The sequence below is a fragment of the Bdellovibrio sp. genome, assembly GCF_036384735.1.
Lineage (GTDB): Bacteria > Bdellovibrionota > Bdellovibrionia > Bdellovibrionales > Bdellovibrionaceae > Bdellovibrio.
The window spans coordinates 1-56,905 of the sequence record NZ_DASVLT010000056.1; the positions used below are offsets into that span (position 1 = coordinate 1).

The 56,905-nt window shown below is 43.5% G+C and carries 59 protein-coding genes and 1 rRNA gene; 34 read left to right on the plus strand and 26 right to left on the minus strand.

Going from position 1 to position 56,905, the window contains the following annotated elements; translation table 11 throughout:
* Positions 1-113: ribosomal RNA gene (gene rrf / locus VF412_RS17085) — 5S ribosomal RNA — on the plus strand; the annotation flags it as partial.
* A 143-nt stretch (positions 114-256) separates the two neighbouring features.
* On the opposite strand, the gene VF412_RS17090 is transcribed toward rrf, so the two are convergent.
* Complete coding sequence (locus VF412_RS17090; protein WP_331340479.1) at positions 257-1,072, minus strand: hypothetical protein; 816 nt, start codon at positions 1,070-1,072, stop codon at positions 257-259.
* A gap of 293 nt (positions 1,073-1,365) precedes the next feature.
* Here VF412_RS17090 and VF412_RS17095 point away from each other — a divergent pair, with 293 nt between their 5' ends.
* The 5 genes from VF412_RS17095 (at position 1,366) to VF412_RS17115 (ending at position 6,849) form a co-directional block, all read left to right on the plus strand.
* Entirely contained in the window at positions 1,366-2,505 is a 1,140-nt protein-coding gene (locus tag VF412_RS17095) for a hypothetical protein (RefSeq protein ID WP_331340480.1), read from the plus strand.
* A 368-nt stretch (positions 2,506-2,873) separates the two neighbouring features.
* Positions 2,874-3,557 carry a FliG C-terminal domain-containing protein gene (locus tag VF412_RS17100; protein ID WP_331340481.1) on the plus strand — a complete coding sequence of 228 codons (684 nt, stop codon included), beginning with the start codon at positions 2,874-2,876 and terminating at the stop codon, positions 3,555-3,557.
* A 317-nt stretch (positions 3,558-3,874) separates the two neighbouring features.
* Positions 3,875-5,593 carry a hypothetical protein gene (locus tag VF412_RS17105; protein ID WP_331340482.1) on the plus strand — a complete coding sequence of 573 codons (1,719 nt, stop codon included), beginning with the start codon at positions 3,875-3,877 and terminating at the stop codon, positions 5,591-5,593.
* A 132-nt stretch (positions 5,594-5,725) separates the two neighbouring features.
* The gene (locus VF412_RS17110; RefSeq protein WP_331340483.1) at positions 5,726-6,163 is read left to right on the plus strand and encodes an Rrf2 family transcriptional regulator; all 438 of its coding nucleotides are present in this window, start codon (positions 5,726-5,728) and stop codon (positions 6,161-6,163) included.
* A gap of 59 nt (positions 6,164-6,222) precedes the next feature.
* Entirely contained in the window at positions 6,223-6,849 is a 627-nt protein-coding gene (locus tag VF412_RS17115) for an NAD(P)-dependent oxidoreductase (RefSeq protein WP_331340484.1), read from the plus strand.
* Positions 6,850-6,907: 58 nt separating this feature from the next.
* Here the strand turns inward: VF412_RS17115 and VF412_RS17120 are convergent, their stop codons facing one another.
* From VF412_RS17120 to pal, 4 genes are all read right to left on the minus strand, one after another.
* On the minus strand, positions 6,908-8,008 hold the full coding sequence (locus VF412_RS17120) for an OmpA family protein (RefSeq protein ID WP_331340485.1): 1,101 nt from the start codon (positions 8,006-8,008) through the stop codon (positions 6,908-6,910).
* Between the two features lie 231 nt (positions 8,009-8,239).
* Complete coding sequence (locus VF412_RS17125; RefSeq protein ID WP_331340486.1) at positions 8,240-8,689, minus strand: FixH family protein; 450 nt, start codon at positions 8,687-8,689, stop codon at positions 8,240-8,242.
* A 125-nt stretch (positions 8,690-8,814) separates the two neighbouring features.
* The gene (locus VF412_RS17130; RefSeq protein WP_331340487.1) at positions 8,815-9,630 is read right to left on the minus strand and encodes a DUF3014 domain-containing protein; all 816 of its coding nucleotides are present in this window, start codon (positions 9,628-9,630) and stop codon (positions 8,815-8,817) included.
* Positions 9,631-9,661: 31 nt separating this feature from the next.
* Complete coding sequence (gene pal, locus VF412_RS17135) at positions 9,662-10,066, minus strand: peptidoglycan-associated lipoprotein Pal (RefSeq protein ID WP_331340488.1); 405 nt, start codon at positions 10,064-10,066, stop codon at positions 9,662-9,664.
* Between the two features lie 197 nt (positions 10,067-10,263).
* Here pal and VF412_RS17140 point away from each other — a divergent pair, with 197 nt between their 5' ends.
* Positions 10,264-11,172 (plus strand): LysR family transcriptional regulator, encoded by a 909-nt coding sequence (locus VF412_RS17140; protein WP_331340489.1) that lies wholly within the window; start codon positions 10,264-10,266, stop codon positions 11,170-11,172.
* 3 nt (positions 11,173-11,175) lie between these two features.
* Here VF412_RS17140 and VF412_RS17145 read toward each other — a convergent pair whose 3' ends face one another.
* The 3 genes from VF412_RS17145 to VF412_RS17155 form a co-directional block, all read right to left on the minus strand.
* Positions 11,176-11,517, minus strand: coding sequence for an FKBP-type peptidyl-prolyl cis-trans isomerase (locus VF412_RS17145; RefSeq protein ID WP_331340490.1), 342 nt, complete (start codon positions 11,515-11,517; stop codon positions 11,176-11,178).
* Between the two features lie 116 nt (positions 11,518-11,633).
* Positions 11,634-13,184 (minus strand): DHA2 family efflux MFS transporter permease subunit, encoded by a 1,551-nt coding sequence (locus VF412_RS17150; protein WP_331340491.1) that lies wholly within the window; start codon positions 13,182-13,184, stop codon positions 11,634-11,636.
* A gap of 2 nt (positions 13,185-13,186) precedes the next feature.
* On the minus strand, positions 13,187-14,116 hold the full coding sequence (locus tag VF412_RS17155; RefSeq protein WP_331340492.1) for an HlyD family secretion protein: 930 nt from the start codon (positions 14,114-14,116) through the stop codon (positions 13,187-13,189).
* A gap of 334 nt (positions 14,117-14,450) precedes the next feature.
* Between VF412_RS17155 and VF412_RS17160 the strand changes: the two genes are divergently transcribed.
* The 3 genes from VF412_RS17160 (at position 14,451) to VF412_RS17170 (ending at position 18,913) form a co-directional block, all read left to right on the plus strand.
* Positions 14,451-15,200: a hypothetical protein gene (locus tag VF412_RS17160; protein WP_331340493.1), complete on the plus strand. Its 750-nt coding sequence runs from the start codon at positions 14,451-14,453 to the stop codon at positions 15,198-15,200.
* 164 nt (positions 15,201-15,364) lie between these two features.
* Positions 15,365-16,582, plus strand: coding sequence for an MFS transporter (locus VF412_RS17165; RefSeq protein WP_331340494.1), 1,218 nt, complete (start codon positions 15,365-15,367; stop codon positions 16,580-16,582).
* Positions 16,583-16,585: 3 nt separating this feature from the next.
* Positions 16,586-18,913 carry a plasma-membrane proton-efflux P-type ATPase gene (locus VF412_RS17170; RefSeq protein WP_331340495.1) on the plus strand — a complete coding sequence of 776 codons (2,328 nt, stop codon included), beginning with the start codon at positions 16,586-16,588 and terminating at the stop codon, positions 18,911-18,913.
* Positions 18,914-18,915: 2 nt separating this feature from the next.
* Here VF412_RS17170 and VF412_RS17175 read toward each other — a convergent pair whose 3' ends face one another.
* Genes VF412_RS17175 through VF412_RS17195 form a run of 5 tightly spaced genes read right to left on the minus strand, consistent with a single transcriptional unit; the run spans position 18,916 to position 23,223 of the window.
* The gene (locus VF412_RS17175; RefSeq protein WP_331340496.1) at positions 18,916-19,800 is read right to left on the minus strand and encodes a copper resistance D family protein; all 885 of its coding nucleotides are present in this window, start codon (positions 19,798-19,800) and stop codon (positions 18,916-18,918) included.
* A gap of 2 nt (positions 19,801-19,802) precedes the next feature.
* Positions 19,803-20,171, minus strand: a complete 369-nt coding sequence (copC, locus tag VF412_RS17180; RefSeq protein ID WP_331340497.1) for a copper homeostasis periplasmic binding protein CopC — start codon at positions 20,169-20,171, stop codon at positions 19,803-19,805.
* Positions 20,172-20,182: 11 nt separating this feature from the next.
* Positions 20,183-20,776, minus strand: coding sequence for a FixH family protein (locus VF412_RS17185; protein WP_331340498.1), 594 nt, complete (start codon positions 20,774-20,776; stop codon positions 20,183-20,185).
* A 15-nt stretch (positions 20,777-20,791) separates the two neighbouring features.
* On the minus strand, positions 20,792-21,994 hold the full coding sequence (locus VF412_RS17190; RefSeq protein WP_331340499.1) for a hypothetical protein: 1,203 nt from the start codon (positions 21,992-21,994) through the stop codon (positions 20,792-20,794).
* On the minus strand, positions 21,991-23,223 hold the full coding sequence (locus VF412_RS17195; RefSeq protein ID WP_331340500.1) for a multicopper oxidase family protein: 1,233 nt from the start codon (positions 23,221-23,223) through the stop codon (positions 21,991-21,993). The genes VF412_RS17190 and VF412_RS17195 overlap by 4 nt, the downstream gene beginning before the upstream one ends.
* Positions 23,224-23,408: 185 nt before the next feature.
* On the opposite strand from VF412_RS17195, the gene VF412_RS17200 reads away from it, so the two are divergent.
* Positions 23,409-23,693 (plus strand): metal-sensitive transcriptional regulator, encoded by a 285-nt coding sequence (locus VF412_RS17200; protein WP_331340501.1) that lies wholly within the window; start codon positions 23,409-23,411, stop codon positions 23,691-23,693.
* Positions 23,694-23,702: 9 nt separating this feature from the next.
* Positions 23,703-25,883, plus strand: a complete 2,181-nt coding sequence (locus VF412_RS17205; RefSeq protein ID WP_331340502.1) for a heavy metal translocating P-type ATPase — start codon at positions 23,703-23,705, stop codon at positions 25,881-25,883.
* Between the two features lie 73 nt (positions 25,884-25,956).
* On the opposite strand, the gene VF412_RS17210 is transcribed toward VF412_RS17205, so the two are convergent.
* Positions 25,957-26,709, minus strand: coding sequence for a hypothetical protein (locus VF412_RS17210; protein ID WP_331340503.1), 753 nt, complete (start codon positions 26,707-26,709; stop codon positions 25,957-25,959).
* A gap of 175 nt (positions 26,710-26,884) precedes the next feature.
* A complete protein-coding gene (locus VF412_RS17215; RefSeq protein WP_331340504.1) occupies positions 26,885-28,381 on the minus strand; it encodes a cryptochrome/photolyase family protein in 1,497 nt (498 codons plus the stop codon).
* Positions 28,382-28,527: 146 nt separating this feature from the next.
* Here VF412_RS17215 and VF412_RS17220 point away from each other — a divergent pair, with 146 nt between their 5' ends.
* Together VF412_RS17220 and VF412_RS17225 are read left to right on the plus strand one after the other, a co-directional pair.
* On the plus strand, positions 28,528-29,052 hold the full coding sequence (locus VF412_RS17220; RefSeq protein ID WP_331340505.1) for a lipocalin family protein: 525 nt from the start codon (positions 28,528-28,530) through the stop codon (positions 29,050-29,052).
* Positions 29,053-29,109: 57 nt separating this feature from the next.
* On the plus strand, positions 29,110-29,580 hold the full coding sequence (locus VF412_RS17225) for a lipocalin family protein (RefSeq protein ID WP_331340506.1): 471 nt from the start codon (positions 29,110-29,112) through the stop codon (positions 29,578-29,580).
* Positions 29,581-29,583: 3 nt separating this feature from the next.
* On the opposite strand, the gene VF412_RS17230 is transcribed toward VF412_RS17225, so the two are convergent.
* A complete protein-coding gene (locus VF412_RS17230) occupies positions 29,584-30,504 on the minus strand; it encodes a MerR family transcriptional regulator (RefSeq protein ID WP_331340507.1) in 921 nt (306 codons plus the stop codon).
* 87 nt (positions 30,505-30,591) lie between these two features.
* On the opposite strand from VF412_RS17230, the gene VF412_RS17235 reads away from it, so the two are divergent.
* The 11 genes from VF412_RS17235 (at position 30,592) to VF412_RS17285 (ending at position 38,861) form a co-directional block, all read left to right on the plus strand.
* Positions 30,592-31,848, plus strand: a complete 1,257-nt coding sequence (locus VF412_RS17235; RefSeq protein WP_331340508.1) for an NAD(P)/FAD-dependent oxidoreductase — start codon at positions 30,592-30,594, stop codon at positions 31,846-31,848.
* Positions 31,845-32,591: a DUF1365 domain-containing protein gene (locus tag VF412_RS17240; protein WP_331340509.1), complete on the plus strand. Its 747-nt coding sequence runs from the start codon at positions 31,845-31,847 to the stop codon at positions 32,589-32,591. The genes VF412_RS17235 and VF412_RS17240 overlap by 4 nt, the downstream gene beginning before the upstream one ends.
* Entirely contained in the window at positions 32,588-33,760 is a 1,173-nt protein-coding gene (locus tag VF412_RS17245; protein WP_331340510.1) for a cyclopropane-fatty-acyl-phospholipid synthase family protein, read from the plus strand. Before VF412_RS17240 ends, VF412_RS17245 begins: the two co-directional genes overlap by 4 nt.
* 11 nt (positions 33,761-33,771) lie before the next feature.
* The gene (locus tag VF412_RS17250; RefSeq protein WP_331340511.1) at positions 33,772-34,827 is read left to right on the plus strand and encodes a cyclopropane-fatty-acyl-phospholipid synthase family protein; all 1,056 of its coding nucleotides are present in this window, start codon (positions 33,772-33,774) and stop codon (positions 34,825-34,827) included.
* Between the two features lie 9 nt (positions 34,828-34,836).
* Positions 34,837-35,631: a DUF1295 domain-containing protein gene (locus VF412_RS17255; protein ID WP_331340512.1), complete on the plus strand. Its 795-nt coding sequence runs from the start codon at positions 34,837-34,839 to the stop codon at positions 35,629-35,631.
* Positions 35,631-36,101 carry a DUF2062 domain-containing protein gene (locus tag VF412_RS17260; RefSeq protein ID WP_331340513.1) on the plus strand — a complete coding sequence of 157 codons (471 nt, stop codon included), beginning with the start codon at positions 35,631-35,633 and terminating at the stop codon, positions 36,099-36,101. The genes VF412_RS17255 and VF412_RS17260 overlap by 1 nt, the downstream gene beginning before the upstream one ends.
* 1 nt (position 36,102) lies before the next feature.
* Positions 36,103-36,810: a hypothetical protein gene (locus VF412_RS17265; protein ID WP_331340514.1), complete on the plus strand. Its 708-nt coding sequence runs from the start codon at positions 36,103-36,105 to the stop codon at positions 36,808-36,810.
* 119 nt (positions 36,811-36,929) lie between these two features.
* Positions 36,930-37,334 (plus strand): DUF393 domain-containing protein, encoded by a 405-nt coding sequence (locus VF412_RS17270; protein WP_331340515.1) that lies wholly within the window; start codon positions 36,930-36,932, stop codon positions 37,332-37,334.
* Between the two features lie 5 nt (positions 37,335-37,339).
* Positions 37,340-37,645, plus strand: coding sequence for a TIGR03643 family protein (locus VF412_RS17275; RefSeq protein ID WP_331340516.1), 306 nt, complete (start codon positions 37,340-37,342; stop codon positions 37,643-37,645).
* Positions 37,646-37,659: 14 nt separating this feature from the next.
* Positions 37,660-38,100: a hypothetical protein gene (locus VF412_RS17280; protein WP_331340517.1), complete on the plus strand. Its 441-nt coding sequence runs from the start codon at positions 37,660-37,662 to the stop codon at positions 38,098-38,100.
* A complete protein-coding gene (locus tag VF412_RS17285; protein ID WP_331340518.1) occupies positions 38,097-38,861 on the plus strand; it encodes a 2-oxo acid dehydrogenase subunit E2 in 765 nt (254 codons plus the stop codon). Before VF412_RS17280 ends, VF412_RS17285 begins: the two co-directional genes overlap by 4 nt.
* A gap of 6 nt (positions 38,862-38,867) precedes the next feature.
* Here the strand turns inward: VF412_RS17285 and VF412_RS17290 are convergent, their stop codons facing one another.
* The 3 genes from VF412_RS17290 to VF412_RS17300 all read right to left on the minus strand — a co-directional run bounded on the left by VF412_RS17290 (position 38,868) and on the right by VF412_RS17300 (position 41,708).
* Positions 38,868-39,404 (minus strand): GbsR/MarR family transcriptional regulator, encoded by a 537-nt coding sequence (locus VF412_RS17290; RefSeq protein ID WP_331340519.1) that lies wholly within the window; start codon positions 39,402-39,404, stop codon positions 38,868-38,870.
* 317 nt (positions 39,405-39,721) lie between these two features.
* Positions 39,722-41,044, minus strand: coding sequence for an ATP-binding protein (locus tag VF412_RS17295; protein ID WP_331340520.1), 1,323 nt, complete (start codon positions 41,042-41,044; stop codon positions 39,722-39,724).
* Complete coding sequence (locus VF412_RS17300; protein WP_331340521.1) at positions 41,037-41,708, minus strand: response regulator; 672 nt, start codon at positions 41,706-41,708, stop codon at positions 41,037-41,039. Before VF412_RS17300 ends, VF412_RS17295 begins: the two co-directional genes overlap by 8 nt.
* Before the next feature lie 94 nt (positions 41,709-41,802).
* Here VF412_RS17300 and VF412_RS17305 point away from each other — a divergent pair, with 94 nt between their 5' ends.
* Genes VF412_RS17305 through VF412_RS17330 form a run of 6 tightly spaced genes read left to right on the plus strand, consistent with a single transcriptional unit; the run spans position 41,803 to position 48,940 of the window.
* Positions 41,803-42,780: a MoxR family ATPase gene (locus VF412_RS17305; protein WP_331340522.1), complete on the plus strand. Its 978-nt coding sequence runs from the start codon at positions 41,803-41,805 to the stop codon at positions 42,778-42,780.
* 9 nt (positions 42,781-42,789) lie between these two features.
* Positions 42,790-43,695, plus strand: coding sequence for a DUF58 domain-containing protein (locus VF412_RS17310; protein ID WP_331340523.1), 906 nt, complete (start codon positions 42,790-42,792; stop codon positions 43,693-43,695).
* Positions 43,692-44,174 (plus strand): DUF4381 domain-containing protein, encoded by a 483-nt coding sequence (locus VF412_RS17315; RefSeq protein WP_331340524.1) that lies wholly within the window; start codon positions 43,692-43,694, stop codon positions 44,172-44,174. The genes VF412_RS17310 and VF412_RS17315 overlap by 4 nt, the downstream gene beginning before the upstream one ends.
* A complete protein-coding gene (locus tag VF412_RS17320) occupies positions 44,168-45,187 on the plus strand; it encodes a VWA domain-containing protein (RefSeq protein WP_331340525.1) in 1,020 nt (339 codons plus the stop codon). The genes VF412_RS17315 and VF412_RS17320 overlap by 7 nt, the downstream gene beginning before the upstream one ends.
* Positions 45,168-47,147: a VWA domain-containing protein gene (locus VF412_RS17325; protein ID WP_331340526.1), complete on the plus strand. Its 1,980-nt coding sequence runs from the start codon at positions 45,168-45,170 to the stop codon at positions 47,145-47,147. The genes VF412_RS17320 and VF412_RS17325 overlap by 20 nt, the downstream gene beginning before the upstream one ends.
* The gene (locus VF412_RS17330) at positions 47,141-48,940 is read left to right on the plus strand and encodes a BatD family protein (protein WP_331340527.1); all 1,800 of its coding nucleotides are present in this window, start codon (positions 47,141-47,143) and stop codon (positions 48,938-48,940) included. Before VF412_RS17325 ends, VF412_RS17330 begins: the two co-directional genes overlap by 7 nt.
* Positions 48,941-48,955: 15 nt before the next feature.
* On the opposite strand, the gene VF412_RS17335 is transcribed toward VF412_RS17330, so the two are convergent.
* Positions 48,956-50,089, minus strand: coding sequence for a TRAP transporter substrate-binding protein (locus tag VF412_RS17335; RefSeq protein WP_331340528.1), 1,134 nt, complete (start codon positions 50,087-50,089; stop codon positions 48,956-48,958).
* A 150-nt stretch (positions 50,090-50,239) separates the two neighbouring features.
* Positions 50,240-51,016, minus strand: coding sequence for a TIGR02147 family protein (locus VF412_RS17340; protein ID WP_331340529.1), 777 nt, complete (start codon positions 51,014-51,016; stop codon positions 50,240-50,242).
* A 168-nt stretch (positions 51,017-51,184) separates the two neighbouring features.
* Between VF412_RS17340 and VF412_RS17345 the strand changes: the two genes are divergently transcribed.
* Positions 51,185-52,312, plus strand: a complete 1,128-nt coding sequence (locus VF412_RS17345) for a hypothetical protein (protein ID WP_331340530.1) — start codon at positions 51,185-51,187, stop codon at positions 52,310-52,312.
* Between the two features lie 9 nt (positions 52,313-52,321).
* Here the strand turns inward: VF412_RS17345 and VF412_RS17350 are convergent, their stop codons facing one another.
* Positions 52,322-53,230, minus strand: coding sequence for a hypothetical protein (locus VF412_RS17350; RefSeq protein ID WP_331340531.1), 909 nt, complete (start codon positions 53,228-53,230; stop codon positions 52,322-52,324).
* A gap of 2 nt (positions 53,231-53,232) precedes the next feature.
* Entirely contained in the window at positions 53,233-54,444 is a 1,212-nt protein-coding gene (locus VF412_RS17355; RefSeq protein WP_331340532.1) for a hypothetical protein, read from the minus strand.
* A gap of 161 nt (positions 54,445-54,605) precedes the next feature.
* Here VF412_RS17355 and VF412_RS17360 point away from each other — a divergent pair, with 161 nt between their 5' ends.
* Positions 54,606-54,821, plus strand: coding sequence for a hypothetical protein (locus VF412_RS17360; RefSeq protein WP_331340533.1), 216 nt, complete (start codon positions 54,606-54,608; stop codon positions 54,819-54,821).
* Here the strand turns inward: VF412_RS17360 and VF412_RS17365 are convergent.
* Together VF412_RS17365 and VF412_RS17370 are read right to left on the minus strand one after the other, a co-directional pair.
* Positions 54,818-55,390: a PadR family transcriptional regulator gene (locus VF412_RS17365; RefSeq protein ID WP_331340534.1), complete on the minus strand. Its 573-nt coding sequence runs from the start codon at positions 55,388-55,390 to the stop codon at positions 54,818-54,820. The genes VF412_RS17360 and VF412_RS17365 overlap by 4 nt on opposite strands.
* Positions 55,387-55,704: a helix-hairpin-helix domain-containing protein gene (locus VF412_RS17370; RefSeq protein WP_331340535.1), complete on the minus strand. Its 318-nt coding sequence runs from the start codon at positions 55,702-55,704 to the stop codon at positions 55,387-55,389. Before VF412_RS17370 ends, VF412_RS17365 begins: the two co-directional genes overlap by 4 nt.
* Positions 55,705-55,759: 55 nt before the next feature.
* Between VF412_RS17370 and VF412_RS17375 the strand changes: the two genes are divergently transcribed.
* Positions 55,760-56,146: a VOC family protein gene (locus tag VF412_RS17375; protein WP_331340536.1), complete on the plus strand. Its 387-nt coding sequence runs from the start codon at positions 55,760-55,762 to the stop codon at positions 56,144-56,146.
* Positions 56,147-56,300: 154 nt separating this feature from the next.
* Here the strand turns inward: VF412_RS17375 and VF412_RS17380 are convergent, their stop codons facing one another.
* A complete protein-coding gene (locus VF412_RS17380; RefSeq protein ID WP_331340537.1) occupies positions 56,301-56,630 on the minus strand; it encodes a DHCW motif cupin fold protein in 330 nt (109 codons plus the stop codon).
* Positions 56,631-56,905: the final 275 nt, after the last annotated feature.

Genomic DNA, 56,905 nt, shown 5'->3' on the forward strand with positions numbered 1-56,905 from the left:
GTGTTTATAGCAGAGGGGCCACACCTGATCCCATTCCGAACTCAGAAGTTAAGTCCTCTTGCGGCGATGGTATTGCATGGGCGACCATGTGGGAGAGTAGCACGACGCCAGCTCTTTTTTTACTCGAACCCGATTAGGTAACTCTAATCGGGTTTTTTATTACCTACATGCTAATCTTTAAATTGTTTATATTTTTCGTCATCATGAAAAATAAAATACGAAACGGATGATAATCGCCATACCCTACATGTGGCTTTTAAATTTGTTGGAATCCGGCAGGACTTTGCGGTGCCTGTTGTTGTTTTGGATGTTGGTGGGGGCCTAGGGCCGTTGGTGTATTCCCGATTGGGGCTGTGGATCCGCTTCCATTATTAGATCCGCGATTTGCTGGAGCTCCTTGCGGTGGTCGAGCATTTTGATTTTGTGGAGTTTGGCCATCTGAAGTCGGCGTTTGACCACCGGTGTTTGGATTCGGATTCGGTGATTGTTGTTGCTGAACGGGAGCAGATTGTTGCTGCGGCAATGCTTGTTGTGAACCTTGTTGGGCTGCAGGCTGTCCTTTTTGATTCGTCGAAGGAGTTTTGGACTCCTCTTTTTTCGGTGGCGGCAACTGATGATTTAAATCGTCCATTGTATATGTGCGACCGATTTCGAAGATTTTATTTTTACTTTTAATATCGAAAAGACTCGCTTGAAGAATGATGCCGGGATTTACTTCATCGGGCATGTCCAGAATTTCAACTTCTAAGAACGTTGTGCCGTTTTGAATTCGCTTAATATTAGGTCTTAGTTTACCGAGAATTGCGCGCGCAAGTTCCGAACTATTTCTATATTCCACAGTGGAGATGTTCGCCCATGCTTGTGGAAGTTGTCTTTCACGAACTAGATTTTGAAAGTCGTCATCGATCAGTTTCACAAGTTGTTCAGCAGGAGTCAGTTGCACGCAAGCTTTCTCAATTTGAGATTTTGCCTTTTTCGGTGGAATAACAGACATGCCTTGTTCGTTCAAAGTAATGAAGGCAATAGCAGCGGCTGCAATGATGATTAAAGCTCCAAGAATCTTGTATAGCATGTGATGTAATCCCTCGTTGTTTACTATTATTGGTGGACAAACTGAGGCTTCTCAAAGGCTTTTCTGTCAGAGCCCAAAATCGCTCCTTCAGGCTAGGTTGCTTTAAGATTGTAACGAGCTGAAATCACTTCATAAAAGAAGATATTTAGAGGGGCTTCGTCTAAAGAATCGACAAGTGGGAGGTTCGCCTTGCGAATTTGAAAGATGGAAAAATCCACAGAAAATCAATAATTTAGAATTATCCATAATTTCTGGCACTAACGTTGGAAGTAAAAGGGTGAGAGAGGTGTCTTATGAAAGCGCTCACCAGATTAGCAGCTATGTCCTTTGTTATAGGATTTTACGTGGGATGTTCCCCGGTGAAGTTCTCTTTGGACTCTAGCAAGTGCCAAGACGGTTGTGTGGTTGAAAACGGGAAATATTCCTACAACTACTCTGTAACTGCCGGTGCGGGAAAGGTTGATATCCTGATTGTCGATGACAACTCAGCATCAATGTCTTTCGAACAAAAGCGTTTGGCCCCTCGTTTTGCTAACTTTATTCAAAATTTGGATTCTCGTGGAGTCGACTATCGTATCGCGATCACAACAACTGACGTGAGTGGTGGTCCATTCCCACAAGGTGGACAATTGATTTCGTTCGGTGATGGCAGTGCTTATCTAACTCCGACGAATTCAAATCGTTTGAGTCTATTTAATTCAGCTATTCAAAGACCTGAGACATTATCTTGTGAGAACTTTATCGCGAATTGGTTCAGAAGCCACGACGTGAATTCGCAAAACTCTCCAGACTATGCAAATCAGTATGCGGCGAATTGCCCATCTGGTGACGAGCGTGGAGTTTATTCTGCGAACTTGGTTGTTCAAAACAATCCGTCTAACTTCATTAGAAATGATGCTCACTTGTCCGTGATCTTCTTGTCTGACGAAGATGAGCGCAGCGGACTTTATACTTCGTCTGCGAATTTTGGCTTGGCCTCTTTGGATCAACCTGCGACGTTGCTAAATAACGTAAAAACATTGTTAGGTGATACAAAATATATGTCCTTTAGTGCTCATGCGATTGTGACTAAAGATGCTTCGTGCCTGGCAATTCAGAACAATCAAACTTTGGGTAATCCACCAAATCCAGTGACGACAGGAATGGTGACTGGAAGTATCGGTAACGTGTATCTGACATTCCCGAACTCGTCTTGGGGCGTGGCTGCTGACATCTGTTCTGAAGACTACACAGGTCAACTGGGCAATATCCAAACTCGTATCGAGAATGCAATCAAAGATATTTTGTTGAACTGTGACAACCCAGAAGATCTTGTTGTGACAGTGTCAGGTTCGCAAGTAGGACACTCAATGAACGGCAGGACTTTGCAATTCACTCAGTATTTGGCTCCGGGTACGACTGTGAACCTTTCGTATAAGTGCGAAGCTCAATAAAAGTGGAAATTAAAATTGAAAACACCGAGAGCAAGGCCCACTACCTTGCTCTTTCTTTTTTTGGATAAAAAATTTTTTCTAAAACTTCGAGAGCCAATGCCCCCGATCTTGAAAGAGAGTTCACCGAAAAGTGCCTGTAGATTTCGCCGATAATTTTCAAATGCAACATAATGAATTTGATAGCAAAGAGGACATCGAAATCTTTGCCTTGATTCAATATGAAACATGGTGCTTTAAATGTTTCATAAATTGTGAAACTTCTGATCACTGAAGAATCGAGAAATTTTCATTCCAGTGAATCTTTTTTTATAAGCGTTTTAATCAAGGCTAAACCTTTAGTCCTGGTTCTTAGTGCCGATAAAACCCCCATGGGAATGTTAGACAGATACAAGAAAAAAGGTGGCTTCTATCAACTTCTTCAATTGCTAGAGACATCGCCGTCAGCAAAGAGGGAACAGTTCCTTTCTTTGATCGCAGGTGAAAGTCCGGTATGGGAGGAAGCTCTTCGCAAAAGAATTCTAACGATTGCGCGAGTGTATAGTTGGGATGGACAATATCTTGTGGAGATCTTTTCGCGTGTGCAGCCAATGACGTTGGCTTATGCCCTACATGGAAGTCCTCCTGAGCAGATCGAGCAGCTTTTGAACTGCTTGCCGCCGATCTCAAAAAGAAAGATCACAGATCTGATGGCGGAAACAAATCCCTCCGCTGCCGAGAAGGGAACTTGTGTCTCTAAAATGCTTTCTGAAGTTCGGGGATTTGTTTCTCAAGGTATCATTCGCCTCGAGAAAGTCGATCCTGAATTGCATATTCCAGAGAACATCGAAGAGATTTTGAACTCTTCCGTACATGCAGTGCCAACTTATGAAACAGAAGCTATGAAGAAAGACGGTAAACCGAATATCGTCGGTGAGTCTGTCGAGGGATCTTCTTCTCAAGAAGTTGAGTTCTTGAAGCGCAAGATGAATCAGCTGGCTTCTGAAGTGAATGCTTTGAAGCACGAGAACTCAGTACTTAAAGATAAGCTCTCGCAAATTAAAAAGATCGCTTAGATCTATCTTCAACCTCAGCTTTTCGAGGTTCAAAGATATTAAAGATAAATATAAAGGCTCTTCCAGTTGGAAGAGCCTTTATTTATTTTCGGGCATCGAAATAAAACCGCCGGAATGAATTTAAAGCAGATGATCTGTGAGTGCTTCGTAAGTCGATCATTTTTTGATTCTCTTTGAAACGCTTTATGAAGTCAGCCGAAGAATCGCTTGCAGAGCGGATTTTATCGAATTCTGTCGAGAAATTTGACGAACGCGGATCTGACTAAACTCACGAAAGTCCACACCGATAAGCCCTTCGTAGTGCGTGAGGTAGAACAATGAGAAAGTTAGCTTTCAACTTTGTGTTGGGTGTTTTTTTTGTTTCGACAGTAACTCAAGCTCAGTCCGGTGTGGAAAAAGCTGACGGCGTCGAGGCGCAGTTTCTTTCAGAGGTTGCTACACAATCGGATGACGGTGAAGATATCAAGACGGGCTTTCTAGAGACCATTCCGGATGGTTTGAATTCCAAAGATATCAGCCCTGGCTGTGATCCGAAATTATTTGAAGATAACGTTCTTAGCAAAAAAAGAACAAGTGCGGAATATTTCACTCTGGTGAAAAACTATTTCAAGAATTGCGAATCCGAACTATCTGAAAGCAACCCAAAGGGTGTATTAGCCCTGTTGTCATACGCTAAGTATAAATATCCTTTCTTACAGCATCCACAGGTTAAAGAGTTCACAATTCCCCTCGAAAATGGTGTGCAGGTGCCAGCCATCATGGCATTAAAGCAAGATCCAACTCCACGCCCTTTGGTTGTGGTGAAGTGTGGTACTTTCTGTTCTGCAGAGGAATCTCCGTCGATGAAGGCTTATCTAATGTCTTTGTTTGACCAAGGGCCTTTCAACGTTGTTTTGCTTGCGAGCCAAACGGGGCTTGATTATATGGCTTTGAATCATGTGGTTAATTTGGGTGGCTACTCAGAAGGGTACGAGACTTTATTAGTTGGTCAGTATCTAAGAAATAAATGGGCTTATAGAGATCGCATTTCAAGTTTGCATATGATGGGAATTAGTTTGGGTGGTAATGCCGCTGTATTTGGCGCTGCATACAACGATCAATATCCTATGACGGATGGCAGTAAGACATTCACAACGGTGACTGCGATTTGTCCGGTCTTGAGCTTGAAGCCAACTCTGGAGCACCTTTATGGAAGTACGATTATTGGCCCGATCTTCGCGAAACTGACGAAGGAACAATTCGTAGATGCTCGATTAAGTTTGAACGTGGGGGACTTGCTTGCCGACTCTCAATTGCCCTCTAAAAAGGCCGACATGGTAGACTTCATTGGAAATCTTGCTTCGACCTCATTGCAACGTCGAGGTATCGCAAGCACAACACCTGATTATTTTAAATCTAATAATATTTGGAATTGGCCGGCGAAGATTCAAACGCCAATGCTTGTGTGGGCCGCAAAGAACGACATCATCGTAAATAATAAAATCAATGCTTATGTGATGGAACATGACGATTACTATGAGAAGTCTTCAAATGTGGGTGTTTTAAATATCTCTTATGGAAGTCATTGCGGTTTCCAAGGGGCCTATAGTCCGATTGCCGCCGCCGCTGTGTTGAAGACATGGGTGCTGACTCACAGTCCTGAATTCACGCCTTCTTATAAGCAGACAACTGTGCCATGGACATTCGGTTTTGAAAAAATGTATTCAGTTCAGTCCCATGTGGGACAGAAGTTTGAATTCACTGCAGGTTCTAATGATGTGAAAGTCAGCTTCCGTATTTTTAATTGGTCGGGAGCAAACTGCTATGATGTGGGACCTTATTCTAGTACCGGTCAATGTGTAACGACAAAGACATATACAGTGCCAGTAAGCTCTTTGGCTTTGCTGGGGGCTCGGGTTCCACGAAATGCGGTGGAGGCTCAAGCAATCAGTCGTGAATTCAATACGAAGGTTGAATTTAGAACTAAAGATCAAAAACCTCTAGATGGTTCTAGTGACGGTGATTTTGTGATGACCGTCCGATCTATGTATCAATAGTTTTCCGTAAGACAGTTTGATTGACGGGCTCTCGATCACGAGGGCCTTTTTTGTTTCAAATCGAATGTGATGGGTTTGATATTCGTTGCAGATCTTGACTTTTCTCCATAATGAAACTAAAATTGTTACAGTATGGCAGCTAATAGTAAATTCGCGATGGCGACACATATTATGACCTTGATAGCCCACGCTTCTTCTTCAAAGGAGGTAGAGAAGGATTCTCATGGGTTGGTGCGCAGCGAGCTGATTGCTGGCAGTGTGAATACGAATCCTGTGGTGGTTCGCCGAATTGTCTCTATTCTAGCAAAGGCGGGATTGGTGATTTCTCATCAAGGAAAGGGCGGAGGCTTGGAACTTGCGAAGTCGCCATCACAAATTTCCCTTTTAGATATTTACAATGCATTGGGAGAGGAACCGATATTTGCGGTGAATCCGAATTTGCCAAACCCCGCTTGTGAAGTTAGCGTGCGGATGCCTGAGGTGTTAGATCCTGTTTTTCAGTCAGCGCAGGAAAGTTTGCAAGCGAATTTAAAGAAAACCAAATTGTCGGATCTACTGAAGCAGATTTAATAGATCTGCGTTTTTTTAATTAAAACTGTAACTAATTAAGTTACTAATGAGGAGTGTGTATGAATATAGCATTAATCGGAGCTTCAGGATTTATTGGATCTGAAATTTTAAATGAGCTTCTAAGCAGAGGATATAAAGTTACGGCCATTGTCCGTAATCCTGAAAAGATCAAACCTCGCGAAAACCTTATAATTAAAAAAGGCGATGCTGAAGATACAAAAGCTTTGACGGAGCTTCTTAAGGGACACTCGGCAGTGCTTAGTGCTTATCATACAGGTAGTGATAAAGCAGTCATTGGGGGCAAAAGTATTGTTGAAGCTACACGCAGGGCCGGTATTAAGCGTTTGATTGTGGTTGGGGGAGCGGGAACGCTTGATGTGGCTCCGGGAAAAAACTTGGTGGATTCGCCAGAATTCCCTGCGGCATGGAAAGATATTGCTTTAGCAGCTCGCGAACTATTTTACTTTATGCGCGATAAAGGTAATGACTTGGATTGGGGTTTTATGAGTCCTGCTGCGATGATCGAGCCAGGTCCTCGCACTGGAAAATTTCGTGTGGGCGCCGACAGCGTTATCTTTGATGATAAAGGACAAAGCAAAATCACTGCGGCTGACTATGCTGTAGCGATGGTGAACGAGCTGGAAAAAAATCAATTTATTCAGAAACGTTTTACAGTTGCATACTAAAAAATGAAAAAACGCGGCTTCTCTGTGAAGTCGCGTTTCTTTTAAATTTGCTGGTCAGTTAGTCGATGCTAGCAAGAGCTCTGCGTAGAGCATCTTCATCCTTAACACCTACGAAAACCAACTCGGCACGACGATCGCTGGCGATTGAACCGCCAGTAGCTTCTGAAGAACCTTTACCCACCGCTGTGACAGGCACATCTTTCAAACCATTTTTTTGCAAAATTGATTTTACTTGTTGAGCTCTAGCCAAAGAGATTTTTTGGTTTGCTGTATCGTTGCCTGTTGCGTCTGCATAGCCGACAACTTCAACTCTTTCTAGAAGATCCTTGTTGTCGTTCAATACTTTAGCAACTTTGCCAAGTCTTTGCTGATCTTTTTTATCAACAGTGTATTTGGCAGAAGAGAACTCGATCGCACCAGCAGATGCTAAAGAGCTATAGCTGATGTCACGAAGTACAGGCGCAGTTTCAGCTACATCTGTTGTATCCTCCATGTCCTCATCCATTAGATCTGTTTGCTGTTGAGGCTGTGGTTGCTGAGCTGCCATGGATTTCGCGGAAGTTTTATATGCATGTGGATTCCAACCGATTTGTAAGTCGATTAGATACATATAAGCATCTTGGCCCACGTTATTAGTAAGGGCCATGGCACGAGCACCGACACGAGCAATCCATGCAGGAGCTAAGTTGAACTCTTTCAAGGCTTGAAGCCCTACAAACTGAGCGTCGGCTTGATTGGCACCGTAGTTGATACCTTGATCAAAGAATTGATCGGCAACAACACCGGCTTGCCAACGACTTTGCCATCTATAACGGGCTGCCAACTCAACAGCTGCGTTCGTAGCATTCGAACTATATGCAGATGATTGAGAGAATGATTGGGCGTTGAAGCCGTAGCCGACGTCAGCGACCCAAGGTGATTCGAAATAATAAGAGCCTAATAGTTTAACTGTACTAGGTGTACCCTCTACGGAACCGTTGCCGGAACCATCGTAACCAGTGTAACCACCACCAGCGCCAATAAGTGGAATAATACCGCGTGGCTCTGTCTCAACCGCTTCTTTTGAAAATTGAAGCGTACTCGATGTGGCTGACTGGTCTTGGGCATTTGCTGCCAAGGAACCTGCACAAAGCAATGAAGCTAGAATGAGTTTTTTCATGGGTGTCTCCTTTTCATGACAGCTTCAGTATCTGCCTCCTTTTCGCGACGTCAATTTATAGGCCACTCATAAACTCGTTTGTGTAGTCATACATGGGATGGGCATGCGAAGGGTCAATAGCTCGACCAGACAACATTTCTTAAGCGCAACTTTTTAGACGTGAGTTAGATAGAAAGGTAAAAAAGAGAATGTAAAAAAAGAAGGCTCGATTGTCCGAGCCTTCTTAAGAAACTATTTAAAGTTAAAAGGATAATTTGCAGAGTCACTGATCTTGGCGCCTTTGTTCAATCGAGCGCGAATTTCCCAAGTACCTTCCATCGAAAAAAGAACTTGAGTGATGTGGTACACCCCTGCCTCTTTTTCATCTTTTTTCAAGATCACTGGTTCGGAGCCATGCCCCATCTCTGGCATATATAAAGATACGAAAAGTGTTTTATCCTTTGGAACGTCAGTGAAAGGGCCTTTCGCCGAGGATGTTTTAGCATTCCAAAATTTTAAGTCGAAAGCGGCAGCATCTTTTGCCGTTGGAGCGGCAACGACAACAGGTTTTTTTGTCCAAGTTAAAGTTGCGCAGAGACTTTCTTTTGCAAAAAAGAAATCACAACCTGGAGCTTTTGTTTTTCCAGCAGCAAATGAAATTAGCGATGAGAGAAGCAATGAAGTGAAAACAAAACATTTCATGTAGACCTCGTTAAGTCAGTAGACCTCACAAGAGTTTCACACCGATACAGCAGAGGCAAGCGGATGCCACATGACAGCAAATGATTTTAGCTGAGGGGAATATTATGAAATGAAGGCTCGCATAGCTATTTGATCTCTTGTTTCAAATGAGCCAGTACGCCTCTTAAATTTTTCAGAATCTTTTTACAATTATCTTCATTCTCGGGTCCCATGCGAATCAAGATCTTTTGCCCGATCGACAGTTTCTCTAGATCTGGATCAGTGAACTCGTAAGTCACTACCAGCTTATTCATATGCAGTGGACCTTTTGGTGTTGGAGTTGTCAAAAGAAGGTCAATCGTAGAAATCAGATGGTCGTTAAAATAGCGAGAATTCCCGAGGTCGGCGTAGGCCTTTTGAAACAATGGATAAAAATGGACATACATGTGACGCAGCTTTTTAAGATCAACAGATTCTGCTAGTTCAACATAAGGAGTATACCGGCTGTAGTTCTCTGGGCTCATTGTGCCATCAGTGCTCACTTTAAAGTCACCTTCCGGCTGGTTCAAAGGAGAAGTGATTTTAGAAAGGCGAGATGTTGAAAGGTTATCCACAAAGACAACCATCGAGCGAATCAGATTTTTAAAGATGACAAGATCTTCAAGTTTAGAGGAATCAGCAATTTTCGACAGCTCTTCTTTCAGAGTTTCATCGCTTTCGTCCAAATTAGGAAGTTTTGTGATGGTCTTTGCAGAGGACCGAGCAGATTGTTGCTCGGCTTCCTCGTCGGGAACAGGGAAGTGATCAGGGGGAGTTGCCTCTGGAGTAGGTGAGGCGGTGGCGGTCACAGGTGTCGAGGTCTCTGTGGCTGCTTTGTGTGAGTTTGAAAAATACCAAACGCCACCGCCCAAAAGGACAACAATAATAATACCAATAACTAAGATAGATTTATTTGATTGCATGCGCTCCCCCGGGAACTAAGACCTAAGGATCTTAGTTTTTCATAGGAACGAAATTATCTCTACGATTTTTCGCATAGTCTGCATCAGTATCACCAGTGGAAATAGGTTTTTCTTTTCCATAGCTTATTACAGACAAACGAGATTGATTGATGCCTTGAGACATCATGTAGGATTGTGCCGCTTTAGCCCTGCGTTCACCTAGACCCAAGTTGTATTCGATAGATCCGCGTTGGTCACAGTGGCCTTCGATTTGGATTTTAGTATTTGGATGTTGTGTCATCCATGTCACGTTTTGATCGAGAAGTTTTTTGTCATCTTGATTCAAACCTGATTTGTCGAAAGAAAAGTGAATAGTGTGAAGCCCGTCAATTTTCTGGCTGTCGCTGCCAGCGGGATCAAAAGTTTCTGTGGCTGCGTTGTTTGCAGCTGTTGTCATGGAACTATTGTCCATTTTCTTTTTTGAAGCGCAGCCGGCCGCAAAGCACAAAGTAAGAGCTGAGATTGTAAGTAAAGATATTTTTGAATGTGACATTTTATTTTTTCCTGCATGGGTTGGATTTAACATTTGTAAAATAACAAGATGAGGTTACATTAGTAAAATAGATAATAGTTATGAAATCATAAGGAAATTATATGATTAACTTAAATCATCTTAAGTACTTCTATCTCTGCGCACAAAGTGAAAATCTAACGCAGGCAGCGCAAACCCTGGGGATCACTCAGCCAGCCTTGAGTATGCAAGTGAAGCAGTTTGAAGATTCTCTGGGATTTAAGTTGTTTTCACGTTCCAGCAAGCGCTTTGCACTGACTCCAAAAGGTAAAGAGCTGTATCAATATTCGGCCAGACTTTTTGAGGTTTCAGCTGAAATTGACCTATTTCTTAAAAATATAGAAGCGGCTGAAGAGTTGAATATCAAACTAGGCGTTAGTGAGGAAGTCGAGCGTCCCTTCATCGCAGAAGTCGCGGGGCGATTGACGAAATCTCATCACGGTAAAAAGCTCAGTGTATTGATTTTATCTAAGTCTCACGATGAAATTGCGCGTCTGATGCAAAATGAAAATCTTGATTTCATTATCACGAATAAGGAAATTCGCGGTGGCTTAAAAATGATTCTGAAATTAGATATGCCTGTTCATTTGGCAGTTTCTGGCACTACTACGATAAATGGATTTGCAACAGGATCTCAAAACGCCAATAAAATTTTAAATACCATCGACATGGATATGATCGTGCCAGATGAGGATTTGGTTCTAGGAAAGGAAACTAAAAAGTTTCTAAGGCAGCATCGAATTCAAAAACATGTTTCGATCTCGTCTAATATCGTGTCTTGCCTAGTGCGTTCGGTTCAAGAGGATGCAGGCGTCGCCTTTCTGCCTATTCCCTACATAAGTAAAGAGATTAAGCGTGGAACGATTCGTGTTATGGGACCGCGACAGGGATTTTGGTCTCATAGCCTGTATGTGTATTCTCAGAAGTCGGATCGCAGTAATTTAAGTGAGTCTTTGATTAAGGTTATTCAAGATCTGTCGGTACTAACTTAAATTTTATTCGCGGGGACGGACTTCAAGCATTTCAACATGAAAAATTAAATTTGAATGTGGCTTAATAAATGGACCGACTTGTCTTTCTCCATACGCGAGATGAGACGGCACAAAGATTGTGCGCTTGCCACCTTCGCGCATTCCGAGAAGACCTTGACTCCAACCGACAATGACTTTTTTGGATCCCAGGACAAACTCGAAGGGACGACCATGATCGTAAGAAGAATCGAACTTTGTTCCATCCTCGAGTAAGCCTTCGTAATTTACAAAACAAAGAGCCCCCTTGCTAGCTTCGATGCCAGTGCCAACTAAGGTGTCTGTGATTTTCAATTCAATTGAAGTCATACAGACACTTTAGCGGATTCATATTGGAAATTCAAAGGGACAATTAGGAGGCACCTTAAGCCCTAATATCTAGCGCGCCTTCAGCCTCGTATCTAGCAGCACCTTCGGCGTCATATCTAGTGAGCGCCTTCGGCGTTACCGCCGGTGACTTTATCGCAGAGAAGGATCAAGACTGAGCTTAGGGCCAAAGCGATAAAGACAAATTTAAAACAATCGTTAAAGCTTAAAAGATTTGCTTGTTGACGGACCGTATTGTCTAGAGCAGCTAAAGCTTGTTGCCGAGCTGTCACCTTGTCAGTGCCGCCGCCGATGAAAAGTGTCTCGTAAGCATGAAGACGTTGAAGAGTGTTCGTATGATAAACACTAATGCCTTCAGTCAATCGTGCTGAGTGGAATTTCTCACGTAAGCTCATCATTGTGCCAAGAATAGCAATTCCTACTGAACCACCCAAATTACGAAGCATGTTGAACAACCCCGACGCCGAGCCGACATCGGAAGGGGCGACAAGACCCGTTGTAATAGAGGACAAAGGAATCATCAAAAGTGGTTGTCCCATCGCACGCACGATCTGAGACCACATCAGCTGATCGTATCCTACATCCAAGGTCATCCGACTATTCATAAAGCAACTGATACCAAAGATATTGATACCCACAAAGGCAAGCCAGCGCCCATCAATCTTATTCATGATTTTTGGAACGAAAGGCAAGATGACAAGTTGTGGAAGACCAGCCCACATCATTGTGCGACCAATATCAATAGAGTTGTAGCCTTGAATCGTTGAAAGATATAAAGGCAGCAAATACAATGCTCCATACATGGCTAAACCGACCGTGAAGTTCACGAGGCAGCCAAAGCCAAAGTTCTTCTGCGCCAAAAGACGAAGATTGATAAAAGGAGCTTTCGTTGTAAGTTCGATGATAAGAAATGCAATCAAGAAAACGACAGCAGCTAACGCAAGCCATGTGATCATCGGATCGCCAAACCAATCTTTCCGCTCGCCCTCCTCGAGGAAAATTGTCAGCGAAGAAAGACCGATTGCCATGGTCAAGATACCCCATTTATCCACCTGACCTAATAAATCCAGACGCTTCGGAGATTTGTTAATTCCGAAGTGAATCGCCAACATCAAAAAGATGCCTGGGATTAGATTCATGTAAAATACGATAGACCAATGGAACATTTGAGTTAGATAACCACCAATTGTCGGACCAATCGCAGGAGCAAATGTTGCTGTGATTGCAAACATCGCCATACCAACGTTGCGACGTGAAGGCGGCATTCCTAAGATGACTTGAAAGGCTAGGGGGATCAGAGCTCCGCCAGTGAAGCCTTGCAAAGCACGAAATACGATCATCGATTCCAAATTCCACGCAAGCCCACAACAGACTGAGAAGATCAAAAATAGAATAGACGTCCAAGTCAGGTAAGTGCGAAGAGATAAAACTCGAGTCAGCCAACCGCTGATAGGAATGATGACGATCTCTGCAACAAGATAAGAAGTCGAGACCCAAGACCCCTCTTCAAGTGTGGCACCAAGACCACCGGTGATGTCGCGGATGGAAGCATTGGTGATTTGAATATCAAGGATCGCCATAAAGGCCCCAAGAACAGCACCGAAAACAGCGAGCCATTCTTTAAAGCCCATCTTTTGTTCTGAGGACATAACTAATGAACTTTCACTGACACATCAGTCGACATACCTGAAACAAGTTTGTCTCGAAAATTTTTAATGCTTTCTTCCTCGAAAACAATTTTCACTGGAATACGTTGGACGATCTTCGTGAAGTTCCCAGTAGCGTTATCTGGAGGCAATAAAGAGAACGTCGCTCCAGACCCTGGGGATATACTATCCAAGTGACCTTCGAATTCTACGCCTGGAATACCATCAACTTTGATTTCAACTTTTTGTCCTGCTTTAAAGTGACGAACTTGGCTTTCTTTAAAATTCGCTTCAATCCACGGAGTTTCCTCAACCAGTGCCATCAAAGGTTGACCTGGTTGAATTAAATCACCGGATTCAACATTGCGCTTACCAACAACACCGGCTTCAGGAGCAATGATATCTGTGTATTCAAGTTGCAGCTGTGCTTTTTGTAACTCCGCTTCTGTTACTAGAGCATCAGACTGATATTGATCAAAGACGGGTCGTTCATTGGCATTCAAATTATCAAAGCCGTGGAAGCGGCCTAAGTCCTTGTGTGCTTTGCCGTAACGAGCTTGTGCGGCTTTGACTTGAACCTCGTAATCACGCTTATCGAGACGAACAAGAATATCACCTTTCTTGACGTGTTGATTGTCTTGAACCAGGACTTCTTGAACGGTTCCCATGATGCGGGGGCTGATTTGATGGATATGTGCTTTGATAAAAGCATCATCTGTGCTTTCAAAGAAGATCATTCCGTAAAGAACTTTCGCAAGAAGAAGAGTGAAGACGATGGCACCAATCGTTGCTAACTTTTTTTGTTTCGGAGAAAGATTGATTTTTCCCAAGGGACCCCGCTTCAGTTTTTCTACAAATGAAAGTGAGGACACTTTTCCCATGAGAGAGCGAAAGAAAATACCATTACCTAGAGAGTTTTGAGCAGTTTGCGACATAAGATACCTATCTGATCTGATGTGCGTGGTTTACTGCTAATAGAGAAGTTAGGCAATCTACTTAAATTACGGCCTACTGAAGAGTTCCGAATTATGGAAGGTAGTGAACTGAAAGTCACACTTTCCTATGGTCCCAAAAATTAAAGAGAAATGAAAATCAATCGACTTCTTTCCTTTGTGTGATTGACCTGGTTTTCGGCGCTCAATAAGCTGGAATTCATTTCGAAGCTGATTGGGAAATTTTTGTCTTAGCGAGGAAATAGATTTGAAAAGCAAAGTTTTTAACGTCGAAAATGTTCGAGCCCTAGAGTTTTTATTAAGGATAGGCGTCTTTATGGAGTTTCTGGGACACGGCGCATTTGGTTTGATAACAAAGGCTGCTTGGGTTCCCTATATCACAGTGTTTGGTTTTTCTGAAGCTATTGCTTGGAAACTAATGCCGGTGATTGGTGGTATCGATATTTTTATCCTTGGATTGTCGGCGCTACTTTTGCCTGTTCCGGCGGTGATTTTATATATGAGCTTCTGGGGTTTGTTTACGGCCTTCCTAAGACCTCTAACAGGAGAAGGGATTTGGGAGTTCGTTGAAAGAGCTTACAACTTTGGAGTTCCCTTCGCACTATTCTATCTCTACAGAGGTGCAACAGCGAACTGCAAATTTTTCCGAGTGAATAAACCTGAGGGTTCGTTTTTAACTGCTCGTCACACAAGAGCTTTGATTAATATTTGCAAATTCGTATTAGCTGGAATGTTGATCGGTCACGGTGCAATCGGTGTCTTCTATGAAAAGAAAATTTTCATAACATTGTATAAATCTATTGGTGTTCCCGAAGATACGTTGCAAATATTCAAATTGTACGTGGGTTATTTTGAGATCTTGCTCGGGATCCTATGTCTTTTCGTCGAGAATATTTACTTTGTTCTTTTTATTTTCCTTTGGAAAGTTTTGACCGAAGGAATTTACTTTATTGCTCCGGTTAAAGGCGGTTACTTTGAGTTTATGGAACGTGGCGGCTCTTACACTGCGCCGCTTGCAATGATTTTCTTGCTGCTTTGGCTAAAAAAATCACACCAAAACACATAAAAAGAGAACCGGAAACGGTTCTTTTTTATTTCTGAATGAAACCATCGAGGTGACTGACAATAAGGCCAATCAACAAGTGCTATGTAGGAGAGTTGTTGATATAGTTTCTGATATGTTGCGGAGCTTGATATTTCATATGACAATAACGTCAGTGGAGTTCGTTGATGGAAGAACCAAAGATAGAAACGATAGAAGCGATAGAAGAAGAGACGGCGCTAAGTCCCACGGTCAAGCGACTGGGGCTTGTTTCTTTTCTTGCGGATGTATCGAGTGAAATGCTTTATCCAATTACACCGATTTTTTTAACTTCCGTTCTCGGAGCTTCAGTTTCCTCTGTGGGATTAATAGAGGGTGTGGCCGAAGCAGTTGCAAGTCTTCTGAAAACATATTCTGGTTTTTGGTCAGATCGAACTCAGCATCGAAAACGGTTTATTTGGATCGGTTATTTATTGGCTGCCATTGCCAAGCCTCTTACTGGAGTTTCTCAATCTTGGGCTCATGTCCTTTTCGCCAGATCGTTTGATAGAACAGGAAAAGGGATCAGAACTGCTCCAAGGGATGCATTATTGGCAGAGTCTGTGCCTGTTCACTTGCGAGGCGCCGCATTTGGATGGCATCGATTTATGGATACGCTGGGTGCTACTTTCGGTCCGTTGTTAGCAATTGTTTTTTTAAAATATACGAGCAACATGAGATGGATTTATTTCGTAGCTTTTATTCCTGGAATTTTAGCGGTATTTGTTGCGTTGGGTTTAAAGGAAAAGAAGCATGAACGAGTTTATTCAGCTCATAAATTAGGGTGGGACTCCTTTTTCGCTCTGCCTTCTAATTTTAAGTACTATCTTTTTTCGTGGACTCTCTTTTCACTGGTAAACTCTAGTGACGTTTTCCTGCTGTTGAGAACTCGGCAGGCCGGAAATGCACTGGTTGAAACTATTTTGCTTTATTGTTTCTATAATCTTACGTATGCATTGTTCAGTCCCTATTTGGGTGGTCTTTCAGATAAAATTGGTCGTAAAAAAATTCTTATATTTGGTCTTTTGATTTTTGCGGCTGTCTACTGTGGATTTATCTTTGCTTCCGCTGAAGTTCACTTCTGGGTTTTATTTGGAATCTATGGCCTGTATATGGCAGCTACAGATGGAGTGGGTAAGGCCTTGGCTATTGATCTTCTTGATAAAGATAAAAAAGCAACGGCAGTGGGGTATTTGGGAACGGCAACTGGAATATCGACTTTGATAGCGAGCACCGTTGCGGGCCTTTTGTGGGACCACTATGGATCTTATGCAACGTTTGGTTATGGTTGTATCGGCGCAGGTGCCGCTTGTATTGCTTTACTATTTCTGAATCAAGAGAAGCGTGAGAATATTCCGTCGAGGTAGCAAGTGACAGAAAGCAAGGGTCTGACTTCCGCAGAAGTGGACATGAAACGACATGAGTTTGGCTGGAATGAAGTTGCTGAAAAGAAACCTCAGCGGCTGGTTCTGTTTTTAAAAAAATTTTGGGGTCCTTCGGCGTGGATGATTGAGTTGATCGCCATCGTTTCAATAGCGTTGCATAAATCGAATGATGTTATAATTTCAATTGGGCTATTAGCAGTCAATGCTATCATTTCGTTCTTCGAGGAACAGCATGCTGAAAAAACGGTAAGTCTGCTTAAACAGCGATTGCAGATTGCCGTAACAGTTTTAAGAAATGGCAATTGGGAACAGCATCCTGCCCGAGAGCTTGTGCCTGGAGACATCGTTCGTATCCGCTTGGGTGATATCGCACCCGCAGATTTAAAGGTGCGAGAAGGCGAGCTGTCGGTCGATCAATCCGCATTGACCGGCGAGTCCGGAGATATTTCCAAAACGACGAACGAGATAGTTTATTCTGGTTCCTTGGTAAGACGAGGTGAAATTACTGCAGAGGTGCTATCAACTGGGGCTAAAACTTATTTTGGCCGTAACATAGAGTTGATTCAATCTGCTCGTCCGAAACTTCACATGGAAGAAATTGTTTCACGTTTAGTGCGTACTCTATTTCTTGTCGTCAGTCTATTGGTCTGCATCACCTTCTTTATTTGTATTTTTCGCGGGGAATCTTTAGGCGAGATCCTGCCATTGAGCCTAGTGCTTCTTATGAGCGCGGTTCCCGTGGCTCTTCCTGTGATGTTTACAGTCAGTACCGCTGTCGCGGCTAAGACTCTGGGACGAAAAGGAGTTTTGGTAACTCGTCTTAGTGCTGCCGAGGACGCTGCGACGATGGATACTTTGTTCGTTGATAAAACAGGTACCATTACGCAAAACCGTTTGACGGTGGCCGAGCTGAAACCGGTGATGGCAGGTGGAGAACAAGATCTTCTTAAGTGCGCAGCGCTTGCTTCTGACCACGCAACTTTGGACTCTATAGATAAGGCTATTTTAACTTATTGTGAAGATCGCCATATCGATACTGAAATAGAAAAACGAACTCAATTTATTCCTTTTTCTCCTGAAACTCGGCGTATCGAGGGTGTTTATGGCGAAGCGGGACGGAAGATGATAGCGACCAAAGGAGCTCTTCGAGAAGTGCTCCTTTGGTCTAATGCGAATGCAGAGACAGTGGATAAAATGCAAGCTCTTGCAGAGCAAGGGGCCCAACAGGGGTTTCGTTCAATAGCAGTTGCAAAATCATCAGAGGAAAAAAAACAATTTTTGGGTCTTATTTTTCTTCAAGATCCTCCTCGATCTGACTCGCAAGATCTCATTAAAAAACTTAAAGACCTAGGTATTCAAATCATGATGCTGACAGGGGATACTCAACCGGTAGCACAAGAAATTGCAAAAAGAGTTGGATTGGGCAAGATCCTTGTGTGGCAAGAAGGTATGAAGTTAAATGATATCTCGGGGGGGCTTGCTCAAGTCTTTCCGGAAACAAAATATCGGGCTATTGAAGTTGCACAGCAGGAAAAGCATATTGTTGGAATGACGGGTGACGGAATCAACGATGCACCAGCCTTGAAGAAGGCCGAAGTGGGTATAGCTGTTTATAGCGCTGCTGATGTTGCAAAGTCCGCAGCTAGCGTCGTCTTAACGACCGAAGGGCTATCGGGAATTGTTGATCTGATTGAAAATGGACGAGCCGTCTTTCAGCGAATTCAAACTTGGGTTCTTAATAAGATCAGTCGAACTGTTCTTAAATCTGGATTTGTCATCGGCGCATATCTGATATTTGGAAAGTTTGTCATCTCGGCGTCGGCGATGATTTTAATCGTATTTATGACTGACTTTGCTAAGATTTCACTATCAACGGATAACGTGCGAATTTCCTCAAAACCTGATACTTGGGAACTTCGTCCTTTAGCTATCTTAGGTGCTTTGCTAGGTGTGGCGATGGTCGTTGAATCGCTGGCGATTCTGTGGATAGGAATTCATCTTATAGGTCTTAAAGGCTTCCAGATCCATACGTACAGTTTTCTAGTTCTTCTTTTTATGGCCATATTCTCTGTAACATCAGTTCGCGAAAAAAAATGGTTTTGGTGTTCGAGACCCAGTTCACTTTTAGTCGGCGTCCTTGGGTTGGATATAATTTTGGGCATTGTTATTGGTATTCTGGGGCTGTTTGAGTTGCCAGGAATTGGGGCCTTATCAACTTTTGAAGTGCTGCTTCTTTCTTTTGTTTCTGCTTTGCTAATAAATGACGGCGTAAAAATTCTTTTAAGAAAACTTCTATTTAAACAAGATAAGTAGATTTAGAGCTCTAAAGGCAATGGAGTGAGTGTAAGAAATCCGGCCAGACAGAAAATGACCATAATGATGATAAGTTCAATCCATGATTCTTGATAGATGCCTGAAATAAATTTTTTCTCTTCACTTGGCTTCCATCTTGCCAAGTGGATGAACTGATTTATTGAAGCTACGGATAAGGTTATAGTGAAAAGCAGAATTTTTCCGACGACAATTTTTCCGTATGTAGTCGCGAAAGGTGATAACCAAGAGACTCCCGAAAGGACACTCATTCCGATGCCTGTTATGGCAATGATTGTTGTCGAGAAAATGGCAAAGATGGAAAATCTTTTAACAACACGGTAACTGATCGAATTATCTATTTCTAAAAACATGTTTCTTCGACGAAGCCAATTGATGAGAGTCCAAAGTCCTCCAGTCCACACGCCGACGGCGAGGGAGTGCAAAAGGCCCATGATCATTCTGATTTCTTTGTAATTCGGTTGTGAAGCCGCGTGGCTCGCAAGTACAGAAATAACCGGAAGGATGAGAGCTAGAAATATAAATATGCAAGCAGAGATCTTGTTGTTCTTGGCCTTGCGAGATATTAGCAATGCCAGGAACAGGAGCGCAATTCGCGCACACCACAGATGACCGAGTGTTGTAGTGCTCATAGCTGTCCAAATTTCAGCGAGAGCCCAGGATTCTGTCATATTGTATGCTGATGCAAACATCCAAAGAATGGATGATATCAACGTGGGAAGTAATAACTTTCGATATCGATTGTTATCGATGCTTGCGGCGACAGAACCACCGGCGGGAAGTATAAGAAAGTTAAAAACGATACTACCTACCAATAAGTAGCCAAATAAGTAATCTAAGCCATGAACGACTCCAAGAATCCCGGTCATCGCTATTTTTTCTCTGGGATAACGGAAAAAAGATAGCTACCTTTGACAGGATGACCATCGGTCCCTACGGCTTTCCATTGAACTTCGTAGGTGTCAGCAGTTTCGTTGGATTTAAGAGCAACTTCGATAACATTTTTTTTAGAGTCGGCATAAGCAATCTTACCGGTGCTAAGGACTTCCTGATTACTTTGTCGACGTACTTCTATTTTGCTCATAGTGAGTTCTAAATTTTCTGAGAATGTCAGCATGACTTTGTTTGGAAGCTTTTTAACTTGGGCGCCCTTTGCTGGCTCTGAATTTTGCAGGTGAGCATGTGCAAGAGCCAAAGGAGCGATTAGAAGTGTGAAAATTGAGATGAAGACGGCTTTCATTATCGACCTCTTTATTTTTGAACTTCAAAGTTCAGAATTTTTTCTGCCTTATCCGGAAAGATAAGTTTGATTGCCCAAGGCCCTTTCATGGAAAACGGAGCTTTGATTCTATAGAGTCCTGCGGAGATTTCTTTTACAGCCGGTGTCTCTGTTCCCATATCCATGCTAGTCATGTAAACTTCCGATTTCAACTGCAGACCTTTTGCAATCTTTTTTGATTTCTTCTCGGTGATTAGAATGTCGACCGTATTAGTACCGACTTTTGCCTTCGCGGGCTGCTTAATTTCAAAATCAAAATAGTCGCGATCTTGCGATGCCTGTTGAACTGAAGGGGTGGACGTGGATTGATGACTGTCATTCATTGCCATCTCCATGCCTTCCATTCCCGAGCCCTCGACCATCATAAGATTCATCATACGCACGGCTGGTTCTTGATCTCCGAAGCCGCGTTGAGATTCAAGATCCTGTCCCTCTTGAACGGTGAAAACTTTTTTCGGAGAAAGAATGGGCATCGAGACCATGCCTTCTGTTCCAGCAGTGGAAAGGGAACTTGTCAGAAGAACCAGAGAGGACAAGAGCGCACAGATCATCATTTGTTTTTTCATGTTAAAGATTTCCTCTTAATTTGGAATATATTGGTGTTGCTGGTTAAGGAGGTTGCGACGAGGACTGATATGCTGATTAAAGATCGTATCGAAATTAAATATGAAACCAACGTCGACACTTTGTTCATAGTCGATGCCTCTAGATTGAACAGCCGCTAGTTGAGTGTTTCTCCACTGACCTTGATATTGAACTGCCAAATCAAATCCTTGGCCTAATCGCTTGACGGCTGAAAGAGCTGCTCCCCAAGAGTTAGCTTCAGTCACTTTAAAATAATTTTTATAGGCAGCCGTCAGCGCGATTTGATAGCCACCTTTGCCAAAGGGACTATTGAGATATCGCAATGACAACGCCGTTGAGTTGGAGTCCGCCTGAAATGTATCGGAAATATTTTGGAATGTGGCTAGATTGCTTCCCAGACTCAGAATGTCTAAAAGCCGCAAATCAATCAGATCAGTAACACTTTCATTGAGATTAATGACTCCGCCGGCACCGATCTGACTTATACCAGATGTTCCGTTGGAGTTGATGTTGATGTAGTCATAACTAAGCCCCCACGAGGGAACTCGGTCAAAGACTTCAAGGCCCGGGGGAGCTAAATATTGAAATGTTATACCCGCAGAGTTGATTCCAGTATTAGAGGTTCCATCGACACTGTTGATAAGATGCTGAACATGAATGTTCTCGAAATAGCTTAGGTTTTGATTAAGCGTTGCGGAGACGACATTGGAATAACGATGCTCTTCTGTGTTTTCTCCATTTGAAAGAGGATTTAGGGGATTCAGAAGTGTGATGAGGTCATCACCTCGAATCGTTGGGAAATCCACGAGATGCGCTGACGGATTGTCTGTTCGTCCTGCGAGGAATTCCCAACTGGCGCTTTGATAATCAACGAAAGCCTGGTGAATAAAAAAATTCGTACTAGTGTTATTTGCGGAATTGGCTGCATCCGTGGTGACTCCACCAAAAGTAAAACTTCCAATCGCCTCATCATAAAGTCGTTGTGAGGCTCCCACTAAAAGTGAAGAGTCGCTAAAAGAAATGCTACCCTGTCCATCGCGTTCGGCCGTTCTGCCATAATTGACAGTTCCCACTCCGACAGCTGCCAGTTCAATTTGTGGTGACAGGCTTTGGTCTTCTGGGATTGGAACAGGCTGTGCCATAGTGGCCCAGGACATGAGTGGCTTCAATAGAATCAATAAGCAGAAAAGTTTTTTCATGAGCTCACCTGTACGATCTCTGGAACATTAACGCCGTTTTGTTTTGCATCCTCATACATCAGCATGGTCATCATGCCGCCGGGAAAAGATCCATTGTTGGTTGTTGATAGGTCGCTGTGATCATGAAAGTGCCAGAATCCAGGATTCGTGCCTTGAATAATAATGTCTGAGGTTGTCCCTGGAAACACTGGAATAGTGTTCATGCGCACTGGGTTTGCAAGAGGGGATCCATCTTGAGAGACATGCCAGAAGTCGTGCCCATGAAGGTGCATAAAGTGAGGCATCATCCCTGCACCGACCAAGCGAACGCGAATATTTTCGCCAGATCGAATCATCAGCTCATCGGTCATTGGATAAGATTTTCCGTTGATCATAAAGAAGTTAAAGTTAGGCGGTTTGGTAATTCCAGCTCTTGATGCCGCATAGGGTGGTATATAGCCGTCTTTGACTGCATCAACGAAAGCCTTTTTATTCATGAACCATCCCATCATTCGACCGTTCATTTCTTTCATGAGTTTTGGAGACTCATTCATCTTTTTCATCATGGTCATTTCTTTTAGCATTTTCTCCATTTGTGATTCGACCATGATTGTATCGACTTCGCTGAGGCATAAAGTGTACTCCCTTTGGTAAGGGAATAGCTTTTTGATAGGATCCTCTTTGGGTTCGATGATGAGCGCGCCAAACATTCCGGCCTGAACATGCAAGTTGGTCATATTGTGGCAGTGGTAAAAATGTGTTCCGGCAGGCTGAGCGCGGAAAAGATATTTGAATGTCTGATTGGGGCCAACGCCCCACTGAGTTCCGTTGGGAACGCCATCCATTTCGTTTGGCACCATGATTCCGTGCCAGTGGATCGTATGAAATTCAGCAGTTTTATTTTTGAAATTAACAAGAACCCAGTCATTTTCAGGAACCCGTATTTCTGGTCCTGGATAAGTGCCATTATATGTAAAGGCGTGAATTTTAATCCCAGGGACAATCTCATGAACTGAAATATCGAGTTCAATATCGAACTCGTGAACTTTTTCGCCGGCTTTCGGGGATTGTCGAGGAGGATACGCGGGAACTGTATCTTTGGGATTAAATCCATTCGTTGACTGAGGGGTTTTTGCGGCAGCCTGTGCGGTGGAGCCTTTTAATAGGACTCCCATGCTGGCGGCAAGACCACTGACCCCTGCCGTTGAAAGAAAAGAACGTCTCGAGATTGGATTCGATTTATCTGACATGAAATGACTCCTCGTCAGGAATAGGATGCAGCATCGACTTTTGTGACAAAATATGAATCCTTTTTATCTAAATGGATATACCCCATGTGGGTATATGTCAACAAGGTTCAATTTTAAGAGGTAGCAATTTCTCCTAAATCATGATACCCTAGTGGGGTATACGCAACATCCCCAGTGAGGTTTCGATGAGAAAAAACAAAGCAGAGCTTCATCCAGATCATAGTACTCATAAGAAGCGTTTGAATCGAGTTCGCGGACAAATTGATGGAATCGAAAAGATGATTGATGAGAGACGTTATTGTCCCGACATTCTTATTCAGCTTAGGGCTGCCTCTAAGGCATTAGAATCTATTGAGGCCGAAATTATGCAAACTCACATCCATGGATGTGTAAAGACAGCTATTAAATCTCGGGATGAAAAAGAAGTTATTAAAAAAATTGAAGAAATAATGACTCTTGTAAAGAGGTAGGCTTGTTTTATGACGGTCGAATCTAAAAAAGAAATTGAATTGCAACTTATAGGCATGTCTTGTGTGAACTGTGCCTCGCGGATTGAAAAGACATTGAATGACCTTGAGGGGGTTGAGGCCTCTGTTAATTTTGCGACCTCAAAGGCGCTTGTCAAAGTCGGATCTCCGTTATGGAGTACAGATATTCTCGTAAAAAAGATTCAAGATCTTGGCTATCAAGCCTTCGAGGTGAATGATGACTTTCATGATGCAAGCAAGAATGATTTGGTGGCGAAAGAACGGCTTCATGAGTGGCGCCTTTTTTTAATTTCTTTAATACTGACTATCCCATTCATCGTTGAAATGGTGTTGATGATGATCGCAGGAGATCACCGGGAATTTATGCCGCGGTGGTTGCAGCTTATTTTAGCAACGCCTGTTCAGTTTTGGGTGGGATGGCGATTCTACCGCGGTGCCTTTTACGCCTTAAGAGCTCGAAGTGCCAATATGGATGTTTTGATCGCCCTAGGAACGACCATGGCCTATGTTTTAAGTGCATTGGTCACATTGCTAAACTGGCATCATCAGCATGTGTATTTTGAAGCAAGTACGGCTGTAATCACTCTTATTCTGGCCGGAAAGGTTCTCGAATCTCGCGCAAAAAGTAAAACTTCCCAGGCATTGGAAGGATTGGTGCGTCTTCAGCCAAAGACAGCTCTTGTCGAGAAGAATGGTGTTACCACGGAAATTGAGATTGGTCATGTTACTGTTGATGATATTGTTGTCGTCAAAAATGCGGAAGCCATTCCAGTGGATGGAGTCGTTATTTCCGGATCTTCCACCGTTGACGAGTCTATGTTAACGGGTGAAAGCATTCCAGTTGAAAAAAAATCTGGGGATAGAGTCTTTGCAGCAACTCTGAATCACAACGGTTCACTGCGTGTCAAAGCGACGAGTGTGGGGAGTAGGACTCAGTTGGCGCAGATCATAAAAATAGTATCGATGGCCCAGGGATCTAAAGCGCCTATTCAGAAATTGGCAGATAGAATTTCTGCGATATTTGTTCCGACAGTTGTGGGAATCAGTCTTTTAACTTTTATAGGAACCTGGTTTTTCACTGGAAGTTTATCGGCGGCTTTTGTTGCAGCAGTCTCTGTGCTCGTGATTGCTTGCCCGTGTGCTTTGGGTCTTGCCACACCGACTGCTGTTGTCGTGGGTGTTGGTAAAGCGGCAAGCGCGGGAATTTTATTCAGGGACGCCAAAGCCCTTGAGGTGGCTGAAAAAATTAATGTGCTTGTCTTAGATAAGACGGGGACTATTACTGAAGGAAAACCTGCCGTAAGTGAAATTCGCGTCACCGGAAGTTCTTCGCTATTAGAATCGTTACAAGTAGCGGTTAACCTAGAAAGCGGATCATCGCATCCACTGGCAGAAGCTGTTGTTGATGAGGGTAAGAGAAGGAATATATCTGCGTCTCCAATAGAGGATTTCGTTTCCTTTGTCGGTCAAGGTGTGCAAGGACAAATGAACGGAAAGAAATATCTTTTAGGTCGCCCGACGTGGATTTCAGAACGTCAATTGGTGAATCACGATATAGTGACGGATCTAGAGTCTCGAGGTCAAAGTGTTATAGTTCTGGCAAGCGAGAAGGAAGTCATGGCTTATATAGCTATTGCAGATAAAGTTCGCGAGTCCTCGAAAGAAGCCGTCCGACAAATGATTGCTAAAGGATTGAGTGTTATTATGTTAACGGGAGATAACGAAGGAACTGCGAAAGCCATCGCTGAAGAGGTCGGCATCAAGGAGTATAAGTTCGGAGTTAAGCCCGCAGATAAAGCCAACTTCATTGTTGCTCTTAAAAGGAAAAACTTGACGGTGGCTATGGTGGGCGATGGTATCAACGACGCCCCCGCGTTGGCCATGGCAGATGTTAGCTTTTCTATGTCTTCGGGGACCGATGTGGCGATAGAGACGGCAGATGTGACTCTGATGAAGAATGATTTATTATCTGTTTCAGCCGCGATAACTCTGTCGAGAATGACTCTAAGAAAGATACGCCAGAATCTATTTTTTGCCTTTTTCTATAATATTCTGGGAATTCCTTTGGCTGCATTGGGCATGTTAAATCCCGTTATCGCCGGCGGGGCTATGGCTTTAAGCTCTGTCTCTGTCGTCACCAATTCATTGCTATTGAAGAGAGAGAAAACTTAATAGAGGAACGTCAGGAAAAAATTGGATTATTAGAAAGAAAAAAGGAGGGGATGTCCCTCCTTTTTTTGTTTTCTTATTTTAGAACAGTTACGGAAAGAGGAACGGTCTTCAATTCACCTTTATCGTTGAGTTGAATCCAGATGCGATAATCGCCGGCGGTTGGAAAAGTGGCGTGAAGCATTCCTGTGTTGGGATCGTTGCCTTCCATCGGATGAACATGGGTGAGCTCGCTGCCATCTGGTGACACCGCAATAACATGGGCAAAAGCTCCTAGATAAGGCGTTATTTCCGGCGCGGTTCCGTCCTCTCTGGAAATTGTAAAGTTAATCATCGCCATTTTTCCGGCTCTTAATTTATTCCCTGCAAGCTCAACGATAGTTCCTTGGTCAGAGCCCTTTCTGTGATCGCCAAGAGCAGTAACTGGTATCTCCGGTTGACCACCTTGAATTTGTGCATTCACAAAGGTCGAAAATTCTGGACCATTCAGAGTTTGTCCCTGGGCCCAGAAAAAATATGTCCCATTCACAGGAAGATTCAATTCCACACTCCATTTATTGCCATCAAAGATAGGGTGGACGTGATTAAATTCTTTTAAAGATGCATCGTAGGCGATGAAATGCAATTTTTTAGTGTGATCTTCTGTCAAATCTTGATCTGAAAGCGGTTTTGCATCCTGATCTAAAAGATCAAAGCTGTATTGAATAGTGCCAGCATTTAGGGTTCCTTGAGTTAAGGGTCTAATCTGAATTCCATGGCTGCCTGATCCATCCGCAAATGCATGGAAGGAAGTTAACGTCATCACAAGTCCTAAGATAAGGCTTTTCATAGTTAATTCTCCGATTTGAATAAGATAATTCGCTCAAATTAGAGATACCCATAAGGGGTATCTTTTGCGAGTCAAAAGCAATGCGTTAGCTTGAGAAGTTCATTCCCAAGAGTCAAGTGCGTGAAGAAGTGAAGATTGTCGGTCTTTTGAACAGCTCCAGCATGATTGCCGGCCCTCATTCTTTGATAACTAATCTTTTCTTCAATGCCTCTGCGGCGGCGTTGATGCGTAACCATTTTGCCTCGGAAATATTTCGAGAAGATTTAGCCATCATCGAAAGACGTGGATTTTTTAAGAAGAACTTCTCGTGCTTGCGGACAAAGCCCCAGTAAAGCCCATCGACGCCATCACACCAATCGCCTTGGGGGTATCCACCCATTTTTCTCAGATAATTTGAGCCACAAATATAGGGTTTTGTCGCGAAGATACCGCCATCTGAAAACATTGCCATCCCATAAACATTGGGCCCCATAACCCAGTCGGAAGAATCTACGAACATTTCCATGAACCAACGATAAGCAGCATCGGGATGCACCTCAAGAAGTAGCATCAAGCTTCCTGCGACCATGAGTCTTTCGATGTGATGAGCGTAACCTCTTTTTACAACTCGTCGAATGGTTTCGTCTAAGGGAGGAATCCCCGTACTTCCTTCATACCAAAGTTCACTTAACTTGTTTTGATGGCCCCAAAAGTTTTTCGTCTTTTGCTCAATATCGAAATTTTGATAAATGCCTCTAATGAACTCTCGCCATCCAATGATTTGGCGAACGAATCCCTCTAAGGATGGCAGCGGAATGTCTTGTTGTTGGCTAAAATGAATCGCTTCATCGATAACTTCATTCGGAGTCAGCAAACCACAATTCAAAAAAGGAGTTAAAACAGAATGAAAAACAAATTCAGAATGCATTGGAATGGCATCCTCGAAAGGCCCAAATTGAGCTAGGCGCTCCGTCAGGAAAATATGAAACCAAGACTTTGCACCTTGACGGTCTACTGGAAGCCAAAATTCCTCTGCGTCCCCAGGGTGTTCGGAGAAATTTTCGTTAACGAGGTTGATGACGGTTTGAACTATAGGCGAATTGATGGGGTTGGGAAGGCTCGGAGTTGGTTGATTTTTGGGTAGAGCCAGTCGATTTTCAGTATCGAAGCTCCAGATTCCTCCGGTGGGCGCGCCAGCGTTTACGAGGATCTTTAATCGCTTTCGTTGGTGTTCATAGAATGTCTTCATGAAGGGTCTTTTATGCTGACTTAAATAGGCCTTAAACTCAGGTCGTGACGTGAGAAACATGGGGCTTTCGAAACATCTGAACGGAAGCTTCTTTTTCTTAAAAAAGTTGATAATCCGAGTTTCAAAAAATTTATCTTCGATTTCAAACCCAAAAGCACTTGTAACAGGATTATCTTTCAGCCATCTATCCAACGCATCTTCGTAAGAAATTGAATCGTGTCCTATCTCCTGGTAGTGAACTTTATACCCGGCTTTTATCAATTCATCCCGATAAGTCCTCATAGCGGCAAAGAAAAATATAATTTTGTGCTTGTGAAAGCGATAGTAGGTAGCAAGCTCCCTGTCTTCCCGCATAAAAAATAGAGTGGACCTTTTGTCGATTTTAATTTTGGCTAATTGTGCAGGATCAAATAATTGATTACCTAACACCAAAAATAGGTTCATAAGCTTTTTTCCATTAAATATTTTATGTGCTTATACAATGATAACGTTTTTGGGAGGGAGCTTTGATGATCGTAGTTGCCTTCTTCTATTTTGTATAGTATATTCTATACAAAATAGAAGAAGTTCTTGCGATGAGGAAGAAAGATATGGTTATGAAATTTTTCTTAGGCTTATTTGCGGCGTCGGTTCTTTTGAATTTCAATGCTTCATTTGCGGCGGAACAATCTGACCCTGAGGTCGTTTCGAATGTAAATTTCAACAAATATGAGGGCTTTTGGTATGAAATTGCACACGCCCCGAATTTCTTCCAGCAAGGTTGTTTACGTTCCGCTGCTGAATATTCTATTTTGAATGCAAATTCTGTTTCTGTAAAAAACACTTGTTATAAATCAGACGGGTCAACTAGTGATATTGAAGGCACGGCTACAGTTGCAGATCCTACAATCCCAGCAAAACTCAAGGTGCGCTTCAACATTTTTGTTCGTGGTGACTACTGGATTGTGGATCTTGATCCCAATTATCAGTGGGCTGTTGTGAGTGGGCCAAGGAAGAAGTCATTATTTATTTTGTCTCGTCAGGCGCCAATGGATGCGCAATTACTAAAAGGAATCATTGATAGATTGAAACAACGTGGTTTTGAAACCGACGATCTTATCTATGATCAATATTAATTCATGAGATATATAGGGACTATTATCATTATGTTATCTCTCGGAGGGTGCGGGACAGTGTCGAGCAAGCCACTTTCGACAGTAGCATATGTCGACATCTCGAAGTTTATGGGTGATTGGTATGTGATCGCCAACATTCCGACGTTCGTTGAAAAAGGTGCCAATAATGCGATAGAGTCTTACTCTTGGAATTTAGTGGAAGATCGAATCGATGTCGATTTTCGCTACAATGCGGATTCGCCGAAGGGACCTATTAAAAGATATCCGCAAAAGGCTTGGATTTATGACAAAAAGACCAATGCCGAATGGAGGGTGCAACCTTGGTGGCCTTTTAAGTTTTCATACCTTGTTATTGATTTGGCTCCGGACTATTCATACACGGTTATTGGAGTCCCAAGTCGCAACTATGTTTGGATAATGGCTCGCAAACCGCAAATAGAGCCAGAGATATACAGCCGCATAGTTTCCAAGTTAAAATCATCGGGATATGAGGTTTCCAGAATTCAGAAAGTGCCGCAAATTTGGTGATTTTTACGGAAGATTTTTTAGATAACTTTGAAATTCACCCATCGACGAAAAGATAGTCACATCACGGTCAAGATTTAAATCTAACTGAGCAGCATTTCGTCCGGCCAACAAGAATGCCATTTTCACAGGCAAATTTCTGTCAAGGAAGTTGACGTAACTAAAAAGGCTTTCTTTAGCACCTTCTTTTTGTGAAACTGTGCTTGAAATCAGAAGGTGAGTTGCTTTGTAGCGGAGGCATGTTTCGCTTAAGTCCTTTTTGGGTGTGCTTGGACCAAGGAATAATGTTTGAAGTCCCTTAAGTCTACTGAGGCTTGAAGCAAAGGAAATTCCCATATCATGCAAATCTCCTTCAGGAGTTGTCATGACTAGACGAGATTGTGATTTGGGCCTTTTGATATCACTCTGGACCAGTATCAATTGCTCTTTGATATATGCGGATAGAATGTGCTCTTGCCCGACGGACATTTGTTCGGCTGCGACAAGTTTTCCAATTTGACCAGCAAGTGGGGTCAGAATATCCGAAATATATATTTCGGGTTTCGAGTCGCGACGCTTTTTATGAAGAATATCAGAAATCTCTTCCCATTTGTAAAGGTGGGCAAGATCCATGATCTTATAAATATCTTCCAAATGCTTATTGGGTGGAGTTGTATTAAAGCCTGCGGCCTGCTGCTGAGGAAGAATTTTTTCGAGATCAGATAGGTCAAGCTTGGCGATATTTCCAATCTTGTAACCTTTTTCTACCAAGCTCTGCAGAAGGCGAGCTTTTTGAATGTCATCTTGGGAGTAAATTCTTCGCCCTGTCGGGCTACGCTTGGGTTTGAAGGCTTTATAGCGTGTTTCCCAGCCGCGCAATGTAAATTCGGAAATCCCTGTAAGTTCAATAACCTGTCTTATTGAAAACGACTCGTTTTTAATCATCATTTTTAATTATACAAAACCTCTTTCATTTGTATAGAAAAATCTATACAATGATGACAAGCTGAAGCATATCGGCGAATGAGGTGGCAATTGAAAACAGCGGTCGTTGGCGCCGGCATCAGTGGTTTGGGTGCTGCTTGGATTTTGAGTCAGAAAGACGAGGTTCATCTTTTTGAATCAGAACATCGTCTTGGTGGTCATGCTCATACCGTCCAAGTAAATGATGGTTCGTCTGAGATTCCTGTTGATACTGGATTTCTTGTCTATAATGAATTGACCTATCCCCATTTAAAAAAATTCTTTAAGACACTTGATGTTCAGACCGTCGAGTCTGATATGTCTTTGGCGATCAAGGCGCCCCATAAGAATTTGGAATGGGCGGGTACGAATCTCAGGACCATTTTTGCTCAAAAAACCAATATACTGAGGCCCGCATTTTTAAGAATGCTCTATGATATTACCCGGTTTCATCGTGAAGCTGAAGCTAACAGAGAGCTTGCGGGAAAGTACGGATGGACTCTGGGACAACTTATCCAGTCCCGATCCTACGGCGAAGAGTTCAAGCGAGACTATTTGTTGCCTATCGGCGCCGCTATATGGTCAACACCGGAAAGAGGCATGGAAGCGTTTCCTGCTGAAACTTTTTTAACTTTCTTTATCAATCATCAACTTTTGCAAATAAATGACCGTCCTATTTGGAGAACGGTTGAAGGTGGCTCTGTAGAATACGTCAAAAAGGTTTCAGCTCGTATTCCTTTTATACATTTAAATGCCCCAGTTCAGAATGTAGAGAGACTTGCAGGAAAAGTTTTACTTCGCACAGCTGGAGAATGTCTGGAGTTTGATCGCGTTGTCTTTGCGACTCACGCACCAGTCACCTTAAGAATTCTTGAAAATCCAACGGATCTCGAGCGCCGAGTTTTAAGCTCCATCGGTACTTCCGCTAATAAAACATACCTTCACACGGACTCCTCTTTTATGCCAAGTAGAAGGAAGTGCTGGTCCTCTTGGAACGTAATGAGCTCCCCTGAAAATCAAAATCATGAAAGTGTTTCGCTAACTTATTTTATTAATAAGCTTCAACCTCTTCGCACAGAGAAAGATTATTTTGTGACTCTCAACCCGCGTTCTCCGGTGCAAAGAGTCTTGCGAGAGTTGAGTTATGACCATCCTCAATTTGATCGTGAGGCGATTGAAGCACAAAAGTCTTTGCCGCTGATTCAGGGACGAGGCGGTGTCTATTTCGCTGGGGCATGGACTCGATATGGTTTTCATGAAGATGGCCTTTTGAGTGCAGTCCGAATTGGTGACCTTCTTGGAATCAAGCCCCCGTGGGAGGTCTCATGAGTGCGCTGCGAATTCTAAAAGGACATGTTTACCATAGCAGGAATCACCAAGTTCGACATTCCTTTCGCTATCCAACCTTTGCTTTACTGTTTACTCTTCGCTCAGAAGATGAGTATTTGAGAGTTTTGAAAAGAAAAACCTCTGGCTTGTTATCTTTAAAGTCCACGGACTATCTGCATGGTGTGAAAGGTTCTTTAAAAGAATCTGCCATTCTTTTTTTAAAAGAACAGTGCCAGTACGAAGCAGATCAAATTGTCCTACAAACCTTTCCGCGAATGTTCGGATTTGCCTTCAATCCCGTTAGTTTCTGGTTTTGCTTTCGACAGGGGCATCTCGAGGCAGTGTTGTGTGAGGTGAATAATACCTTTGGCGAACGGCACTTCTATTGGATTTGTCCGCCAGGTGGAATTTTGAGTTCTCAATTTTATCGCTCTGATAAAGTATTTCACGTCAGTCCTTTTTTTCCAGTCGATGGCTTCTATAAATTTCGATTTAAATTTGAAAAGCTACATTCGCGTGTCGATATAAACTACTACGATGCGAACGAGACATTGCGGTTTTCTTCTTGGATCGAAGGTCAAGTTTCAAACTTTGAAAATGAATCTGTATCACGGCTTTTTTGGACCTATGGTTGGATGACCCCACTTGTGGTGATTCGTATTCACTGGCAGGCATTAAGGCTTTGGGTGAAACGAGTGAGTTTTTATAAAAAACCTGCGCCACCTCGTAAGGAGGTCACATGAACAAGATGACACTGAAAACACGTATTCTTATTAAGCTTCTTCAGGCCTCCAAGGGAGCTACACTTCAGATAACATTTCCTGATGGATCTAAAGAGGAATTTGGCTCTGGTGGGCCGGTGATTTCCCTTTGTGTTCTTGATTGGAAAGTTTTTGATGATCTTATCGATAGGGGAGATTTGGGAATGGCCGAGGCCATCATTCGTGGTGATCTGGTTGTTGACGATGTCTCGGCCCTTGTGCGGTGGGCTTGCATTAACGAAGATTCAGTAGCTCGCTTGTTGCATGGAACGTGGTATGGCACATTTTTAGCCCGTCTTCGCCATCTCCTAAATGCGAATACCAAACAGGGGGCTAAGAAGAATATCATGGCCCATTACGATTTAGGCAATGACTTCTATCACCTTTGGTTAGATCCAAGCATGACTTATTCAGCGGGCATTTTTTCTGATCAAAATGATGACCTCCATGAAGCGCAAATGAAGAAGTATGACCGCATTATCGATGCACTCGATATTCGTTCGGGCGATCACATTCTTGAAATTGGCTGTGGCTGGGGAGGCTTTTTTTCGCGAGCGATAGAGCGAACAGGGTGCCGAGTGACTGCTGTTATGAATTCTCCATCACAGGCACAATACAATCGCGAATTGATTGCAAGATCTGGGTTTGCAAATCATGTCGATTTGCGACAGCAGGACTATCGTGAAATAGATGGACGCTTTGACAAAGTAGTTTCCATTGAAATGGTTGAGGCCGTCGGAGAAAAATACTGGTCTGATTTTTTTGGTAAGGTCAGCAGTTCGTTGAAAGACAAAGGAGCGGCCTTAATTCAGTCCATCACAATGCAGGATCAATACTTCGATCAATATCGTAGAAAAACCGATTTTATTCAACGCTATGTTTTCCCTGGGGGAATGCTTTTAGCTCCAAAAGTATTTGCCGACTACGCAAATCGTTTCGAATTAAAAGACGAAAAACCTTTTGAATTCGGCATTTCTTATGCAGAGACACTTTTGAAATGGAAGGAGAACTTTCAAACAGTCGATGGCGATGTCCGGCGTTTGGGTTTTGATGATCGCTTCATGCGTCTCTGGAATTTATATTTAAGCTACTGTGAAGGTGCGTTTCGAGCAGAACGTATTAACGTTGGCCACTACCTGATGCAAAAATAAGGAGAGTAGTCATGGCTCTTGGATTGTTTATTGATTTGATGGAGCGAGGATGGATCCCTGAACATCTTGTTCGGGCGGGCATTCGAAGGCTTTGTCGCGAGCGCCTCAAAAGTCTGGAAATTGCCGATAGAGAATTGGAACAGGAACGAAATTCTGCTTATGTCAGAGAACTAAAAAAATCTGCAGTCGCATTTGCAACTGAAAAAGCTAATCAGCAGCACTATGAATTGCCAGCAAGTTTTTATGAATTGGTTTTGGGAAAACAAAAAAAATACAGTTCGGGTTACTGGCCCTCGGGATGTTCGAATCTAGATCAAGCTGAAGAGTTGGCATTGCAGACGACATTGGCTCGGGCGGAAATTGCTGACGGGATGAGGATCCTCGACATGGGGTGCGGCTGGGGGTCTGTTTCTTTGAAATTGGCAGAACAGTTTCCGAGCTCACAGATTGTAGGTATTTCGAACTCCAAATCTCAGCGGCAATATATCATGAATCAGGCATCAAAGCGTGGACTTCAGAATATATCTATCCTAACAGGAGATATTAGTGCCTTTGATGCTCCTAAAGATTGGTTTAATGGATTTGATCGGGTGATCAGCGTTGAAATGCTCGAGCATATCCGAAATTATGAAAAGTTGTTTGCACAAATTGGGCAATGGCTGAAGCCCGAAGGAAAATTTTTCGTCCATATATTTACTCATAATCGTTATGCCTATCCGTTTGAAACAGAGGGAGATGACAACTGGATGGGGCGCTACTTCTTTACGGGTGGCCAGATGCCAAGTCACCATCTATTGACCTATTTTCAAAAAGATCTTTTTTTAGAGCAGCAATGGAGCTGGTGTGGGACGCACTATCAGAAGACATCTGAGGCGTGGCTGCAAAATATGGATCGAAACCGAGACGTTATTTTGTCGATTTTTCGCGAAGTTTATGGCGTAGCAGAGAGCGAGAGATGGTTTGAGCGCTGGAGAGTTTTCTTTATGTCATGTGCGGAGCTATTTGGATTTGACGAGGGCCGCGAATGGGGAGTCTCGCACTATTTGTTTAAGAATCGACCACGCTAGGAGAAATTTGTGGAAAACTTTTGGATGCAGATTGTTGGTGCGCTCGTACTTATGACTCTGATTATGACGGTCACATGGTTGTTTGCGAGGCAATGGGACAATTACAGCATCGTAGATGTGGTCTGGTCGTTGTCGTTTTCCTTGATGGGGTGTTTTTACTTTTTGACAAGTCAGGGATGGTGGCTTCGAAAAGCTTTAGTTTTGTTGGTGATTCTGCTTTGGAGTCTCCGCCTTTCCTATTTTCTAGCTCGGCGAATTTACTCGCATCATCCAAATGAAGATTCCCGATATAAAACTCTACGCAAAGAATATGGCTCGCAAATAGCCTCGAGGTTTTTTCTTTTCTTTCAGTATCAAGGGGTCAGTGTTGTTCTTTTGAGTCTGGTATTTTTAGAGCCGATTAAAAATGGGAGCGAAGGATTTTCTTGGATCGAATGCATTGGTTTTTCCTTAAGTTTATTTTCTCTTTGCGGGGAGGGAATTGCCGATGCTCAGGCCCAAAAATTCAAGTCTAATCCTGAAAACTCAGGGAAGGTTTGTGATGTCGGGCTGTGGAGATATTCTCGGCATCCCAATTATTTTTTCGAGAGCATGATCTGGTGGGGATTTTATCTCACGGCTGTGGGCACGTCCGGTGCGTTATACACGGTCTATGCGCCGTTGACGATTTTATTTATATTGGTCAAGGTCACAGGAATTCCACCTTCTGAAAGTCAAGCGTTGCAAAAAAGAGGTGAGGCCTATCGGAAGTATCAGGCAAGGACCTCCGCATTTGTTCCTTGGTTTCCCAAAAAGGGGGCTTAATGACCTGGTTCAGAAAGTCTATTGAGCGCGGCAAGTCTTTTATCTTACATCAACTCAAGCAGGGAGCTACTCCTGAAGGGCTGGCTCGCACTTGTGCGGTGGGAGTGGCGTTGGCGCTTTTTCCAGCTCTAGGAACGACCACAGTTCTGTGTTTTTTAGTGGGGACTGTGATGAGGCTTAACCAGCCGACCTTACAGGTCGTCAATTACATGCTGGCACCAGTTCAACTTTTTCTTATTCCAGTATTTCTGAAGTTGGGAGCCTGGATTTTTTCTGTTCCTGCCGTTTCGCTTAATCCCAGGACGGTTGTTAGTGAGTTTTTCAATTCGCCATCTGCATTTTTTGTAAATTTCGGTCTGGCTGGCTTGATGGCTATGGTCGCGTGGTTGGTTGTAATGCCGGTCGCAGCATTTGCGGTTTATTTGATTTTGAAAGGTCTATTTACCGGCATTCAAAAGGTGAGAGAGTGACATGAAAACCCTCATTGTTTTATTTCAGCTCCTACCTCTTCTTGCGTGGGCTGACGTGCAAACCCGAATTTCTAGGATCTATGAAATTGGCAAGTTGCATGATTCACCGTTATTTGTGCAAACGACTGAAATACAAACGACTGGTTTGGGTGATTTTATCTCGAATGCTAAGATCGAGAACTCCTCTGGCAAAGTTGTTATGACCGAGAAGGTGGTGGTTCAAGGCGGTTCGCTCATTTCTCAGTTTGTTGAACAACTTCAATCCATGGAGGCCTGGGAATTGCGAGTTGATGGTAATAAGGCGATCTTTAAGACTTATAAAATTACTGAAAGCGGACGGCGCGATGAGGGTGGGAAGACTGAAATTGTGAAGTCGTTTATTAACGGTCCTCTCATGGAGAATTTCATTACCAAGCACTGGGGTGAATTGATAGCAGGCAAAACCGTTAGCACGGCTTTTAGCGTTTTGGAATTGGAGCGAACCGTCGATTTCAAATTTGAAAAGACCACGGAAGACGAGCGTCTTGGCAAGAGGGTCATGGTTGTTAAAATGAAACCTTCAAATTTTTTTATCTCCATGTTGGTTGATCCAATGTTTCTGGAGTTTGATATTGCGACAAAAAAAATGGTCTATTTTAAAGGTCGTACTCCATTAAAGATTCTAAAGTCCGGTGCTTGGCAGCCGTTAGATGCTGAAATTCTCTATTAACAGCTTTAAAGCGTTTGCCAAATACGGAGCCCATTTTGATTTCCTTTGAATGTCTTGAGTAGATTGAATATTGACTTTCGATTTAGTTCATATTAGTATGAACTAAATCGGAGATTAAGATGCAAGCATCTCAAACGTCTCATTCTGAAATTACCCTATACTACGATGGGCTTTGCCAACTATGTTCCCGTGAGATTGAGCACTACAGAAAAATGAGTGGAGCCGATCATATTATATTTGTTGATATTACTGCAGCGAACTTTGATGCAGTGGCTGAGGGTCTGGATCCTCATAAGATTCATCAGAGTCTTCATGTAAGGGATGCGCAAGGGAAGACCTATTTAGGAGTCGAGGCCTTTATCATGGTTTGGTCTCAATTAGATTCCTTGAAGAAAATTGTACCTGTGGTTTCTTTGAAACCAGTAAAGAAAGTGCTCGAGGCGGGATACTTTGTATTCGCAAAGGTGAGACCTTTACTTCCGAGAAAAAAATGCTCGGACAGTCCTTATTGTGAATTGAAGTGACATCAATGGGTATCTCTAGGGCTTCAAAAGAAAAGTTTGTCGGCCTCTCTAAAGACGAGACTGAACGACTTATTAGAATGGGTTGGGAAGATCGCACCACTTTTGATGCGATCAAAGAGCAGTTTGGTTTATCACCGAATGAATTTGTTCAGTTCATGAGATTGGTCCTGACCCAAGATGCCTTCAAGCGATGGAGGCGAAGGATTTATCGCCATGGGCACTTGAAGAATGAAAGTGCCAGAGGTTTCAAGGTCACTCGTTTTAAGTGTTCAAGACAGTCTGTTGATGGGATTACGAAGGGCTGGAAGTAGCTGAGGAGGATCCATTGAGTTCCTTTGATTGGATGGATTTGCAGTTTGCCTGTTGTTTTTTTCTTACCGGAGTTATCTGGGTCATTCAACTAACTCACTATCCGGCCTTTGCCATGATTGTCCGCGATCAATTTGTGACGTTTCATAAGCGACACACATCTGCAATGGGATTTATTGTTGGTCCAGGAATGATTGTTGAGCTTTTAACCGCAATCCTCTTGTGTCGTGAATATCAGCTGGTTTGGATCTGTAACCTTGCGGGAGTTCTTTTGATATGGGGCATGACGATATTTTGGAGCATTCCCTCCCATTCTAAATTGGCACAAGGGCAAGATCTCTTGGAGATTCGCAATTTAGTGCGCACGAACTGGTTTCGCACATGTATTTGGACAGTGCGATCATTTGTTTTTATTTTGATGATTGCGAGCCCCCATGCATTTCTGAAGGTTGTATGAGTTTTATTGCCGTCAAGACCTCGATTTTTAGAAAGATAGCACTTTCAATCTGGGGAGGTGGTGGAGATCCTTCGGTGTATGGATTTCTGGAGGTCGATGTGAGTCACTTAAATCTTACGTCGTCTCCCATGCCACTGGTTATCAAGGGTCTTAGCGAAGTCATGAAAAAGCACCAAGAGCTCAACTTTGTTGTAAGATTTGGCAGACTTTATCGCCGAAAGAACATCAATATATCCGTCATGGTGAACATCCTAGAAAATGGTAAGCATGATCTCTCTTTTCTGACTTTGCGAGATGTAGATCGGATGGACTTGGCGGAAATAGAAGCGCGAGTTTCCCATGCGGCTAAACAAATTCGCGACCGGAATGACCCTCACCTAGGTTTCGCTTTGCGGTTAATAGACCGGTTGCCTCGTTCTTTTACAAAACTATTTCTACATGCTTACACTTTTATAACACACGATCTTAATTTGAATTTGTCGGGGCTTCGATTGCCGAAAGACCCATTCGGTTCAGTTATTGTTACGAATGTTGGATCTTTGGGAATTAAAAAGGCGCTGGTTCCTTTGGTTCCGTTGACTCGGGCTGGTCTCTTGATCTCTCTTGGTCAGATTAGTGAAGAGGCTATCGTTATCAACCATAAAATTGAAATTCGTAAAATCATGCATATTGGAGTGACTTTTGATCATCGTCTCTTTGACGGGGCTCAAGCCGCAGCCATGATACGGGATTTTGAAATTTTCCTTCAGAGCAAAAAGTAGTTCGTCTCACTCGCTCTGGGCTTTCATAGCTTCTTCTGTCCAGTAATTCAGAGACTCCTGGTCACTTTGGCCAATAACAAAGCCAAGTGCAAACTGAGCGAGGGAGATCATCTGCCCCAACTCCTCAAGACGGGTTGTTTCAAGAAGTGAGTTTTGATCTCCTCTCTTTTGGTGGATCTTATCGAGTGCCTCAAATTGCTTTTGCGCCTCTGCAATGATTTTGGCTTCTCGTTCTTTAAGAATGTCTTTGATCACAGAGACGACATTCGGTGCTGCAGAATAGCGCTTAGTTTTTTTTCCGTCCTCGGTCATTATGATGAGGCCATACTCTTCAAGTTCGGAAAGAGCAGGGCTTACAAGAGATTTTGAAACTTCGAGACGTTGAGTGAGTTCGGCGCCGCTGAGACTGGTTTTAGATAAAAAAACTTGTGTCCAGATTTCCCCATGAATTCTTCGAAATCCCCAATAGCGTATAAAATCGCCGACAGATTCTGAAAGGGCTCGGAGTTTATGGATTTCACTTAAGTCTGCCTGGATTGTCATTTTTTTATTTGCCTCTTTAGATTTTGATTTTCTATTTGTTCATACTGCCATGAACAAATAGAAAATCAAGATTCATGGGGCACCAATTCAGATAACTGCATGATTTTAAATTCGGTCAAAAGAGAAAAAGTTTTCGATTTTTTGTCTCAGAAGGTTCTGGATTTATTCCGGTACATAGGGAAAGTTTATGATCTTTGAGAATTTCTGATTAAGAGTTCTAGAGTATTGTGATTCGATAGACTGATCAAGATGGGCTTAATGTCTTTATTTCCTTTGGTTGAGGAGCCATAAGCCGCTGGAAAAGAATTGTTATTGCGTTACAGTGATCCGGCAAAGACTAGAGTAACTTTTAAGCCGCCATGATCAGTCGGTGTATCGAGAATAATTTTGACCTCATGAAGGTCGGCGATTTTTTTGACGACAGCCAGTCCGATACCGCTTCCTTCGGTGTTGTGCCCTTTGAGTCGTACGAATCTATCGAACACTCGTTCGCGGTCCTCCTTAGGAATACCAGGACCATTATCTGTGATAATCACAAGAATCTTTTCATTCTGTCGTGTCAGCTCAATATCCACCTTGGAATGAGCCGGGGAGTACCGGATCGCATTGTCGATAAGATTTGAAATCATCAGATCTAACCACAGGGTATCGCCTCGAACTTGATATTCGCCGGTGGCCTCCATACCGAGATCAATATTCTTTGCTAGCGCTTGTGGTGTCCATTTTGCAATGGCCTGTGCGACAAGACTATTGAGGTCGATGGAAGAAAAATTCACCTGCAGATTTTCTGGTTCTAGGCGTGCCAGAGCCAGCAATTGCGAAACAATGCGTGAAGTCCGATCGACTCCATGATTGATCGCAACAAGATGTTTATGCTGTTCTTCTTCATTGTCACTGCGAAGGGCCGCTTCGACTTGAGCTTTGATTCCCGCCAAGGGCGTGCGCAACTCATGGGCCGCATTGTCAGTGAATTCCTTTTCTTTTGTCATGGCGTTGTCGACCACGAGTAAAAGATTATTCAGTGATTGCACTACAGGGATAACTTCAGAAGGCAGATCAGGCACCTGGATCGGGGAAAGATTTGTCGGCGATTGTTTTTGAATCGCATCAGCAAGATTGGATAATGGTTTCAATCCAAGACTGACGGCAAGCCAAAGAATCAAGCCGATGATAGGCAAAGCTAAAAGCATGGGCCACAAGCTGCTGAATATCATACCGCGAATCAACTTTTGTCTGACATTAAGATCCTGCCCCACCATGATGCGTGAATCATTCTGATGGGAGGAAAAGACACGCCACTGTTTTTGTTCGACGCTGTGTTGGCTATACCCTTCGGTTTCTGACAAACTTTCTGTCGGGGCATTTTCTGAAAAGCCGATCATCTTATCTTCGCGCCAGATTTGAAACTCGATATCCTTTCCGCCGCTGGTTGGGATAGATTCTGTTCTTTGGATCGAAATAACCCCTTGGGTAAAAACTTGATGAGACAGGGATTGGGCAATTTGCTTTAATTGCATGTCCTGTTGATCATTCAAAGTTTTCTGAGTCATGAAATAACCGCCCATCAAGGTCAAAGCCCAAGCTAGGACCAGTGAAAGCATGATATTTTTAAGCAGTCGTGTTTTTAGCGAGTTATTCATGGTTGTCTGATTTCTCTGTGATATAGCCGACGCCGCGAATGGTTTTTATTATATCAGGACCCATTTTTTTACGAATGCGATGGACTAGTACCTCAACAGCGTTACTAGAAATTTCTTCGCCCCAGCCATACAGGCTTTCCTCAAGATCGGTTTTGGTGACCACGCGGCCGGCTCGCTCGAACAGTGTTTGAAGAATAGAAAACTCTTTGACGCCAAGATCAACAAGGTCGCCATTTTTTTTGATGGTGTGAGATGCTGGATCTAGGGTGATTCCCTGAATGGTTATTAGAGGATGCACGATGCCTTGAGCCCGACGATGAAGGGCGCGAATGCGTGCGCACAGTTCGCTGACATCAAATGGTTTGACCAAGTAATCGTCAGCGCCAAGATCTAAACCACGAACTCGATCCGGAGTCGCGTTGAGGGCCGTCAATATAAGGACGGGTGTCTTATTTCCACCCTTTCTAAGGCTTGCCAAAAAACTAAGACCTGACCCATCGGGCAGACGAACATCCAGGATGATGAGTTCATAATTTTGAGTTTTTACGGCAGCGGCGGCATCCTCGACTCGTTGAACCCAGTCGACGCTGAATCCTTCCCGTGTGAGGGCTTTTCGGGTGCCATCTCCAATTAAATAATCGTCTTCAATCAATAATAGCTTCATGATTCTTCGCTTTAAAAGTGAGCCATGTAAGTTTGCTGTAAGGTTCGCCCCTTATCGTATTCGTATCAGATGAAAAAACGAAGGAGTACTCTTTATGCAAACCCTCATAGAACCCCAGTCCGAGAAATTCCCACTTCAGATTATCAATAAAATGATCTCAGAGCGTATTGTTGGCCAACAGCGTCTTATCGAAAACATTCTGATTTGCCTGCTATCAGATGGACACATGTTGATCGAGGGGATGCCCGGGCTTGCTAAAACCACCGCCGCAAAAGCTGTCGCGGAAAGTCTGGATGCAAAATTTGGACGGGTCCAATTTACTCCGGATCTATTGCCTTCGGATTTGACAGGCAGCGAGATTTACTTGCACGAGCGAAGTCTATTCTCATTCCGCCCAGGGCCTTTATTTAACAATATTCTGCTTGCCGATGAAATAAATCGGGCTCCGGCGAAAGTGCAATCGGCCCTGCTTGAGGCGATGGAAGAAAAACAAGTTTCGGTGGGAAACAATCTTCATAAATTACCCGAGATTTTCATGGTCATCGCGACCCAAAATCCGATCGAACAAGAAGGAACTTATCAACTTCCGGAAGCACAGATGGACCGCTTTTTAATGAAGGTTTATGTAGATTACCCGAATTCTCGAGATGAAATGACGATATTGAAACGAGCTGAAGCCAATCATTTTGAGAAAGCTCCGCTATCTTTGAAAACATCTAGCGAAGAAATTTTGGCGGCCCGACGTGCGGCTCAAGAAGTTTATTTAAGTGATGCCGTTCGTGAATACATGGTCGCTCTAGTGGCAGCAACACGAATGCCACAAAAATATGATGCTGATTTAAAACGATGGATCGAGCACGGGGCTTCGCCACGTGCGACGCTTTCTTTGTTGAAGGCTTCTAAAGCTTTAGCCTATTTGCGCGGTCACGATTATGTGACGCCTGAGCATGTTCAGATTGTGGCGCCTGAAATTTTGGGTCATCGGATTTATCCGTCTTATGAAAGCGAAGCGAATAACATCAGCCGAACGGATATTGTGAAACGCCTTATTCAACAGGTTGCGATTCCTTAGGGAGGATTTATGTTGTTGCCAGACTACAACGAACTCGTCGCTTTAGGACGACATGCAGATCCCGAAGGTTGGGGTTCAAGACGCAAAGTCATGTCGGAAATTCAAGGCGCCCATGTGTCGCTTTTTCAAGGGCGGGGGTTGGATTTTTCGGAATTTCGCGAGTACTCACCTGGCGATGATGTTCGTTCCATCGATTGGCGAGTCACAGCCCGCAAAGGCCGTCCCTACACAAAAATCTTTACCGAAGAACGAGAGCGTGCGGTTTACATCATCGTCGATTTAAACAGCTATATGCAGTTCGGCACAAGAAATACGTTCAAATCTGTTCAAGCTGCAAGAGCAGCAGCATTGCTAGCTTGGACGTCCCATCACCTGAATGATAAAACGGGAGCTCTTTTATTTGGACAGTGCTCTGAAGGAATTAAATTTCTTCCAGCGCGTCGATCAAGAAAATCTATTTGGGAAATGTTGCGATCATTGTGTCAGCCAGAAGATATTCACAGACGAGTTTCATTAAGTGAAGCGCTGGAAATCGCGGATAGATATCTTCCCATCGGAGCCAGTATTTTTGTCATCAGTGATTTCGTGGATCTGGGAGGTCATTTTGAAAAGAACATGGGATTGCTATCGCGCAGACGAGAGGTTTCGCTGGTCAAAGTGAATGACCCCGCCGACATGCACATGCCCGACGCGGGACGCATCCAGCTTTCAGATCATCAAGGACATAAGATGGAGGTTAACACCTCCGACCGTCGTGGATTGGAGTTGTACCAACAATTATGGCAACAGAGTGAGATGTTATTGGAAGATGTTGCCAAAAAATTTCGCCTTAAAACTTTGAGGATTAAAACAGATGGAAATGTTGCAGAAGATTTATCGCGGGAATTTCGTCAGTTGAAAAGGAATTCAAGATGAAAAGCGCATTAGGCTTACATGACATTCAAGGATTGGATTCTATCAGTTGGTGGCCACTGGCTCCAGGCTGGTGGATTTTGTTCGGGGTCATTATTGCTTTAGTGTTAGCGATGTCGGTCGTTCGTATTTTCAGAGCTCGCACAAAACGCCAGTGGCGTCACCAGGTTCTTAGTCAGCTCAGTCTGATGGCAGAGGGGCTTGGCAATGGTGATCTTCAGACCCAAGCTCGGGAACTTTCTGAACTTATGCGCCGCATGGCTATCTATCGCTTTTCCCGGGCCGAGTGCGCGCATTTGTTAGGGGATGCATGGCTAACTTGGCTTTCTGAAAAAGATCCCAAAAATATTGATTGGAAAAAGTTTTCGTTGGTGATGAGTGAGGTTCCATACATGGGACCTGAATCTGTCGACAAAAAAGTCGAGCTAGAGAATTTACGAGAAGCCATCGATGCGGCGAAAGGCTGGGTAAAATCATGCTAAACTTTCAATGGCCATGGCTTATTATTTTGCTACCAGTGCCTTTTCTGATTCGCTATATGTGGCCGGTCAAAAAGAGCGAAGCTCCGGCAGCTCCTGAAGTTTATTTTCCTCATTTGGAAACAGTTCAAAATACTTTTGGTAAGTTGTCGCGATCTAGTCAGACTCCTCGGAAATTTTGGTTTTGGATTTTATTTGGGATTTGGACTTTTTCGGTGCTTGCTCTGATGGGACCACAGAAGGTGGATAAGCTTTCGTCTATGCCGGGCGAAGGGCATGATCTTATGCTGGCTGTGGATCTTTCAGGCTCTATGCAATCGTTGGATTTTTCATCCTCTACAGAACAAGTCAGTCGCATTGATGGCGCTAAGAAAGTCGTAAAAGATTTTCTTAGTAAGCGCGTTGGGGATCGTGTGGGATTGATTTTGTTTGGTGGACAAGCCTATATGCAGGCACCGTTGACGTTAGATAGAGCCGCGGTTTCTAGAATGTTAGACAATGCTTTGCCCGGAATGGCAGGGGATGCCACTGCGATTGGCGATGCCATCGGTCTTGCCGTTAAAAATTTGCGCACACGTCCCGAAGCTTCTCGGGCGATTATTCTGCTAACAGATGGAGAAGACAACTCGAGTACATTGCCTCCTCTGCAAGCGGCGGAATTGGCAAAGCAATATGGAATAAAAATATATACCATCGTGATTGGTAAAGATGGACCGGTGCCATTTCCAGATGATCGTGGAGGATACGTCATGGTGGAATCTCACGTCGATACCACTTTGACCCGTGAAATTGCCGAAAAAACCGGAGGCCAATTTTACCGCGCCACAGATCCCGACATGTTGGCGAAGATTTACGATCAGATCGACTCGCTACAACGAAGTAAATCGGAACCATCTTTGGTTTTAGTGCGACAACCCTTGTTTCAATATCCTCTGGGAGTGGCTTTACTGTTGATCGTAATTTTCGGAGTCACCGCCGGCCTGAAAGGAGAGTCTTATGACTCAGTCCGGATTTAATTTTGAACATGTACAATGGCTTTGGGCTTTGGCTCTTGTTCCTTTGATATCTTTACTGTGGACCTATCGCAGTTCAAAAATAGGCAAGTGGGTGGGGCTTGAGCGTTTCGCCGATAAACATTTGCTTCCATTTCTTTTGCAGAATTCCCTCCGGGTCACATCTTCCTCCCGCAAAATGATTGCTGTGTGGTCCACCCTGTGGGGACTGGCCGTGTTAGCTTTGGCCGGTCCCCGCTGGGACTTCAGAGAAGTGCCAAGCTATAAAATGAACAAAAACTTGGTGATTCTATTAGATCTTTCCGATTCGATGAATGCGACAGATATTCAACCCTCTCGCTTGATACGCGCCAGGGAAAAAATCGAAGATATTTTAAATGAAAATCCTGATGTGAATATTGGTTTGATCGGGTTTGCCGCTGATGCTCATGTTATTACTCCTATTACAGAAGATAAAAACGCCATTCGTTATGTCTCAGGGGCCTTACAGACTGACATCGTGGCTGTCCAAGGAAGTCGTCTGTCGCCCGCGTTGAATTTGGCTGGCCAACTGCTGAGCGCTGCGAATGGAAAAGATAAAGCCATTCTGATCTTAAGTGATGGAGGATTTGAAGATCCATCTGCGACGGCATTGGCAAAAGATCTTGCTGCAAAAAACATTCGTGTGAGTGCTGTTGGTTTTGGAACCTTGCAGGGAGCTCCCGTTCCTACATCGAAAGGGGGCTTTGCCAAAAACGACAATGGTCCTGTGATTTCTAAATTGCAGCAAGGCTTGTTGGAACAAATCACGGCCTCAGGAAATGGCCGCTATTTTACAGCGCAAGAGGATGTCCGAGGTAACCAATTATTTAAAGAGGTGCTCAATGATAACGGCCCGCAGGCTTCGGGCAGGATCACAAAGGACTGGGAACCGCGCTATTATATTTTCTTGATTCCACTTCTTTTGTTCATGATTCCACTATTTAGATCTGCTTCGCGAGCAAGTCGAACGATGACAAATATTTTGCCTCTTGTTTTGTTGCTATTTATAGCTGTTCCGCAAGCCAAGGCTGGGGCTAACGGCTTATTTAAAAACTCTGAGATCGCAGGTAAAGAAGCTTTAGAGCATCAGGATTATGAGACAGCCGCGAAGAGCTTTCAAGATCCCTATCGTCGTGGCGTTGCACAGTTCCGTGCCGGTAAATTGCAAGACGCCGAAAAATCGTTTCGTCAGGCACAGCGTCCAGAAGTTGCTTTGTCGGCGAAATATAATTTAGGCAATACTTTGGCTGAAGAAGGTAAATATCAACAAGCGATTGATGCCTATAACGAAGTTTTGAAAACGAAACCTCAAGATCAACCCACTAAGGACAATCTTAAAATTGTTCAAGATCTATTGAAGAAACAACAACAGCAACAACAACAGCAGTCGCAACAGTCATCTTCGCAGTCGAAATCACAATCAGAGTCGCAGTCGCAGTCTAAATCACAGGCTCAGTCTCAACCGCAGCAAGGACAGTCGCAACAGCAAAGCTCTGGACAGCAGAACTCATCGCCACAAAAGGATGCGCAAAAAAATCAGAACCAAAATCAAAACCAGGCCGAGAATCATCAGGCGGGACAGAAATCTGAGAACGCTCAGAATAAGAAAGACAATCGGGTCGCTGGGAATCAGCAGCAACAAGAAGGTAAAGCTCAATCAAAAGAGGAACAACAGAATCAACAACAGCAAGAACTAGGGCAACAAAAAAAGCCCGAACAATCGCAAGAAAAAGAGCAAGGTCAAGAAGGGTCGAAACCGGAATCCTCGGTGCAAGCTAGGTACGGAGTGGATCAGCAAAAAGAAGCTAAGCGCAGTCAGAAAGATATCGATGCCGATCAGTGGCTGAATCGAATCTCCAATGATCCGCACAGCTTTTTAAAAAATCAGTTCATGATTGAATCAAGTCGTGCTCAGACAAGAAACGGAGATCAGCCATGGTAAAAGCAAAATACATATTACTTATAATGAGTGTCATTCCCGCAATTAGTTTTGCACAAAGTTTTTCCGTTAATGTTGATCGAGATAAAGTGGGACTGGGCGAGCCCTTGAATGCTAATTTTGTTTTAACCGATACGAGTGCGTCGAGCAGCCCTGATTTTTCGGCATTGAATCAGAATTTTCAAATTATTGGTCAGCAGCAGTCCTCGAATATCCAAATCATTAATGGCAATACATCATCGAGCACCAGTTGGAATCTCACGTTAGTGCCAAGATCAACTGGGGCTGTGGATGTGCCATCAGTGACAATCCAAACCAAATCGGGCGTTTTAAAAACAGAACCGGTGCATGTCACAATTCAAGATCGCCCCGTTGGTACGACGACCTCGCAGGCAAATGCTCAGGTCGGTACGATGAGTGTTCAGACAGCCGATATAAATCCTTACAAGGGCCAACGAATTCTCGTCAACTTTCAGTTGGCGGGAGCCCGTTCTTTACGAAATATTCAGCTAGGTGATTTTAGCGTGAAGGATGCTATCGTTGAACGTCATGGCGAACCTCGCGTTGTCAATAAGACCATCAATGGTCGCTCTCAACAGGTGGTTGAGGTCTCGTACCTTGTGACACCGCTGAAGGACGGCGAGATGACTCTTCCATCTCTTGTGGTTAGGGCTGAAGCTCCTTCACGTCGTAATAAAAATCAAGCAGTTGACCAGGACAATCCATTCGCTCAGATGGAGCAAATGATGGATAACTTTGCGAATGACGATTTCTTTGGCGGGTTTGCTTCCATGCAACCGGTGCTTATTAGCAGTCGTCCTTTGACTTTAAAGGTGCGCCCGGCTGTTCAAGGTATGGATCCTTGGTTGCCAACTTCAGATCTGAAGTTATCGGAAACTTGGAGTGGACAGGCAAAAGTAGGGGAGCCTCTGACTCGAGTGATTACTACTGAGGTCGCAGATCTGTCATCTACTCAGTTGCCTAGTTTTTCTGAGCAGATGAAATCGGTTGAAGATTATAAAGTATATGCAGATCATCCAGTGACTTCAGAAAAGTCTTTCCCAGGTGGAGTCGCGAGCATTAAGAAAGAAACTTTAACTATTATTCCACAAGCCTCTGGTTCTTTGCGTTTTCCTGCGCTTAAGTTGGAATGGTGGGATACGAAAAATCATGTACGCAGAATCGCCACTTTGCCCGAACGAACAGTTCAAGTTGCACCAGGAATAGGTGGTGGTGTGGCGCTAAATCAAAATCATGTAGCGCAAAAAAATCTTGTGAACACTGCAACCGAAAATCATACAGCTCCGGTATCATCACCCATGGCGCCGACCTTTGCTGGATCTCGATGGAACACATTGTTTATGATTGGTGCGGGTTTGCTTTTGTTGGCCCTAAGCTTAGCGATAGTATATTTCATTCGAAGAAAACAAAAAACGCCGCAGACCCGAGAGGTTAAAGTCGAGAGAAAATCCGTTGATGTACGGCAATTGAAACAGGCTCAATCATGTCGAGAGGTTTTGATCTTCTTGCAAAGTTATGCAGAAGCTCAGTGGGGTTTAGAGCGCCAAGCGCCATTAAGTCGAATATTCTCGAGAGCGGCAGATTTCCGAAAAGATTTTGATAAAGATTTAGCGACCAATATCACCCGCCGAATTGAAGGGGAGCTTTACGCAGGCCAAAGAGCGGATCTTGAAATGATAAAAAAAGATGTCGAGAAGTTAATAATGTCGAAACATCAAAGGCAGGCAACTCAAAAAGCTCCCAAGGAGTCACTGCCTGAATTGAATCCTGAATAGACCAACATCTTTGATTTAGTGTGTATCGGCTAGAGATGATGATGATAAGCTTGCTCCCAGGTCTTCTATGGACTTGATCAGATCTGGGCCGATTTGCGGGCCCAACTTGTCATAGACATCTCGACTTTCCTTGATCAGAGCGTTACGTTCTTTTTCAGTTGGCTTAGTAACAGTGTAACCAGAGTTAATTAGCCATTGTCGCGCGTTCTGATCAAGCTCTATAGATGCTTCCCGTTCAAGAAGGGCAAGACGTTGAGCTTCTTCCTTTAAAAGAGTTTGAAGATCTTTGGGAAGTGATTGAAAGAATTTTTCATTTACGACTATGCTAGTTAAAAATAGGCTATGGTTTGTTTCCCAGACATAGTCCATTTTCCCCCGCAAGATTCCAACTTTGTTATAGACACGGGTAAAGTGACTTAGATGATCTTCTGTAATGTCGATGTCGTTGTTCTTAAAGAAATCCAACTGAGAGAAATATTCAGGATGATCATTGGTCATCACAGGCCGCATCTTAAATGCAAGATCTGTATATAAATGTGTAAGCGCTGGATTTTGAGACAAAGTCTCGGAAGGGTCTGCCTTTGGACCATAAAACTGCATTCTTAATCCGACCAGATCCGAGGCTTTAGAAAGACGCTTATTCGATACGAAAACTCTGTATCCACCACTATAAGTAAAGGCTAAAGAGCGCACAACATGACCGGAGGCTTCAAGAAAATGACTTCTAATTCGGTCGCCGATCTCGCCGTCGAAAACCTTTGCCGCGTGTTCGTGAGATTTAAATAAGAATGGCAAGTCGAAAACTTGAAATTGAGGATCAAAAAGGGAAAGATGAGTAGAGCTAATCTGACTAATTTGCGCCTCATTAGTTCCGATCATTCTGATCGCGTCACGAAAGTTATTGCCATCTTTGATGAAAGAATTTTTTGGAAATACCAAATCTAGATGAAGTTGTCCGTGAGATCTCTCTTCCAGACGATGAGCAAACTCTTGGGCCTGTTGTATAAGATGGGGGCTCTCTGGAGTGTGGGCTACAAACCAGCTTGCCTTGTAGACTTTGGCTGTCTTTTCCTTTGTTTTGATAAGCACTGCTGTCGCGCCAAGACTTGCACCCAAGATCAATCCAAGAAATAGGCTACCCCTCTTCATGCAATTCTCCTAAAAAAGAAATACCGGATTACTTAATCTTAAGCTCACATTTGACGAACACAATAGGATGACACGATTTAGTGTTTCCCAAATTGCAGTTGTGGGAACGGAAGATCAGGAGAAATAATAGAGACAGGCAGGCTTGATTTTTTAATCTAGAGAGGAAATGGGAAAGAATTGAATCGAGATCTGATAGACGGACTTCTTTTTTCCCTTTTCTAAATCTACTGCAAATTTTCTTCGAAAAGTGCGAATCATCTTTCGCGCTTTTTCCAGATCCTCGGGATTCATTGCGATGGTCATAAAACTAAAGTCGCGTTGTGTGACATCGACTTTAAACAACTTATTTTTAGCAAGTTCCAGAGCGCTGTGATGGGCCTCTTGGACAACTTTGCTTGGAACATTGCTGTGACCTGCAGAGGCAACGGTGTGAGTTGGCCTCCATAGAACGTCTTTCCATTCGATGAAATTCACCGCGAGCATGATCTCAATTAGAGATTCAATCTCGGTATAGGACATACTTAATTTTTGAGAAATCGCTTTCATCTGATCTAATGGATTCGAGTTTAATTGGGCCATTGTTGCATAGTCATCAGTTTGAAGAAAACACATCAACGCGTAGGGCTTCCAGTCCGTAAGTTTAGAAGTTTGCTCGGCGGTAAATACTTTTCGATACGCCGATGGCTCCTCAAAGTCTTTCTCTGCTTCCAGTTGTAGCTTAAGCGAAATACCTTCGTCTGAGGAAACTTTGAGGGCCCGACAAAACTTCTCTAGATGCTTGCTGGTAAGATTTCTTTTTCCGGCAAGCAGTTCAGAGACTCGTCCCGGTGGCATTCCCATTTTTGCGGCTATGGATCTAAGTGAAATCCGGGGGTTGCGGTTTTTTTTTTCTTCAAGCAACTGCTTTAGACGGACATGAGTTTTCATGGTCGGCTTCTTAGCTTGTTTTTCGAATTGAAGTCATCGGAATTCGTAGTCAGTCTTTTTGCAAAATGTCCCAAACTACGATCGGAACACATGTGGAATATCTGGGCTGAGCTTTTAGTTGATATGAATCTTTGAGCAAGTCATAGATGTAAGTCTTCAGGGGAGTTTATGAAGATTCTAAACGGATTTCTGGTATTTCTTGTAGTTACGTTCAGTGGAATCTACGGCTGGTGTGGATACGAAATGGGGAACGGCGGTCATGCCATATCTTGCGCGTCGCAAACAAAGCTTTTGGATTTGTTTGAGGGCGCCAACTTGTACATTGCTTTTCCCGAGGTGATGGATCCTTTTGCACGAGCAAACGCCATCTTTGATGCCTGGAGCGGCATTGATCCAACAAGAATCGAGAAATGGAAGGCTGACCTTGTTGATTTAAAAAAGCACACGACATGGACCAAGAAAGGTGAGTATCTGATTCTTGTTGCAGATGAAGGGCCCACAGTTTTGCCAGTGGGATGCACGATTCGTCAGGCGGCGGTTCAAGCGCGAGACCCCATCACAGACATCTATGGTTATAACTTTGATTCTGAAATTTGGGCTCAGTTTGACAATGATTCAAGAACAGCGCTCTTAGTTCACGAGATTCTATATAAGGATCTTTTAAGTGTTCTTCCGTCAGCACAGTCGTATTTAATTCGTTCCTTCGTGCGATTTATTCTTTCAGCAAATCGGGTGGATGTTTCTTTGGGTCAGTATCTTCGGATTCTTAAAAATATCGGATATCCATTCTATGTTGCAGATGGATGGTATGTGGATCTGAGAAAGTCCTATATCACGAATAAGGACGCTCTTACGAAAGCCACAGTTTTTTATAAATGGGGTGATGAATGTGGTTGGTCATGGAGTGACAATCAAGATATGGGGATTGTTCAATTGTTCTCGAATTGCGATGATACTCCACCAGCGGTGTCACTCCAATTGAATCGCTATGAGCTGAAATTTAATGCGAGTTACATCGAGCTCAGTGAAGGTAAAATAAGTTATTTGAATTCAAATGAGCATGGGAATTTCAAAATCTTTAGTGATCACAATGTCATTTTGGGGTTGTATTCTCCGATGGTAAAATCATACTCGGCCGTTATTGGTCCCTCAGACATAAAAGTAGATATAACCCCGAGCACTTCAGATAGAGGATGTGGAGACGTTATGATGGGACCTTGGGGCTTTTTTGCAACCTGTGCCAATAAAAGCAGTCAAATGTCTCATGATAACTTGGAACTGATATTTAGATATTAGGAAGAGGAACTAAAAAAAAGCATATCCTATTCGCAAGTAAATCAAATCACTGGTGACATCTGTTGAGCTGCTTGGTTTTACATACTCGATAGAGATTGGAACATAACGTTTTAGTTTTGTACCGATATCTAATCCGATATCCAAGGCGTAAGCAGAGTCACCGTAGAAATTGGAAGTATCCACGGCGCTGGAGCTGGCGTTTGTGGCATAACGATAGTAATACCCGGCACCTAGCCAAGCTCGGTAGTTTTCAAACGTTGTTTGATATTTCAACATCAACTCGCCCGAGATAAAATCCAAGTTGGCGTTGCAACTTTGACTAGTCCTGCCGTTACAAGCGTAAAGACTTGAGTTTCCATTCAAACGAATTTGATCATAGCTAACGGCCGCGCGAAGTCCTAAAGTTGGAGTGAACAAATAATCGTAATAGCCATAAACGTTCAAGCTGATTCCGCTCATTTGTACAGTGTCTATTTCGCCAAAGCTGTCTTTTACTCGAGCATTCATGCGGCCATAGGACAAGCCTCCCATTATGCCGAAAGAATTTTTATCTGATCGCAAATAGTCAGAAGGCCTTAATGTAATAGGAGGCGGGGTGCTTGTCGGTCCCTCTAGTCGTAGACCTTCGATATCTTGAGAAGTTAGAACAGTATCTTTTTCTAATTTTGTCAGGGGCGTATCTAAAAATGCAGAACCCCAGATGATATTTAAAAGGGCTTTTTTGCCTTTCACCTTGCTAACTTCAAGAATGCCAATTTTATTTCCGTCATTGTCAGTTGAATAATATCGATCTCCAACCTCAGGGGCTGTTTCAAATTCCGCGATGGCACTTTTGCGGGAAGTTTTTGTAATTAACGGATTCGCCCAGGTGCTGCTGCAAGCCAGAAGAATGAGGGTATTAAAAAGGATTTTAAACATGGTTAACGTCCTACACATCTAATGGCATGATTGCCAGTGCGAGCACCCACACTGGTTGCGCCATAGTTGCTATCAAAGAACCATGCTTCAGACCGATCCGTAGAATAAATTGTGGCGGCCCATTCTCCAGAGCCCACGCCGCCGTCGGGCATGACGAAACGAATGCCATCGACCTCGGCTTGCTTATAGTCATAAATAGTTGGGAGGCGCCATGCGACCACTGGTGTTGAGGTTAGGCTTAAACCGGTTTTGCCAGCGATATCGATATTCGCGTCAGTCGATGAAAATCCTGTTCCTTCATAGCACGCACTGATAGCACTTCCAGCTGTGTTTTGATAAGTGCTGTTGTTGCATACGTTAGATGGGTCTGTATCCGCATAAGTATTTCCGGCGATAGAGTGGCTGCCGGCTCCTTTGCACCAGTTCAAGGTGGTAGAAACCAGAGAGCTCCAAAGAAGACCTGTGCGTGTATCTAGCCAGACCTCGCGGCCTTTACTTGAACTCACGCTGCCAGTGCGAGTGACGAGTTTCCAAAGGGCTTGACCGGCATTGCCCTTGTCCGTTCCATCCCAACTCGCTGTCGATGCAAACACCGCGACGCAATCGGCGATGCGGGCATCTATTGTTGTTTGAGTTGTGCCACATGTTGAAATGCCCCACGTCGAGCGATCCACTTTAGAAACATTTCCCCCTGTGAATCCGTCGTCATCGACGTTGATGGTTGGAATGGCTCTATAATTAGTGGGTAACGTGTTTGTACCTGAGTACGTCGTAGTTTCATCAGAAAGAGTGATTTGAGTTGTGCCGTAAGTTCTGCTCATGGATGAACCTAGAAACTCATTTCCTTTTTGTGTGCCAAGAAGTCCAAAAAGCGTGACACCTTGTTTGATGTTTTTCGCAATGAATGCGGTGTCACTCATGGTTGCCGATGTTGTGCCGTCATACCATCCTTGAGGAATGGTGGCTGTCAGACTTCCATTGGCACCATTAACAGCAGCACCTAATGTGGATCTGCCTCCGTAGGCCGATGTATAGACGTATCGTGCTGATGAAGTGAAACAGTTGGTCGAATTTAAAGAGTTATCCGAGCAAGCAATATATTGTGGAGGAACTGCCACCGAACTTGATGTCATTGTAGAACTTTGATCGTCCTTACAACCCACAAGAGATGTCGCTAATGCAAAGATATAAAGTGGTATTTTGCAGTTGTTCATGAAGATCCCCCTCGTTGCGATTGCATTTGAAATCTTGTCGGGAGCACAAAATATTTTCTTAAGTCGAAATGAGACTGTGCCAACGATGTTGACGCATAAACAAAAAAATGTGATCCCATTTTCTATTGCGCGGGAACACTGTTGCATCTGATTGACCGTCTATGATGATTGGAATCAAATCATTAAGGGGAGTCAGCAAACAAGCTGTTTATTTCGTCGTTTCAGATATGTTCTATGAAGATATCACGATATTTTCAGCTTTGGATGATTATACAAAGGCGAATACCATGTACCTTCCGACAATTGAAAGTTGGCACATAGGACATCTACCTCTGAATAAGTTAGAGTGTATATATGTTGTGAACTTCAAAGATTAAGAGTTTTTAGCCCGTGACTTGGGGAGTTCTCTAAGAACCTCAGTCAGCCATGACAACTCCAGTTCGAAAGATCTAATACAAAAAGAGACCATTAACTTCCCTGCCACAACCATTGAGTCGGATTCAGCTTCAAACTCTGATAACGTCTTTCTTTCTCGCGAGAGTTCCGATTCAAGAAAACGACGACGAGCTTCAATGATCTCTCGTGTTGTCGTTGCTGATAGATGTGTTGATAACGCCATCCACGTCACGAAAGGCGCTGGAGGTCGTTGAGTTGCCCATGCTCGGTCACTCAATGCTTCTTTCATCGCATCTTTACCTTTTGCATTGAGACGATATTTTTCGCGCTCGGGACCTAAAGGCTCTTCAGCGTCAGACGCTTCACCTATCATTTTTAGTTTGAGAAGTTTTTTGATTGAATAATAGACTTGTGGTCGAGATATAGGGGCCCAGTCTTTGGCATCCCTTCGCTCCAGTTCGGCGACGATCTTATAGCCGTGCATCGGCTCTTCAGCCAAAAGACTGATAACTGTAAGATCTGCCGCCGTCAGTTGTTCAGACTTTTTCATCGTAACGATTGCTTTCTTATTTTTGACCAATACCACCAGTTTTTCTTGTGTGCCTCAAGCTGCGGATTCTTTGCTTGCTCAATGGCCGCCCTGAACACGTCAATAACACAAGGATCGTGGCGTTTTTTGGTGATTCGACAAAGCTTATCGTACAGATCCGTGGAGTCCTTTCCTTTAAGAGCTTCGACAGACTCAATTCCAAGTAGTTTAAAGTCTTCGATTGCCGCAGGCCCTATAGAGCGCAAATCAGAGAGTTTGCGCGGAGCTAATGGTTTTTCTTGATCAGGTGCAATTTTTTTATTTGTGGTTGGCATCTAGTCTAAATTAGACTAGTTTTACTTTGAACGCAACACTTTTCACGGAGAATGTATGAAATACGGATATACGATATTATATGTGGATGATGTTCCTAAAACGGTTTCGTTTTACGAAAATGCTTTTGGTTTAAAGAAACTCTTTGTTCATGAGTCCAATGCTTACGCCGAAATGGAGACTGGAACTACGCGCTTGGCATTCACAGCAAAGTCACTAGCTCAAGAGAACGGACTTGATTTTGGACAACTAGGAAAACTCTCGTCGCCGCCGCCCTTTGAACTTGCACTCGTTTCTGAGGATGTCGACTCTTCTTTCGAAATGGCCATCGCCCATGGTGCCGCTGAGTTGAAAAAGCCAGTACAAAAACCATGGGGACAGCGAGTAGGCTACGTGCGGGACTGCAATGGATTCCTCGTCGAGATTTGCTCTCCACTCGAATAGCTGAAAAAAGACCCTCTAAATACACGTTGACTAAAAAAGAACTGACAAAAATCGAGAACATCTGCTCTCGATTTTTATTTGAGCAGCTCGTTATGAAGCGGGATGAAGAAGCTTCGAGACTAGCGAAAATTGAGTCGGAAAGAACGAAGTGTTTCTAATCCACGATGAAAAGCTTGGCACCCGACTGAGTGGACGAGCGATGAGGTTCCGCATCGGAGGCTACCTGATAGCTCATTCCCGGACTCATCGTAAAGCTTCGACCGTCTTTCAGTTCGGTTACAAGCTCTCCCTCGAGAACAAGTAACACGTGGCCGCGTGAGCACCAATGATCTGCAATATAGCCTGGAGTGTATTCGACCATGCGCACTCGAATATTACCTATTTCCAGAGTTCTCCAAAGAGCCTTTCCCTTTTCACCACGATGTTCGGTTGAAGGAATTTTGCTCCAGTCAGTTGTCATAAAGGGAACATTTTGAATTGTCATAAAAACTCCAGGTGAGTTATTCAAATTCACTTTAGGCATGAAATCGTATCCCTGTCAGGACGGGGAGTACAACATAATGACTCAAAAAGTTCGACTGCCCCCGTTTAATGGTTGTTCCCAGTTAATGGTGGAATGCTAGGCGTTAGGACCTAAGAAAAAAGGGATCCAGTTAATTACACAATCTTCTTAAGATTTGGTTACGAAGCAAAATCTAAGAAAGCAGGTGTCATTAGTGGATCCCCAATGGAAATCTACGTCTAAATTCATTCTCTTGC

Coding starts and splice junctions, on each gene's coding strand:
- VF412_RS17165 (WP_331340494.1), top strand. CDS start 15,365: ATGGAAGAACCAAAGATAGAAACGATAGAAGCGATAGAAGAAGAGACG.
- VF412_RS17340 (WP_331340529.1), bottom strand. CDS start 51,016: ATGAAAACTCATGTCCGTCTAAAGCAGTTGCTTGAAGAAAAAAAAAAC.
- VF412_RS17270 (WP_331340515.1), top strand. CDS start 36,930: ATGCAAGCATCTCAAACGTCTCATTCTGAAATTACCCTATACTACGAT.
- VF412_RS17245 (WP_331340510.1), top strand. CDS start 32,588: ATGAACAAGATGACACTGAAAACACGTATTCTTATTAAGCTTCTTCAG.
- VF412_RS17145 (WP_331340490.1), bottom strand. CDS start 11,517: ATGACTTCAATTGAATTGAAAATCACAGACACCTTAGTTGGCACTGGC.
- VF412_RS17305 (WP_331340522.1), top strand. CDS start 41,803: ATGCAAACCCTCATAGAACCCCAGTCCGAGAAATTCCCACTTCAGATT.
- VF412_RS17300 (WP_331340521.1), bottom strand. CDS start 41,708: ATGAAGCTATTATTGATTGAAGACGATTATTTAATTGGAGATGGCACC.
- VF412_RS17360 (WP_331340533.1), top strand. CDS start 54,606: ATGATGATTGGAATCAAATCATTAAGGGGAGTCAGCAAACAAGCTGTT.
- VF412_RS17195 (WP_331340500.1), bottom strand. CDS start 23,223: ATGTCAGATAAATCGAATCCAATCTCGAGACGTTCTTTTCTTTCAACG.
- VF412_RS17105 (WP_331340482.1), top strand. CDS start 3,875: ATGAGAAAGTTAGCTTTCAACTTTGTGTTGGGTGTTTTTTTTGTTTCG.
- VF412_RS17290 (WP_331340519.1), bottom strand. CDS start 39,404: ATGACAATCCAGGCAGACTTAAGTGAAATCCATAAACTCCGAGCCCTT.
- VF412_RS17285 (WP_331340518.1), top strand. CDS start 38,097: ATGAGTTTTATTGCCGTCAAGACCTCGATTTTTAGAAAGATAGCACTT.
- VF412_RS17185 (WP_331340498.1), bottom strand. CDS start 20,776: ATGAAAAAACAAATGATGATCTGTGCGCTCTTGTCCTCTCTGGTTCTT.
- copC (WP_331340497.1), bottom strand. CDS start 20,171: ATGAAAGCCGTCTTCATCTCAATTTTCACACTTCTAATCGCTCCTTTG.
- pal (WP_331340488.1), bottom strand. CDS start 10,066: ATGACAACAGCTGCAAACAACGCAGCCACAGAAACTTTTGATCCCGCT.
- VF412_RS17345 (WP_331340530.1), top strand. CDS start 51,185: ATGAAGATTCTAAACGGATTTCTGGTATTTCTTGTAGTTACGTTCAGT.
- VF412_RS17200 (WP_331340501.1), top strand. CDS start 23,409: ATGAGAAAAAACAAAGCAGAGCTTCATCCAGATCATAGTACTCATAAG.
- VF412_RS17215 (WP_331340504.1), bottom strand. CDS start 28,381: ATGAACCTATTTTTGGTGTTAGGTAATCAATTATTTGATCCTGCACAA.
- VF412_RS17125 (WP_331340486.1), bottom strand. CDS start 8,689: ATGAAATGTTTTGTTTTCACTTCATTGCTTCTCTCATCGCTAATTTCA.
- VF412_RS17095 (WP_331340480.1), top strand. CDS start 1,366: ATGAAAGCGCTCACCAGATTAGCAGCTATGTCCTTTGTTATAGGATTT.
- VF412_RS17155 (WP_331340492.1), bottom strand. CDS start 14,116: ATGTCGCAAACTGCTCAAAACTCTCTAGGTAATGGTATTTTCTTTCGC.
- VF412_RS17375 (WP_331340536.1), top strand. CDS start 55,760: ATGAAATACGGATATACGATATTATATGTGGATGATGTTCCTAAAACG.
- VF412_RS17380 (WP_331340537.1), bottom strand. CDS start 56,630: ATGACAATTCAAAATGTTCCCTTTATGACAACTGACTGGAGCAAAATT.
- VF412_RS17115 (WP_331340484.1), top strand. CDS start 6,223: ATGAATATAGCATTAATCGGAGCTTCAGGATTTATTGGATCTGAAATT.
- VF412_RS17260 (WP_331340513.1), top strand. CDS start 35,631: ATGACCTGGTTCAGAAAGTCTATTGAGCGCGGCAAGTCTTTTATCTTA.
- VF412_RS17335 (WP_331340528.1), bottom strand. CDS start 50,089: ATGAAGAGGGGTAGCCTATTTCTTGGATTGATCTTGGGTGCAAGTCTT.
- VF412_RS17130 (WP_331340487.1), bottom strand. CDS start 9,630: ATGCAATCAAATAAATCTATCTTAGTTATTGGTATTATTATTGTTGTC.
- VF412_RS17220 (WP_331340505.1), top strand. CDS start 28,528: ATGGTTATGAAATTTTTCTTAGGCTTATTTGCGGCGTCGGTTCTTTTG.
- VF412_RS17355 (WP_331340532.1), bottom strand. CDS start 54,444: ATGAACAACTGCAAAATACCACTTTATATCTTTGCATTAGCGACATCT.
- VF412_RS17365 (WP_331340534.1), bottom strand. CDS start 55,390: ATGAAAAAGTCTGAACAACTGACGGCGGCAGATCTTACAGTTATCAGT.
- VF412_RS17210 (WP_331340503.1), bottom strand. CDS start 26,709: ATGAAAAGCCTTATCTTAGGACTTGTGATGACGTTAACTTCCTTCCAT.
- VF412_RS17320 (WP_331340525.1), top strand. CDS start 44,168: ATGCTAAACTTTCAATGGCCATGGCTTATTATTTTGCTACCAGTGCCT.
- VF412_RS17175 (WP_331340496.1), bottom strand. CDS start 19,800: ATGACCGGGATTCTTGGAGTCGTTCATGGCTTAGATTACTTATTTGGC.
- VF412_RS17230 (WP_331340507.1), bottom strand. CDS start 30,504: ATGATGATTAAAAACGAGTCGTTTTCAATAAGACAGGTTATTGAACTT.
- VF412_RS17100 (WP_331340481.1), top strand. CDS start 2,874: ATGGGAATGTTAGACAGATACAAGAAAAAAGGTGGCTTCTATCAACTT.
- VF412_RS17150 (WP_331340491.1), bottom strand. CDS start 13,184: ATGTCCTCAGAACAAAAGATGGGCTTTAAAGAATGGCTCGCTGTTTTC.
- VF412_RS17240 (WP_331340509.1), top strand. CDS start 31,845: ATGAGTGCGCTGCGAATTCTAAAAGGACATGTTTACCATAGCAGGAAT.
- VF412_RS17090 (WP_331340479.1), bottom strand. CDS start 1,072: ATGCTATACAAGATTCTTGGAGCTTTAATCATCATTGCAGCCGCTGCT.
- VF412_RS17315 (WP_331340524.1), top strand. CDS start 43,692: ATGAAAAGCGCATTAGGCTTACATGACATTCAAGGATTGGATTCTATC.
- VF412_RS17120 (WP_331340485.1), bottom strand. CDS start 8,008: ATGAAAAAACTCATTCTAGCTTCATTGCTTTGTGCAGGTTCCTTGGCA.
- VF412_RS17160 (WP_331340493.1), top strand. CDS start 14,451: ATGGAGTTTCTGGGACACGGCGCATTTGGTTTGATAACAAAGGCTGCT.
- VF412_RS17350 (WP_331340531.1), bottom strand. CDS start 53,230: ATGTTTAAAATCCTTTTTAATACCCTCATTCTTCTGGCTTGCAGCAGC.
- VF412_RS17250 (WP_331340511.1), top strand. CDS start 33,772: ATGGCTCTTGGATTGTTTATTGATTTGATGGAGCGAGGATGGATCCCT.
- VF412_RS17370 (WP_331340535.1), bottom strand. CDS start 55,704: ATGCCAACCACAAATAAAAAAATTGCACCTGATCAAGAAAAACCATTA.
- VF412_RS17205 (WP_331340502.1), top strand. CDS start 23,703: ATGACGGTCGAATCTAAAAAAGAAATTGAATTGCAACTTATAGGCATG.
- VF412_RS17140 (WP_331340489.1), top strand. CDS start 10,264: ATGATTAACTTAAATCATCTTAAGTACTTCTATCTCTGCGCACAAAGT.
- VF412_RS17310 (WP_331340523.1), top strand. CDS start 42,790: ATGTTGTTGCCAGACTACAACGAACTCGTCGCTTTAGGACGACATGCA.
- VF412_RS17190 (WP_331340499.1), bottom strand. CDS start 21,994: ATGAAAAAACTTTTCTGCTTATTGATTCTATTGAAGCCACTCATGTCC.
- VF412_RS17265 (WP_331340514.1), top strand. CDS start 36,103: ATGAAAACCCTCATTGTTTTATTTCAGCTCCTACCTCTTCTTGCGTGG.
- VF412_RS17330 (WP_331340527.1), top strand. CDS start 47,141: ATGGTAAAAGCAAAATACATATTACTTATAATGAGTGTCATTCCCGCA.
- VF412_RS17295 (WP_331340520.1), bottom strand. CDS start 41,044: ATGAATAACTCGCTAAAAACACGACTGCTTAAAAATATCATGCTTTCA.
- VF412_RS17110 (WP_331340483.1), top strand. CDS start 5,726: ATGGCAGCTAATAGTAAATTCGCGATGGCGACACATATTATGACCTTG.
- VF412_RS17325 (WP_331340526.1), top strand. CDS start 45,168: ATGACTCAGTCCGGATTTAATTTTGAACATGTACAATGGCTTTGGGCT.
- VF412_RS17275 (WP_331340516.1), top strand. CDS start 37,340: ATGGGTATCTCTAGGGCTTCAAAAGAAAAGTTTGTCGGCCTCTCTAAA.